Annotated in this window: 52 protein-coding genes and 1 tRNA gene (2 of these 53 only partly in view); 14 read left to right on the top strand and 39 right to left on the bottom strand. The window is 68.1% G+C overall.

Features of this window, described 5'->3' with window-relative positions; all coding sequences use genetic code 11:
• On the bottom strand, positions 1 to 362 hold the 5' end (the start) of the coding sequence (locus M9980_RS02445) for a pirin family protein (protein WP_250752978.1). 367 nt of this gene lie to the left of the window's left edge; only the first 362 of its 729 coding nucleotides appear in the window; its start codon is at positions 360 to 362; its stop codon lies off the left edge, out of view.
• Between the two features lie 106 nt (positions 363 to 468).
• On the opposite strand from M9980_RS02445, the gene M9980_RS02440 reads away from it, so the two are divergent.
• Positions 469 to 1389 carry a LysR family transcriptional regulator gene (locus M9980_RS02440; RefSeq protein ID WP_250752976.1) on the top strand — a complete coding sequence of 307 codons (921 nt, stop codon included), beginning with the start codon at positions 469 to 471 and terminating at the stop codon, positions 1387 to 1389.
• Positions 1390 to 1542: 153 nt separating this feature from the next.
• Here M9980_RS02440 and M9980_RS02435 read toward each other — a convergent pair whose 3' ends face one another.
• Positions 1543 to 4539, bottom strand: coding sequence for a TonB-dependent receptor domain-containing protein (locus M9980_RS02435; RefSeq protein ID WP_250752973.1), 2997 nt, complete (start codon positions 4537 to 4539; stop codon positions 1543 to 1545).
• Positions 4540 to 4854: 315 nt separating this feature from the next.
• Here M9980_RS02435 and ctrA point away from each other — a divergent pair, with 315 nt between their 5' ends.
• On the top strand, positions 4855 to 5568 hold the full coding sequence (gene ctrA, locus M9980_RS02430; RefSeq protein ID WP_250752970.1) for a response regulator transcription factor CtrA: 714 nt from the start codon (positions 4855 to 4857) through the stop codon (positions 5566 to 5568).
• A 13-nt stretch (positions 5569 to 5581) separates the two neighbouring features.
• On the opposite strand, the gene M9980_RS02425 is transcribed toward ctrA, so the two are convergent.
• From M9980_RS02425 to M9980_RS02415, 3 genes are all read right to left on the bottom strand, one after another.
• On the bottom strand, positions 5582 to 6013 hold the full coding sequence (locus M9980_RS02425) for a hypothetical protein (protein ID WP_250752968.1): 432 nt from the start codon (positions 6011 to 6013) through the stop codon (positions 5582 to 5584).
• A gap of 130 nt (positions 6014 to 6143) precedes the next feature.
• Positions 6144 to 6440 carry a hypothetical protein gene (locus M9980_RS02420; protein WP_250752965.1) on the bottom strand — a complete coding sequence of 99 codons (297 nt, stop codon included), beginning with the start codon at positions 6438 to 6440 and terminating at the stop codon, positions 6144 to 6146.
• Positions 6441 to 6572: 132 nt separating this feature from the next.
• Positions 6573 to 8234 (bottom strand): amidohydrolase, encoded by a 1662-nt coding sequence (locus M9980_RS02415; RefSeq protein ID WP_250752964.1) that lies wholly within the window; start codon positions 8232 to 8234, stop codon positions 6573 to 6575.
• A gap of 42 nt (positions 8235 to 8276) precedes the next feature.
• Between M9980_RS02415 and M9980_RS02410 the strand changes: the two genes are divergently transcribed.
• The 3 genes from M9980_RS02410 (at position 8277) to M9980_RS02400 (ending at position 11391) form a co-directional block, all read left to right on the top strand.
• Positions 8277 to 9104 (top strand): PdaC/SigV domain-containing protein, encoded by an 828-nt coding sequence (locus tag M9980_RS02410; RefSeq protein WP_250752962.1) that lies wholly within the window; start codon positions 8277 to 8279, stop codon positions 9102 to 9104.
• Positions 9105 to 9151: 47 nt separating this feature from the next.
• Positions 9152 to 10393, top strand: coding sequence for a threonine ammonia-lyase (locus M9980_RS02405; protein ID WP_250752960.1), 1242 nt, complete (start codon positions 9152 to 9154; stop codon positions 10391 to 10393).
• 215 nt (positions 10394 to 10608) lie between these two features.
• A complete protein-coding gene (locus M9980_RS02400; protein ID WP_250752959.1) occupies positions 10609 to 11391 on the top strand; it encodes an arginyltransferase in 783 nt (260 codons plus the stop codon).
• 16 nt (positions 11392 to 11407) lie between these two features.
• Here the strand turns inward: M9980_RS02400 and M9980_RS02395 are convergent, their stop codons facing one another.
• The 4 genes from M9980_RS02395 to M9980_RS02380 all read right to left on the bottom strand — a co-directional run bounded on the left by M9980_RS02395 (position 11408) and on the right by M9980_RS02380 (position 16714).
• Positions 11408 to 12214 (bottom strand): transglutaminase family protein, encoded by an 807-nt coding sequence (locus M9980_RS02395; protein ID WP_250752958.1) that lies wholly within the window; start codon positions 12212 to 12214, stop codon positions 11408 to 11410.
• Positions 12211 to 13146 carry an alpha-E domain-containing protein gene (locus tag M9980_RS02390; protein ID WP_250755032.1) on the bottom strand — a complete coding sequence of 312 codons (936 nt, stop codon included), beginning with the start codon at positions 13144 to 13146 and terminating at the stop codon, positions 12211 to 12213. The genes M9980_RS02395 and M9980_RS02390 overlap by 4 nt, the downstream gene beginning before the upstream one ends.
• Positions 13146 to 14630 (bottom strand): circularly permuted type 2 ATP-grasp protein, encoded by a 1485-nt coding sequence (locus M9980_RS02385; protein WP_250752957.1) that lies wholly within the window; start codon positions 14628 to 14630, stop codon positions 13146 to 13148. Before M9980_RS02385 ends, M9980_RS02390 begins: the two co-directional genes overlap by 1 nt.
• Before the next feature lie 83 nt (positions 14631 to 14713).
• Positions 14714 to 16714: a protein-disulfide reductase DsbD family protein gene (locus M9980_RS02380; protein WP_250752956.1), complete on the bottom strand. Its 2001-nt coding sequence runs from the start codon at positions 16712 to 16714 to the stop codon at positions 14714 to 14716.
• 72 nt (positions 16715 to 16786) lie between these two features.
• Here M9980_RS02380 and M9980_RS02375 point away from each other — a divergent pair, with 72 nt between their 5' ends.
• The gene (locus M9980_RS02375) at positions 16787 to 18421 is read left to right on the top strand and encodes an alkaline phosphatase family protein (protein ID WP_250752954.1); all 1635 of its coding nucleotides are present in this window, start codon (positions 16787 to 16789) and stop codon (positions 18419 to 18421) included.
• 42 nt (positions 18422 to 18463) lie between these two features.
• On the opposite strand, the gene M9980_RS02370 is transcribed toward M9980_RS02375, so the two are convergent.
• The 15 genes from M9980_RS02370 to M9980_RS02300 form a co-directional block, all read right to left on the bottom strand.
• Positions 18464 to 19402: a right-handed parallel beta-helix repeat-containing protein gene (locus M9980_RS02370; RefSeq protein WP_250752952.1), complete on the bottom strand. Its 939-nt coding sequence runs from the start codon at positions 19400 to 19402 to the stop codon at positions 18464 to 18466.
• A 92-nt stretch (positions 19403 to 19494) separates the two neighbouring features.
• Entirely contained in the window at positions 19495 to 20382 is an 888-nt protein-coding gene (gene mmsB, locus M9980_RS02365; RefSeq protein ID WP_250752949.1) for a 3-hydroxyisobutyrate dehydrogenase, read from the bottom strand.
• 189 nt (positions 20383 to 20571) lie between these two features.
• Entirely contained in the window at positions 20572 to 21348 is a 777-nt protein-coding gene (locus M9980_RS02360) for an enoyl-CoA hydratase (protein WP_250752946.1), read from the bottom strand.
• Positions 21345 to 22391, bottom strand: a complete 1047-nt coding sequence (locus tag M9980_RS02355) for an enoyl-CoA hydratase/isomerase family protein (RefSeq protein WP_250752945.1) — start codon at positions 22389 to 22391, stop codon at positions 21345 to 21347. Before M9980_RS02355 ends, M9980_RS02360 begins: the two co-directional genes overlap by 4 nt.
• Complete coding sequence (locus M9980_RS02350) at positions 22388 to 24064, bottom strand: PHA/PHB synthase family protein (protein WP_250752943.1); 1677 nt, start codon at positions 24062 to 24064, stop codon at positions 22388 to 22390. Before M9980_RS02350 ends, M9980_RS02355 begins: the two co-directional genes overlap by 4 nt.
• A gap of 141 nt (positions 24065 to 24205) precedes the next feature.
• The gene (locus tag M9980_RS02345) at positions 24206 to 25351 is read right to left on the bottom strand and encodes an acyl-CoA dehydrogenase family protein (protein ID WP_250752941.1); all 1146 of its coding nucleotides are present in this window, start codon (positions 25349 to 25351) and stop codon (positions 24206 to 24208) included.
• Positions 25348 to 26187, bottom strand: coding sequence for a DUF5694 domain-containing protein (locus tag M9980_RS02340; RefSeq protein WP_250752939.1), 840 nt, complete (start codon positions 26185 to 26187; stop codon positions 25348 to 25350). The genes M9980_RS02345 and M9980_RS02340 overlap by 4 nt, the downstream gene beginning before the upstream one ends.
• Positions 26184 to 26570, bottom strand: coding sequence for a RidA family protein (locus tag M9980_RS02335; protein WP_250752937.1), 387 nt, complete (start codon positions 26568 to 26570; stop codon positions 26184 to 26186). Before M9980_RS02335 ends, M9980_RS02340 begins: the two co-directional genes overlap by 4 nt.
• A 2-nt stretch (positions 26571 to 26572) precedes the next feature.
• Entirely contained in the window at positions 26573 to 28072 is a 1500-nt protein-coding gene (locus M9980_RS02330; protein WP_250752936.1) for a CoA-acylating methylmalonate-semialdehyde dehydrogenase, read from the bottom strand.
• Positions 28073 to 28084: 12 nt separating this feature from the next.
• Positions 28085 to 30202, bottom strand: a complete 2118-nt coding sequence (locus tag M9980_RS02325) for an acetyl-CoA carboxylase biotin carboxylase subunit (protein WP_250752934.1) — start codon at positions 30200 to 30202, stop codon at positions 28085 to 28087.
• 229 nt (positions 30203 to 30431) lie between these two features.
• On the bottom strand, positions 30432 to 31418 hold the full coding sequence (gene bioB / locus M9980_RS02320) for a biotin synthase BioB (RefSeq protein WP_250755031.1): 987 nt from the start codon (positions 31416 to 31418) through the stop codon (positions 30432 to 30434).
• A gap of 95 nt (positions 31419 to 31513) precedes the next feature.
• Entirely contained in the window at positions 31514 to 31888 is a 375-nt protein-coding gene (locus M9980_RS02315) for a lysozyme inhibitor LprI family protein (protein ID WP_250752931.1), read from the bottom strand.
• Positions 31885 to 34023 carry a methylmalonyl-CoA mutase gene (scpA, locus tag M9980_RS02310; RefSeq protein WP_250752928.1) on the bottom strand — a complete coding sequence of 713 codons (2139 nt, stop codon included), beginning with the start codon at positions 34021 to 34023 and terminating at the stop codon, positions 31885 to 31887. The genes M9980_RS02315 and scpA overlap by 4 nt, the downstream gene beginning before the upstream one ends.
• Before the next feature lie 92 nt (positions 34024 to 34115).
• The gene (gene mce / locus M9980_RS02305) at positions 34116 to 34541 is read right to left on the bottom strand and encodes a methylmalonyl-CoA epimerase (protein ID WP_250752925.1); all 426 of its coding nucleotides are present in this window, start codon (positions 34539 to 34541) and stop codon (positions 34116 to 34118) included.
• Positions 34542 to 34791: 250 nt separating this feature from the next.
• Positions 34792 to 36318 carry an acyl-CoA carboxylase subunit beta gene (locus M9980_RS02300; RefSeq protein ID WP_250752923.1) on the bottom strand — a complete coding sequence of 509 codons (1527 nt, stop codon included), beginning with the start codon at positions 36316 to 36318 and terminating at the stop codon, positions 34792 to 34794.
• Positions 36319 to 36508: 190 nt separating this feature from the next.
• Here M9980_RS02300 and M9980_RS02295 point away from each other — a divergent pair, with 190 nt between their 5' ends.
• The gene (locus M9980_RS02295) at positions 36509 to 37888 is read left to right on the top strand and encodes a helix-turn-helix domain-containing protein (protein ID WP_250752921.1); all 1380 of its coding nucleotides are present in this window, start codon (positions 36509 to 36511) and stop codon (positions 37886 to 37888) included.
• On the opposite strand, the gene M9980_RS02290 is transcribed toward M9980_RS02295, so the two are convergent.
• The 3 genes from M9980_RS02290 to cpdR all read right to left on the bottom strand — a co-directional run bounded on the left by M9980_RS02290 (position 37873) and on the right by cpdR (position 39537).
• Positions 37873 to 38949, bottom strand: coding sequence for a CaiB/BaiF CoA transferase family protein (locus M9980_RS02290; RefSeq protein ID WP_250752919.1), 1077 nt, complete (start codon positions 38947 to 38949; stop codon positions 37873 to 37875). The two genes, M9980_RS02295 and M9980_RS02290, sit on opposite strands and share 16 nt — an antisense overlap.
• Positions 38950 to 39029: 80 nt before the next feature.
• A tRNA-Val gene (locus tag M9980_RS02285) sits at positions 39030 to 39104 on the bottom strand.
• 55 nt (positions 39105 to 39159) lie between these two features.
• Positions 39160 to 39537 carry a cell cycle two-component system response regulator CpdR gene (cpdR, locus tag M9980_RS02280; RefSeq protein ID WP_250752918.1) on the bottom strand — a complete coding sequence of 126 codons (378 nt, stop codon included), beginning with the start codon at positions 39535 to 39537 and terminating at the stop codon, positions 39160 to 39162.
• A gap of 109 nt (positions 39538 to 39646) precedes the next feature.
• On the opposite strand from cpdR, the gene M9980_RS02275 reads away from it, so the two are divergent.
• Positions 39647 to 40501, top strand: a complete 855-nt coding sequence (locus M9980_RS02275; RefSeq protein ID WP_250752916.1) for an N-formylglutamate amidohydrolase — start codon at positions 39647 to 39649, stop codon at positions 40499 to 40501.
• A gap of 188 nt (positions 40502 to 40689) precedes the next feature.
• On the opposite strand, the gene M9980_RS02270 is transcribed toward M9980_RS02275, so the two are convergent.
• Together M9980_RS02270 and M9980_RS02265 are read right to left on the bottom strand one after the other, a co-directional pair.
• Positions 40690 to 41247: a cytochrome b gene (locus tag M9980_RS02270; protein WP_250752914.1), complete on the bottom strand. Its 558-nt coding sequence runs from the start codon at positions 41245 to 41247 to the stop codon at positions 40690 to 40692.
• 55 nt (positions 41248 to 41302) lie between these two features.
• A complete protein-coding gene (locus tag M9980_RS02265) occupies positions 41303 to 42751 on the bottom strand; it encodes an FAD-binding oxidoreductase (protein ID WP_250752912.1) in 1449 nt (482 codons plus the stop codon).
• Positions 42752 to 42835: 84 nt separating this feature from the next.
• On the opposite strand from M9980_RS02265, the gene M9980_RS02260 reads away from it, so the two are divergent.
• From M9980_RS02260 to M9980_RS02245, 4 genes are all read left to right on the top strand, one after another.
• Positions 42836 to 43318, top strand: coding sequence for a hypothetical protein (locus M9980_RS02260; protein WP_250752910.1), 483 nt, complete (start codon positions 42836 to 42838; stop codon positions 43316 to 43318).
• A gap of 101 nt (positions 43319 to 43419) precedes the next feature.
• A complete protein-coding gene (locus M9980_RS02255) occupies positions 43420 to 44898 on the top strand; it encodes a DEAD/DEAH box helicase (protein WP_250752908.1) in 1479 nt (492 codons plus the stop codon).
• 20 nt (positions 44899 to 44918) lie between these two features.
• Positions 44919 to 45128 carry a DUF1289 domain-containing protein gene (locus M9980_RS02250; RefSeq protein ID WP_250752905.1) on the top strand — a complete coding sequence of 70 codons (210 nt, stop codon included), beginning with the start codon at positions 44919 to 44921 and terminating at the stop codon, positions 45126 to 45128.
• 90 nt (positions 45129 to 45218) lie between these two features.
• Entirely contained in the window at positions 45219 to 45947 is a 729-nt protein-coding gene (locus M9980_RS02245) for a Crp/Fnr family transcriptional regulator (protein ID WP_250752903.1), read from the top strand.
• Here the strand turns inward: M9980_RS02245 and M9980_RS02240 are convergent.
• From M9980_RS02240 to M9980_RS02195, 10 genes are all read right to left on the bottom strand, one after another.
• Positions 45944 to 46564, bottom strand: a complete 621-nt coding sequence (locus tag M9980_RS02240) for a glutathione S-transferase family protein (RefSeq protein WP_250752901.1) — start codon at positions 46562 to 46564, stop codon at positions 45944 to 45946. The two genes, M9980_RS02245 and M9980_RS02240, sit on opposite strands and share 4 nt — an antisense overlap.
• 159 nt (positions 46565 to 46723) lie before the next feature.
• Positions 46724 to 47596: a dienelactone hydrolase family protein gene (locus tag M9980_RS02235; RefSeq protein ID WP_250752899.1), complete on the bottom strand. Its 873-nt coding sequence runs from the start codon at positions 47594 to 47596 to the stop codon at positions 46724 to 46726.
• 107 nt (positions 47597 to 47703) lie between these two features.
• Positions 47704 to 48381 carry a DUF1013 domain-containing protein gene (locus M9980_RS02230; RefSeq protein WP_250752897.1) on the bottom strand — a complete coding sequence of 226 codons (678 nt, stop codon included), beginning with the start codon at positions 48379 to 48381 and terminating at the stop codon, positions 47704 to 47706.
• 92 nt (positions 48382 to 48473) lie between these two features.
• Positions 48474 to 49493 (bottom strand): glycosyltransferase family 4 protein, encoded by a 1020-nt coding sequence (locus M9980_RS02225; protein WP_250752895.1) that lies wholly within the window; start codon positions 49491 to 49493, stop codon positions 48474 to 48476.
• 113 nt (positions 49494 to 49606) lie between these two features.
• Positions 49607 to 50485: a UDP-2,3-diacylglucosamine diphosphatase gene (locus tag M9980_RS02220; RefSeq protein WP_250752894.1), complete on the bottom strand. Its 879-nt coding sequence runs from the start codon at positions 50483 to 50485 to the stop codon at positions 49607 to 49609.
• Between the two features lie 90 nt (positions 50486 to 50575).
• Entirely contained in the window at positions 50576 to 51193 is a 618-nt protein-coding gene (locus M9980_RS02215) for a glutathione S-transferase family protein (RefSeq protein ID WP_250752892.1), read from the bottom strand.
• Entirely contained in the window at positions 51190 to 51708 is a 519-nt protein-coding gene (locus M9980_RS02210) for a hypothetical protein (RefSeq protein WP_250752889.1), read from the bottom strand. The genes M9980_RS02215 and M9980_RS02210 overlap by 4 nt, the downstream gene beginning before the upstream one ends.
• Before the next feature lie 19 nt (positions 51709 to 51727).
• Complete coding sequence (locus M9980_RS02205; RefSeq protein ID WP_250752886.1) at positions 51728 to 53422, bottom strand: flotillin family protein; 1695 nt, start codon at positions 53420 to 53422, stop codon at positions 51728 to 51730.
• Between the two features lie 6 nt (positions 53423 to 53428).
• Positions 53429 to 54037, bottom strand: coding sequence for a YqiJ family protein (locus M9980_RS02200; RefSeq protein ID WP_250752883.1), 609 nt, complete (start codon positions 54035 to 54037; stop codon positions 53429 to 53431).
• Positions 54038 to 54117: 80 nt separating this feature from the next.
• Complete coding sequence (locus M9980_RS02195) at positions 54118 to 55095, bottom strand: NAD(P)H-quinone oxidoreductase (protein WP_250755030.1); 978 nt, start codon at positions 55093 to 55095, stop codon at positions 54118 to 54120.
• Positions 55096 to 55187: 92 nt separating this feature from the next.
• On the opposite strand from M9980_RS02195, the gene M9980_RS02190 reads away from it, so the two are divergent.
• Complete coding sequence (locus M9980_RS02190) at positions 55188 to 55385, top strand: DUF1192 domain-containing protein (RefSeq protein WP_250752880.1); 198 nt, start codon at positions 55188 to 55190, stop codon at positions 55383 to 55385.
• A gap of 135 nt (positions 55386 to 55520) precedes the next feature.
• A protein-coding gene (clpA, locus tag M9980_RS02185) for an ATP-dependent Clp protease ATP-binding subunit ClpA (protein ID WP_250752878.1) crosses the window boundary here: on the top strand, positions 55521 to 57671 show its 5' portion. Its footprint extends 174 nt past the window's final position; the window shows 2151 of its 2325 coding nt (coding positions 1–2151); the start codon lies at positions 55521 to 55523; the stop codon falls past the right edge of the window.

The raw sequence follows: 57671 nt of genomic DNA, 5'->3' as shown, positions 1-57671 counted from the left end.
AGCGTCGTCGTCTCCGCCTCCAGGTTGAACTCGGCGTGCTGGACGCCGGTGCCCGCACTCATCACCTGAACGTCGCCAGCGCCCGTGCGCCCGCGATTGCCCATCGAATCCTGATGCGTGATCGCGCCCGATCGGACGTAGGTGATGATTTCCATGTCGCGGTGCGGATGCGCGGGAAAGCCGGAATTGCCGGCGATCTCGTCGTCGTTCCACACCCGGATCGCGCCCCAGCCCATGCGGTCGGGGTCGTAGTAGTTTGCGAAGCTGAAGTGATGCCGCGCGTTCAGCCATCCGTGATCGGCATGGCCGAGGCTGTCGAAGCTGCGGCGGTCGATGGTGTTTTCTGCGATGGTGGTAGCCATGATCGGTCTCCCAATGTTGCCGCCAAGATAGGGATGCGGATCAGCACGTAAATGGAAACGTCGGAAACGGATTGTTTCCTTGCGCGCTCAGCAGTAGCATGCGGCCATGCGCCTTCCCGATTTCGAAGCCTGGGCGATGTTCGCCTGCGTGGTCGAGCACCGCTCCTTCAGCGCCGCCGCCGACGCCATCGGGGTGAGCAAGGCGACCGTGTCGAAGGCGATCAGCCGGCTGGAGGCGTCGCTCGGCACCACATTGTTCCACCGCACGTCGCGCCGGCTGTCGCTGACCGACAGCGGCGCGGCGCTCGCCGATCGTGCCGCGCGCATCCTGACCGAGGCGCGCGCGGCGGAGGACAGCGCGCGCGACGCCGCCGCTGCGCCCGCGGGCCTCGTCCGCATCGCCGCGCCGATCACTTTCGGCATCCGCTTCGTCGCGCCTGCTATCGCCGATTTCCTTAGCGCGCATCCGGGGATCGAGATCGATCTGCGCCTGTCCGACGCCCGCACCGACATCGTCGCCGACGGCTTCGACATCGCACTTCGCATCGCCGACCTGCCCGACAGTTCGCTGCGCGCGCGGCGGCTGGCGCCGGTGACGGTGCGCGTGGTCGCCGCCCCCGCCTACCTCGCCGCGCACGGCACCCCGCGACATCCTGCCGAGCTCGGCGAGCATGCCTGCTTCGGCTATGCCAACGCCATCGGCACCTGGCATTTCCGCAGCGCGAGCGGAGAGGAAGCGTCAGTACGTCCCGCCGGACCGCTCGTCACCGACAATGGCGATGCGATGCTGCCGGCTTTGCGCGCCGGCCTAGGCATCGCGCGGCTGCCCGATTTCATCGTCGATACCGAGATCGCGAGCGGGCGGCTGGTCGAGATCCTGCCCGACTGGCGCAGCGCCGGCATCGCGCTCCACCTGATGACCCCGCCCAGCCCGCTGCGCCCGGCGCGGGTCGAGGCGGTGATCGCGTTTCTGGCCGAGCGGTTCCGCGATCTGTGCCGCGCCGAGGAGGCCAAGGCGGTGGGGTGACAAGAAAACGGCCGCGGCGGGGTTTCCGTCGCGACCGGTTTTTATCCCGAGGCTCGCCGCGGCGAAGCCGCGTCGTCGGACGGCGCTTACGCGCCGCCGGCCGGTCCGGGCTTGAGCCGGGCAACAGCCTTGCTGTTGCCACGGCCGCCCGGACTAGAACTTCGCTTCGACCCCCATCGTGAACGACCGCAGCCGCGGGTCCGCCACGCGCGGCTCCCACGATCCGCCGGCGCCGGTGTTGCCGTCATAGGTGATCGCGAACGGCGGCTTGGTGTCGAAGAGGTTGCGGACGCCGGCGACGATCTTGAAGTTCGGCGACAGGCCCGTGTACGCCAGCGACGCGTTGTAGATGATGTAGTCGTCGACGTAGCGGTTGTACCCGGGCCGCGTCACCGCGCCCGAGGCGATCCCCGGCAGCGCGCCGTTGCGATAACCCTGGCGGTAGATCTGGGTCAGCGACAGCGCGACGTCCTTCGTCGAATAGTTGATGAAGGCGGTGTGCTTCCACTTGATGCCGAGGTCGCCGGCAAAGCTGAACACGCCGATCAGGCTGGGGCCATAGGCCGCGTTCTGGGTCAGCTTCTCGCGCTTCTTGAGCAGATAGGTGCCGTCGAGGCCCGCCGAGATCTTGCCGCCCAGCACATTTTCGAATCCGCCGCGCAGCGCGACTTCCAGGCCCTCTGTCCGGCGTGCGCCGGCATTGATGACGCGGTCGTCGATTGCGGTAATGACGTTGTTGCCGTCGCGGATGAACCGATCGGGGAACAGCGCGGCATTCTGGATCAGCTGGGTCAACGTCAGCGTCGCGATGACGTTGTCGACAGCGATGTGCCAGAAATCGACCGATGCGCTGAACAGGCGTGCCGGCTGGAAGACGACGCCGGCGCTATACTGTTTGGCGGTCTCCGGCCCCAATTCCAGGTTGCCGCCGGTCAGGATGCTCGGGCGGATGAACGCGCAGCCCGGATCGGTCAGGTTGGCGACGCCCGTCGGGCACCGGATCGGATCGACCAGGTCGCTGCCCGAATAGGGCGATTCGGTGACCCCGTTGAAGATCTGGTTGAACGCCGGCACGCGGAAGCCGGTGTTGTACGATCCGCGGAACATGATCGGCTCGAACGGACGGAATTTGACCGACACCTTCGGATTGAAGGTGCTGCCGAAGCCCGTGTAGTCGTCGACACGGCCGGCCGCGGTGATTTCGAGCTGGTCGGCCAGCGGGATCAGCACCTCGGCATAGGCGGCCTTCACGTTGCGGGTCTTGGGCGTCAGCGCGTTGACCGCATCGAACGCCGCCAAGAAGATGACCGGCCCCGTCGCCGCCGCCGGAGCGCCGTTGAACGAATAGGTCTCGCGCCGGTAATCGACGCCCGCCGCCATCTTGATGTCGCGGCCCCATAGCGAGAACAGCGAGCCCGAGACCGAGCCGTCGAACTGCTTCACCTCATATTTGCCGCCATAGAGCGTCGATCCCTCTGCCGAGATCGCAGCCAACCCTGCCTTGGCGGCGTCCGACTGGACGACGCTGAACGGGTTGATGATGCCGCTGTTGAGCAGCCCGAGCAGGCCCGGCGCGGTGGCGCCCGGCGCGGTCGGGGCGCTGGGATCGACCGCGTTGGTCGCGGTCGTGCCACGGAAATAATAGCCCGTCCCCAGCGTCGACTGCGACTGGCTGCGTGCATAGGATGCACCGGCGCGGTAGTCCCAGTCGCCGAACAGCGGCCCTTCGGCGCCGAACGCCACGCGGAACGTGTTGGTGTCGGTCACATATTCGCGCGGACCGCATTCGATACAGCGCCAGCGATAGGCGATCGGCTTGCCGTAATTGGCGGCGATCGCCGGGAACACCGCGACCAGCTGGTTGTAGATGCTGTTATAGGTCGTGCGCGTGATGTCGTTCAGCGGATACGCCACCTGCAGGTTCGACGTGTTGCCCGACACCTGCGCGTTCGAGAAACGCTTGGCGGACGTCGCATCCGATCCCGTCACTTCGACCGACAGTTCGTGGCTGCCACCGACGCGCACGACGCCGCGCCCGTAATAGGTCAGCGTCTCGATCGGCTGCTGCAACACCGCCGCCCGGCCCGTATCCCAGGCGCAGGCATAGCGCGCACCCGGCGCGTTCCACAGGAGTTCGTCATAAGGCAGGCCGCCGTCCATCGACGTACAGCCCGCACCACCCGGCAGGTCGAGCACGTTGATGCCCGCGTTGGCCGGCGTCGTCGTGCCCGGATAGACGAGGCCGGTCAGCACCGTCGCGCCGCTGGTCCCGCCCAGCAGCGTACCGGTCGGGAAGAATGCCGTGCTGGGATTTAGGGGGAAAGCGGTCGCGATCGGCGTGCCGCGGGTATCGATGGTCAGGCCGCGCTCGGGCTGGTTACCGTTCTGGAAAGCGCGATTGGCGCCAAGCAGCGCCTGGTTCCAGCTCTTGGCCACCGCCCCCATGACGTTGAAGCCCTGCTCGGTCAGGTTGCCGTAACCGGCGATGCCGCTGACGCGGTAGATGTTGGCGTCGCCCCGCTCGGTCGCATCGACGAAGCCCTGGACACCCAGCCCCTCATAATCCTTGCGCGTGATGAAGTTGATGACGCCGCCGACGGCATCGGTGCCGTAGATGGCCGACGCGCCGTCCTTCAGCACCTCGACCCGCTCGATCGCAGCGAACGGGATCTGGTTCACATCGACCGCGGAGCCGGTCAGGCCGTGCGCGGCGACGCGGCGACCGTTCAGCAGGACCAGCGTCGCCGCCGATCCCTGCCCGCGCAGGTTGGCCGCGCTCAGGCCGTTGGTGCCGCGCTGCGCGCCGCTGGTCACGTCGGCGTTGGAGGCGAGGTTGTCCGCGCCCGAGCCGTTGGTCGACAGGAACATCACCAGCTGCTCCGGGCTGCTGATGCCGTTGCGCTCGAGCTCCTGGGTGGTGATGACCTGCAGCGGCAGCGCCGAATTGTTCGGATCCTGCTTGATGCGCGATCCCGTGACGATGATCTCGCCATTGTCCTCGGGCTTGCTGGTCAACGCAGCGCTGGTTTGCGGCAGTTCGGCGCCGGTCGGGGTCGCTGCGGGCTGGGTGGTGCCCTCGGTCGCCACCTGTGCGAACGCAGGCGCGCTCAGGAACGCTGCCGACAGGAATAGCGCGGCCTTCAACTTCATCTGGAAATCCCCCCGTGTCGCCGACGTCGGCGTGGATCGACGACCCCCCGTCGATCCTGATTGAACGGATGAGGCTATCACGGTCGAAACCGTTTACAACCGGCAATCGTCCGGCAACGGACGAAGCCGCGCGGCTGACGCATTCGGGCAACATCGCGCTGCTCGCGACAGCCCCAAAGATCGCGCGACTCGCGGAGTCAGGCCGGTTAGGGAGAAATTAACCTTTTGCCTTCAGATGTGCTTAGGTTAATGTTTCGCCGACGCCGGGCATCCACAGGGGGGTGCCGCAGGCGGATCCGGCAAGGGGAACAGCCAATGCGCGTGCTGCTGATCGAGGACGAGCCGACGACCGCCAAGGCGATCGACCTGATGCTGACGACCGAGGGGTTCAACGTCTACACGACCGACCTCGGCGAGGAGGGCCTCGATCTCGGCAAGCTGTATGACTACGACATCATCCTGCTCGACCTGAACCTGCCCGACATGCACGGCTATGACGTGCTGAAGAAGCTGCGCGTGGCGCGGGTGACGACGCCGGTGCTGATCCTGTCCGGCGTTTCGGAAATGGATTCGAAGGTGCGCAGCTTCGGCTTCGGTGCCGACGACTACGTGACCAAGCCGTTCCACCGCGAGGAACTGGTCGCCCGCATCCACGCCGTCGTGCGTCGCTCGAAGGGGCATTCGCAGTCGGTCATCAAGACCGGCAAGCTGGCGGTGAACCTGGATGCCAAGACCGTCGAGGTCGATGGCGCCCGCGTCCACCTGACCGGCAAGGAATATGCGATGCTGGAGCTGTTGTCTCTCCGCAAGGGCACGACGCTGACCAAGGAAATGTTCCTCAACCACCTCTATGGCGGGATGGACGAGCCCGAACTGAAGATCATCGACGTCTTCATCTGCAAGCTGCGCAAGAAGCTGAGCATGGCGTGCGACGGCGAGAATTACATCGAGACGGTGTGGGGCCGCGGCTATGTGCTGCGCGAGCCCGATGCCGCCGGCGAGCCGGTGCTGGAGGCCGCGGTCGCCTGATCCCGGCGCCTAACTAACAAGCTGCCACGCGGGGGCGTGCACCAGGGGCCGCCGTTCCGATCCGGGACGGCGGCCCTTCTGCATGCTGCGTCGGGGCGAGCGCCAGGCGGATGACGTCGTCCCCCACCCGGTCGTAGAAGGCGCAGATATCGGCGATCGCGCGCGCATCGACGCTCAACACCGTGCCGAGCGGGACTGTCGCGGCACTCCCCCAGCCCAGCGTCATGGCCGCACCGCCGCGCAGGTCGGCACGGCGCACGACTCCGTCGCAATAGAACAGGCACGCCCGCGACCGCCCCAGCGCGCGCAGCCGCGACGTATCGTTGCCGGCCTCGCCCAGCCGCCAGCGCAGCCGCGCCAGTGCATTGGCTGTATTGCGCTCGACCCGCGGCGAGGCAGCACCCCGCCGGTGCCCGGCCTCGACCACCAGATGGTTGAGGAACACGTCTAGTTCGCGGAGCGCATTGCCCAGCAGCTTCGACCGATAGCGTCCCGCGCCGTCGCCGAAACTCCGCAGCAGGAATGCCGACCCGCGGCGCAGCGTCAGGTGGGCGTCGCGCAGACCCGCGTCGCGATCAGGCAGGACGCGCGCGATCGGCGATCAGCGCGGCGACCGTGTCGTATCCCGCGTCGCTCGCGATCGCGACGTCGAGGGGGCGCGCGCCCAGAGTCGCGTCATGGTCGTTCAGGAATGCCATCGCGGCATCGCGCCCGCCGAGCTTCTGCCAGGCGAGCCCGGCGATCCTGCCTTGGCGGCTGGCGATCTCGGGGGCGACGCGCTCGGTGGTGTGGCGGCGGAATTTCTTCGTCACCGGCTTGTCGGCGAGCGACGGCGCGGGCGCGGGAACAGGCATGTCGTCGGTGTCGGGCAAGGGGCAGGCTCCTGCGTGTCTGTAAGCAGGGAGCCGGGCGCGGGCTCGCCGTCACGGGTGCCTACGTGGAGTATCCGCGATGTCCCCTATGTAGGCGTCCGGACGGCTTTCACCAAATGCGGGCAGGCTCAATCACTTGGCCGCCCACATCTTCTCGCCACCGACCCACGTCTCCAGCACCCGCGTGCCACGCAGGTCGGTCTGCGACACCTCGGTCGGGTCGCGGTCGACGATGACGAAATCGGCGCGCAGGCCGGGCGCGAGCGTGCCGAACTTGCTTTCCGCGAAGCCGGCATAAGCGGCGTCGCTGGTGAACGCCTTCCACGCCTGTTCGCGCGTCACCCGGTCCTCCGGGCGCCAGCCGCCAAACGGCTCGCCATTGGCGTCCAGCCGGGTGAAGGCGACCGCCCATCCGACGAAGGGATTGGGATTCTCGACCGGATAATCCGACCCGAACGCCAGGCGCGATCCGACGCGCAGCATCTGCGCCCAGGCATAGGCACCGCCCAGCCGCGCCGGCCCCAGCCGCGCCTCGGCCATGCGCCAGTCGCTAGATTCATGGACCGGCTGCATCGACGCGATCGTGCCGTTGCGCCCGAACCGCGGCAGGTCGACCGGATCGACGATCTGCGCATGTTCGATCCGCCAGCGGCGATCGCCCTTGTAGCTCTCCGACAGCTCGTCGATCGCGTCGAGCACCTGCGCGTTGGCACGGTCGCCGATCGCGTGGACGGCGATCTGGAAATTGTCCATCGCACCCCGGCTCATCAGGTTGAGCAGCTGGTCGTCCTTCAGGAAGCCGAGTCCCGAATTGCCGGGTGAATCGGCATAGGGCGCCTTCAGCCACGCCCCCCGCGAACCCAATGCGCCGTCGGCATAGAGCTTGATCCCGCCCATCCGCAGCCGGTCGGCGTACAGCCACGGGGTCGGCCCCTGCCCGCCGATCTTGATCGCCGGATCGACGCCTGCCGAATAGGCCATGATGCGGACGCGCAGCAGGTTCTGGTCGCCCATCCGGCGATAGGTCAGCCAGTCGTCGACCTCGGTCCCCATGTCGGCGGTCGCGGTGATGCCCGCCGACAGCAACGCCTCCTGCGCCTTCAGAAACGCGGCGTCGCGGTCGCGCGCGGTGGGCGGCGGCAGGTGCTTGGCGATCAGGTCCATCGCGCCGTCGACGAACACGCCGGTCGGCTGGCCGTTCGCGCCCTTTTCGATCCGCCCGCCCGCGGGCGTCGCGGTCCTTGCGGTGATGCCCGCGGCGCGCATCGCGGCGGTGTTGGCGAGGCCGGCGTGGCCATCGGCGCGCTGCAGCCACACCGGGCGGTTACCGGTCACCGCATCGATATCCGCCGCGGTCGGGAAGCGCCCCAGCTTCCACACTTCCTGGTTCCACCCGCCGCCGACGATCCACGGACGTTGCGGATTGGCGGCGGCATAGGCGGCGAGCTTCGCCTTCGCCTGTTCGAGCGAAGTGGTGTCGAACAGGTCGAGACTGAGCGCGCGGAAGCCCAGGTCCATGACATGGCCGTGCGCGTCGATCATGCCGGGGATCGCGACCTTGCCCTTCATGTCGGCGCGCCAGTCGAGCCGCTCGGGCCGCTTGTCGCCGCGCTGCATCAGCTTCACGACCTTGCCGTCGGGCGACATCAGGATGCCGGTGAAACGGATCACCCGCCCGTCCTTGTCGAGCGCGACGCCGGTCACGTTATCGACCAGCGCATCGGCGGCGGCGGGGGTTGCGGCGAACAGGGCGAGCGCGGCGAGGACGCGCGACACGGTGGTGGAAGTCTGCATCCGACCGCCATATGGTGTGGAAAAGGCTTTGGCGAGAGAGCGATGCGTACCCGAACCGCGACGATCCTGATCCTGGCGAGCGCGATGCTGCCGGCCTGTGGCGGCACCGCGCCCGCCACCGGCAACACCGCGACGCCCGCCCCGGTGGCGGAACCGACTCCATCCTACGGCCCCACCCCGACGCCCGCGGCGGCACCGGCGGCGGCGCCCAGCCTGACGAAGGCGGATACGCCCGACTACACCTTCGAATACGGCTATCCCGCCGCCGCCGCGGCGATCCCGGCACTTGCCGCTTGGCTCGACGCCGACCGCGAAAAGGTTCGCGCAGGGGTCGCCAAGGACAGCGCCGCCTATCGCAAGGAAACGGCCGAGGGCGGCTTCAACTTCAACAAGTACGACTCGACGACGACATGGCAGACGGTGACCGAGACGCCGCGCCTGCTCAGCCTGTCGGCGACCACCTACGACTATACCGGCGGCGCGCACGGCTCGCCGGGCTTCCGCGCGACGGCGTGGGACAAGGCGGCGGCGAAACGTATCGATCCGGTCGACATGTTCGTGTCGCCCGCGGCGATCGAAACCGCGCTGCGCAGCGAATTCTGCCGCAAGCTCGACATCGAGCGCGCCAAGCGCCGCGGCGCCCCGGTCGTGCGCGACGACGACGGCTTCAACCAATGCCCGAAGGTTGCGGAAACCACGCTGATCATCGGCTCCACGAACCGCCGCACGATCGACCGGATCGGCCTGCTCGTCGGCCCCTATGTCGCCGGCGCCTATGCGGAGGGCAGCTACGACCTGACGCTCCCGGTCACGCCCGCGGTGCTGCGCGCGGTGAAGCTCGATTACCGCGACGCCTTCGCCACGCGCTAGGTCGCGCCATTTCCCTTCCGCGCCCCGATCGTTTAGGCGGCGCGGTCATGGCTACCCGTCGCGCTCCGTCCGCCCCGCTTCCCGTCACCTATGCCGATGTCGAGGCAGCGGCGATGCGGATTGCAGGCTCCGTCGTGCGCACGCCGACGCTGCACAGCAAGACGCTGTCGGACATGACCGGCGCCGACGTGTGGATCAAGTTCGAGAATCTGCAGTTCACCGCCGCCTACAAGGAGCGTGGCGCGCTCAACACCCTGCTCCAGCTCGACGATGCGGCGCGGGCGAAGGGCGTGATCGCGGCATCGGCGGGCAATCATGCGCAGGGCCTCGCCTATCACGGCAATCGCCTGGGCATCCCGGTCACCATCGTCATGCCGCGGCTGACCCCAACCGTGAAGGTCATGCAGACCGAAGGGCACGGCGCCACCGTGATCCTGCACGGCGAGACCTATGACGCCGCCTATGCCCACGCTCGCACGCTGGAGGCGGAGCGCGACCTGACCTTCGTCCACCCGTTCGATGACCCGCGCATCATCGCGGGGCAGGGCACCGTCGCGCTGGAAATGCTGGCCGACGCGCCCGCGATCGACACGCTGGTCGTGCCGATCGGCGGCGGCGGGCTGATCTCGGGCGTGTCGACCGTGGCGCGCGCCGCCGACCATCCGATCGAGATCGTCGGGGTGCAGGCCGAACTCTATCCGTCGATGTACAACAGCTTCACCGGCAACCACCTGCCATGCGGCGGCGATACGCTGGCGGAGGGCATTGCGGTCAAGCAGCCGGGCACGATCACCGCCGACGTGGTCGCCGCGCTGGTCGACGATATCGTGCTGGTCAGCGAGCGGCGGCTGGAGGAATCGGTCAGCCTGCTGCTCCAGATCGAGAAGACCGTAGCGGAGGGCGCCGGCGCCGCGGGTCTCGCCGCGCTGATGGAATATCCCGATCGATTCCGCGGGCGCACCGTCGGCATCGTCATCTGCGGCGGCAACATCGACACCCGCCTGCTCGCCAACGTGCTGCTGCGCGACCTTGCCCGTTCCGGACGCCTCGCGCGGCTGCGCATCCGATTGCAGGATCGCCCCGGCGCGCTGTTCCAGGTCGCGCGGATCTTCAACGATACCGCGGTCAACATCCTGGAGCTGTCGCACCAGCGCATCTTCACCAACCTGCCGGCCAAGGGCCTCAGTCTCGACGTCGAATGCGAGACGCGGGACAAGGCGCATCTCGACCGGCTGCTGACCGCGCTGCGCGCCGACAATTACGAAGTCAGCCTGGTCGAACTCGCCTGACGCGACTCGAGTCGAAGCGAGTCCTGCGCGCGGCGAACCGAACCGCCGCCGGCTATCGCGCGCGCCGTCCCGATGGCATGATTCGCACCAGCCGCGCGCCGCCCCTTCGGTCGCCGAAGCGTTAACTTTCTTTCTTGGTAAAGCGCCTTTTCATCACGATTTTCCGGTCGCATAAGATATCGGCGCGGTCGTGCGGACCGCCTTGGGATTGAGTGGTGACGGCACCTTTTCGCTATCCGCGGTTCTTCGTCACGAGCCCGACGCCGTGCCCGTATCTGCCCGGCCGCGAGGAGCGGAAGGTGTTTACCGAGCTGAACGGCCAGCATGCCGGCGAGCTGAATGACGCGCTTGGCCGCATCGGTTTCCGCCGCAGCCAGTCGGTCGCCTATCGTCCGTCCTGCGCGGGCTGCACCGCCTGCGTTTCGGTCCGTGTCGTCACCGAAGGGTTCAGGCCGAACGGCACGCAGCGCCGGGTGCTGAAGCGCAACGCCGACCTGGAAGTCCACGCCTGCCGGCCCTGGGCCACCGACGAGCAGTACGAACTCCTGCGCCGCTATCTCTCCAGCCGCCACCCCGGCGGCGGCATGGCGACGATGGACGAGGGCGATTATTCCGACATGGTCGAGCAGAGCCCGGTCAACAGCTTCGTCGTCGAATATCGCGAGCCGACCGTCGACGGGCGCCGCGGCAAGCTGGTCGGCGCGTGCATCACCGACCAGCAGGCCGACGGCCTGTCGATGATCTACAGCTTCTTCGACGCCGACGGCGCCGACCGCCCGGGCCTCGGCAATTTCATCATCATGGACCACATCCTGCGCGCCCACAGCGCCGGGCTGCCATACGTGTACCTCGGCTATTGGGTGAAGGGGTCGCGCCGGATGGACTACAAGACCCGCTATCGCCCGATCGAGGTATTGGGGCCGGGCGGCTGGTCGGATTTCGATCCCGATGCCGATCCGGTGCCGGTCCACGCGCCGCGGATGCGCGAACTCGCCTGAACCGGCGCGCGGGCGCTCAGGCGTCCCCGCCCATGTCCTCTACCTGCACGTCGACGTCGAGCATCTCGCGACCCGACCCGATCCGCAAGCCCGCGACCGGCGCCGCGCCCGCCGCGTCCAGCGCCACCGCGACGCGGACGTAGTTGCGATCCGCACAGATTCCGCGCGCCGCGTCGAACGCGACCCAGCCCAGCCCGGCGACATGCGCCTCCATCCACGCATGTGGCGCGTGCGCGGCGCCATCGGGATTGCGCAGATAGCCAGAGACGTAGCGCCCCGGGATTCCCGCGGCATGGCCCAGCGCGATCATCATGTGCGCAAAGTCGCGCGGTGCCGCCTCGGTCGTCGCGAAGACCTGGCCCGCGTCCAGCCCGTCGTCGTGATGCTTCTCGATCACCCCGACCCGCTCGTGCAGGCCGCGGCAGAAGCGGTGCAGCGTATCCAGCGGATCGCGCCCGGCGTGATCGCCGGCGAACTCCAGCAGATCGGCGGACGGATCGGTACGCCCCCCGCGGCGCAGGTACAGCTCCGCCGGCAGCGGCTCGACCGCGCCGTGGACGATGCCGGCATCGCCCGCGGTCAGCACCTCGCCCTGCACGGTGATCTCGATCCCATCGAGCGGCCCGTCGGCGTACAGCATCGTCACGCGGTTGCCGAACCCGTCGCGCGCCTCACGCAACCGCGCGTCGCAATCGACGCCGATGTGCCACGTCACCACCGTCTGATCGACCGAATCCTGCGGGGTCAGGCGCAGCATCTGGACCAGCCGGTCCTGCGGCTTCGAAAAACGATAGCGCGTATGGTGGTCGACCGAGATTCTCATGTGAACCGGAACTGCCGGGCGATCGCGGCGTGCAGCAACTCGTTCTCGCGGATGAAGGCGTTCAGATATTGGTGCAGCCCCTTCACGATCACGTCGTGCGAGCGCGTGCGCTGCATCGTGGTCAGCCGCGCGCGCGCCATGCGGTCGGCCTCGCCGTGCAGGCCGGTACGCTTGCCGAGCAGGGTCATCACCTCCACCACTTCCTCGACGCTTCCCGCCAGACTGCGCGGCAGTTCGAACCGCGTGGTCAGCAGGTCGATGACCAGCGACGGCTTCAACCCCTCGCTGTACATCCACCGATAGGCCGTCACCGCCGACACCACCTGCAGGATCGTCGTCCACTGATCGCGATCGACCGTGCCGCCGACCTGCTCGCCCTTCGGCAACAGCAGGTGATATTTGACGTCGAGCAGCCGCGCGGTGTTGTCGGCGCGCTCGATCGCGGCGCCCAGGCGAATGAACCACGTCGCCTGGTTGCGCATCATCCAGTGGGTCGCACCCTCGAACCCGCGGGTTTCGGCCTTCACCGCCTCGACCAGAGTCAGCGGCGCCATCGTTGAAGCCGGGCGCCCGCGCGCGTTGAAGATCAGCCACGCGCGGTTGATCGCGGTCCAGGCGTCGCGGGTCAGCGCGGTGCGCACAGCCTTCGCATTGTTGCGCGCCTGGTCGAGGCAGGCGGCGATCGAGCCGTGGTTGCCGGTGTCGGTGGTCAGGAACCGCGTGACGCTCGCCGCGGTCACCTCGCGCTCGGTGGCGGCGAACGCCTTGTCCGAATAGGTCACCGACAGCGCCGATCGCCACGCCGCCACCCCCGCCGGGCTGGGTGACAGCGCGTCCAGGCGGATCGTCGCCTCGACCAGCCGCGCCGCGAAATCGGCACGCTCGATATAGCGCCCCAGCCAGTAGAGCGACGACGCAGTGCGAGAGAGCATCATCGCTCCTGCCCCTGCGTTTGGGCCTGCGACTGGCCCGGCCCGCCGGGGGCATCGGGCATCAGCACGAAACTGTCCTTGGTCCCGCCGCCCTGGCTGGAATTGACGACCAGCGACCCCTCCTTCAGCGCGACGCGGGTCAGGCCGCCCGGCACGACGCGGGTGAAGTTGCGCCCGGTCAGCACGAAGGGCCGGAAATCGACGTGGCGCGGGGCAAGGCCCGCCTCGGTCACCGTCGGCACCGTCGACAGCGCGAGCGTCGGCTGCGCGATATAGCGTTCGGGCGCCGCGATCAGCGCGGCGCGGAACTCCTCGATCTCCGCCCGGCTCGCGGTCGGGCCGACCAGCATGCCGTACCCGCCCGATCCGTCGACTAGCTTCACCACCAGCTCACCCAAGTGATCGAGCACATATTTCAGCGCCACGGGCTCACGGCACCGGAACGTCTGGACGTTCGGCAGCTTCGCGTCGGCGCCCGAATAGAAGCGCACGATCTCCGGCATATAACTGTAGATCGCCTTGTCGTCGGCGATGCCGTTGCCCGGCGCGTTGATGAGCGCGACGTTGCCGGCACGATAGGCCGAGATGAGCCCCGGCACGCCCAGCAGCGAATCCGGGCGGAACACCAGCGGGTCGAGATAATCGTCGTCGATGCGGCGGTAGATCACATCGACCTTCACCCGCCCGCCGATCGTGCGCATCCACACGATGTCGTCGTCCACGACCAGGTCGGCGGCCTCGACGAGCTCGACCCCCATCGAATCGGCGAGGAAGCTGTGCTCGTAATAGGCCGAGTTGAAGTGTCCGGGCGTCAGCACGACGCACACCGGGCTCTGCCCCGCGCCCGATGGCGCGACCGACCGCATCGTCTCCAGCAGCATGTCGGGATAGCTGTCGACCGCGGCGACCCGGAACTCGCGGAACAGTTCGGGGCACAGCCGGATCATCGCCTCGCGGTTTTCCAGCATGTACGACACGCCCGACGGCGTGCGCGCATTGTCCTCCAGCACGTAGAATTCGTCCGGCCCGGTGCGGACGCAGTCGATGCCGCAGATGTGCGCCCAGATGCCGTGCGGCGGACGCGCGCCGGCGATCTCCGGGCGGAACTGCGGGTTCTGAAAGATCAGGTCGGGCGGCAGCACCCCGGCGCGCAGGATCTCGCGCTCGCCATAGATGTCGTCCAGGAAAGCATTGATGGCGCCGACCCGCTGGACCAGCCCGTCACTCAGCCCCGCCCATTCGTTCGCGGTGAAGACGCGCGGCACGATGTCGAACGGGATGATGCGCTCGGCGGCATCGGCGTCGCCATAGACGGCAAAGGTGATGCCGAGCTGCCGGAACGTCGCCTCCGCCGCCTCCAGCCTGCGACCGAACTCGGCGGGCGGCGTCTCGTCCAGCCAGCGCCCTAGCGCGGCGAATTCCGGGCGGACATGGCCGGGGCCACCCGCTCCCCAGATTTCGTCAAAAGCGCCCCCCGATAGCATCAAAGGGGTGAAAGCCGCAGGATCACCATAAGTTGCATGCTGCCCGCGGATGCTGCGTTGCACAAGCGCAATAAAATCGCGCCCTATCTGCCGGCGCGGGTCGTCAGCATGTCGCGCGACAAGAGCTGCGGCAGGACTTCGGCCTCGCCGCCGCCCTTCGCATACCAGAGGTACAGCGGCACGCCCGCGCGATTATGGCGTTCGATGAACCGCCCGAGCACGCGGTCGCCGTCGGTCCAGTCGCCGACCAGCACCGTCACCCCGCCCCGCTTCAGCGCGTCCTGCACCGCGTCGGTGTCGATGACGGCGCGCTCGTTCACCTTGCACGTGACGCACCAGTCGGCGGTGAAATAGGCGAAGACAGGCTTGCCCTGCGCGCGGAGCGCCGCAAGTCGGGCTTCGCTGAAGGGCTCGACCCCGGCAACCGCCGCCGCTTGTACCGGCGCGCGGGTGACGACGGCGAGCGTGCCCAGCGCCAGCACCGCGGCCAGCGCACCCGGCACCCAGGCCTGCGCGCTTCCCCGCGCCTGACGCGCGCCCGTCCACCACAGCCCAGTCGCGAGCACGATCGCCGCGCCCAGCCCCAGCGTCATGCCGGTCACCCCGGCCTGCCGCCCCAGCACCCACGCCAGCGCCAGCGCAGTCGCGAACATCGGCAGCGCCAGGACATGGCGGAACGTCGCCATCCAAGCCCCCGGCTTCGGCAGCATCCGCCGCAGCGCCGGCACGAACCCGATCGCCAGGAACGGCAGCGCGAGCCCAAGCCCGAGCCCCGCGAACACCGCCATTGCCGCCCACCATGGCAGCACCAAGGTCGCAGCCATCGCTGCGCCCATGAACGGCCCCGTGCACGGCGTCGCCACGAACGCCGCCAGCGCGCCGGTGCCGAACGCTCCGCCTTTTCCGCCCGCCGCCATGCGATTGACCGCGCCCGGCGTCGCCAGTTCGAACAGCCCGGCGAGATTGAAGGCGATTGCGGTCATCAGCAGCAACAGCAGCAGGATCACGCGCGGATCGGTCAGCTGGAACGCCCAGCCCACGCTCGCACCGCCCGCCCGCAGCGCCAGCAGCACCGCGCCCAGCGCGACACACACCAGCATCACGCCCGCTGTATAGGCCAGCGCCTCTCCCTTCGCCCCTTCGCCGCCCGACTTGGCGAGGCTCAATGCCTTCAGGCTCAGGATCGGGAACACGCACGGCATGACGTTCAGCAACAACCCGCCAAGGATCGCCCCGCCGAGCGCCGCGAGCAGCGACCAGCCCACGCCGCCCTCGCTTACCGCGACAGTTCCCGGCGCGGCGCGAACAAGGAAGCCCTGGCCCGGCGCCACCGCCAATACGCCCTCGACCATCGCCGGCGCGCCGCCGCTCGCCTTGGTCGCGATGGTCAGCATGTCTCCTTCGCGGGTCAAGCGCTGCGGCGCGGCGTAATCGACCACGCCTTGCGTCAGCGGGAAAAAGTACGGATCAGTCGCCGGCGAATCCGCCGGATACGGCACCGCCAGCCGCACCTGCCCGTCCGCCACGGCAAACCGCGCGGGCGATCCCAGCGGCTTCGGCATCGCGCGGCGCCACCCGTCGAACTCGGCGCGCCGCTCCAGACTGACGGCGCCGTCGCCGACCGTCAGCCGTGTCGTGAGCGTTTGGCTCTCGGGCACGCACACCTGGTCGGTGCACACCAGATAGTCTAGCTTCACCGACACCGGCAGCGCCGTGCCCTGCGCCAGCCCCCCCGGCAGCGTCAGCGTCACGAATTGCGCGAACGGCCCCTCATACACGTAATTCATCAGGCCGGAGATCAGCAGCCGCTGCGGCACGGGATACTGGATCGGCCCCGCCGTCACCCCCGCCGGCAGAGTCCACGCCGCCGTCGTCTCGACCCCGGCGTCGCCCGGATTCTTCCAATAGCCGTGCCAACCCTGCTGCGGCGTCGCGGCGAACGCCAGCGTCATTTTTTCGCCGGCGCGCGGCGTCTCGCTCTCGGCAACCAGGGTGATCGCGATGTGCCGCTCGCCCGGCGCCTGCGCAGCCGCCTGCGTCGCGAAAAACGCGAGTGTCATCAACAGGACATGCAGAAGCCGCATCGCCGATCCTTGTGGCATCCTCGCCGCTCGAATAGCGAGGGCAGATTGCCCTTGCCCGATCGGAGGCCCGACGTGAAGCTGCTCCCACTCGCCTTGTGCGCCACCGCGCTCAGCGTTCCCGCGCTCGCGCAACAGGCCGCGCCTGCGCCCACCGCGCCGCCGAAGCTGCTCGTCGTCATCTCGGTCGATCAATTCTCCGCCGACCTGTTCGCCGAATATCGCCGCCACTTCACCGGCGGCTTCGCGCGGTTGCAGGACGGCGCGGTCTTTCCCTCGGGTTATCAGAGCCATGCGGCGACAGAGACGTGCCCCGGCCATTCGACCATCACCACCGGCGCCCGCCCCGCCCGCACCGGCATCATCGCCAACGACTGGGTCGACCTGAAGACCGCGCGCGAGGACAAGACCGTCTATTGCGCCGAGGACGAGAACGTGCCGGGCTCGACCTCGAGCAAATACACCGTCTCCGACAAGCATCTGCTGGTCCCGACGCTCGGCGAGCGGATGAAGGCGTGGAACCCGGCCAGCCGCGTCGTCTCGGTCGCGGGCAAGGACCGCGCGGCGGTGATGATGGGTGGGCACAAGGTCGACGAGCTGTGGTGGTGGGACGCCGGCGCCTACCGCACCTACGCCGGACGCCCGACCCCGCCGGTGGTGGCACAGGTCAACGCGCTGGTCGGCGCGCGCTATGCCGCCCCGGCGGCGGCGGTCGCAGTACCTCCGCAATGCGCCGCGCGCGACCGCGCGGTGGCGATCGGCGCGGGCAAGTCGGTCGGCACCGGCCATTTCGAGCGCGACGGCAACAACGCCCGCCTCTACCGCGCCTCCCCGCAGTTCGATGCCGCGACGCTGGCGCTCGCCGCCGGCCTGATCCGCGAGATGAAGCTCGGCCAGGGTGCGGCGCCCGACATCATCAGCATCGGCGCGTCGGCGACCGATTACGTCGGCCACACCTATGGCACCGAGGGTGCCGAGATGTGCGGCCAGCTGCTGTCGCTCGACCGCGACCTCGGCGATTTCTTCGCGGTGCTGGACAGGAGTGGCGTGGATTATGCGGTCGCGCTGACCGCGGACCACGGCGGCACCGACCTGCCCGAGCGTCACCGCGAGGATGCCGTACCGGGCGCGGTGCGCACCACCGCAGACCTGAATGCCAAGACGATCGGCACCGCGATCGCGGCGAAGCTGGGGCTGAAGGGGCAATTGCTGCGGGGCGGCAATTTCGGCGACATCTGGGTCGATCCGACGTTGACTGCAGCGCAGCGCAAGACGGTGATCGCCGAAGGGGTAAAGGCATTCGCCGCCCACCCGCAGGTCCAGGCGGTCTTCACCGCCGAACAGATCGCCGCGACCCCGCTGTCGAAGGCCCCGCCCGAGACGTGGAGTTTGCTGGAGCGCGCCCGCGCCTCGTACAATCCCTTGCGCTCCGGCGCCTTCGTCGTCGCGTTGAAGCCGCGGATCACGCCAATCGTCGACCCGACCAAGGGCTATGTCGCCACCCACGGCAGCTTCTGGGACTACGACCGCCGCGTGCCGATGCTGTTCTGGCGCAAGGGGATGGTCGGCTTCGAACAGCCGCTGTCGGTGGAAACCGTCGATATCGCCCCGACGCTCGCGGGGCTGATCGGCCTGCCGCTGAAGCCCGGCGACGTCGATGGTCGCTGCCTGGACCTGGTCGCGGGGCCGGCGAGCAGTTGCCCGAACTGAGGCCAGTTCAGCACGAACGAGTGGGGTTTGGCGCGCGACTTCCTACCGCGTCTCGAACAACCGCACGCCCCTGCCCAGCCGGTTGGCGCCGACCGCCAGCCGGTCGTGGCTATAGTCCGCCACGAACGCGGGCGACCGCGTCTCGCCCGGCGCCAGGCTCGCGTCGTTGTCCTCTATGCGCAGGCCGGTCGAGCGATAGGTCCGGTTCTCCGCCGCGACGACGATGAAGCCGGTCCAGTTCTCCTTGTTGCGCCCCTGCACGAACATGTTGCGCGCGATCAGCCCGGTGGCGCCTTCGGGCAGGTCGATCATGTAGTTGGTCTTGCGCCCGCGCGTGTCGTCGAAGCTGTTGTCGGTGATGGTGACGCTGGGCGAACGGACCTTCACATAATGACCGCCGGTCCCGCGTTCGAAGCGGCTGCGCGTCACCGTCACACTGCCTTGGTTCGCGAGGTAGATGCCGTGCGAGCAATCGGTCGTCTCGTCGCATTGGCCGAGCCCGGCGAACGTCGACTTGTCGATCACGATCTTCTGCGCCGCGGGCTCGCCGCCCAGGATGCCCTCCTGGCTGTCGAGAAACATAGAATTGGTGACGGTCAGATTGCCCATCTCGGTGCGGATGCCCGCGCCATTGCCGTCGGGCACGCGCACGCCGCGAAAGATGATGCCGTCGACGGTCGACCCCAGCCCCCGTAGCACGAAGATCGCCTTGCCCTCGCACGGGCTCCCCTCGAACACCACGCTGCCGGGCGTCGCCGCGCGGAAGGTGATGTGCCCGCCGGTCTGGACCGTGCATTCGTGGTAGGTGCCGGGCGCGATCAGGATGGTGCCAGTTCCCATGCGGATCGAACCGACCGCATCGTCCAGTCGCTGGAACCCTTCACCGGTTTCCTGAACCGTGAAGGGCGCGTGTCCCTGCTGGGCGGCAATCGGGCTGGCGACGGCAAGCGCCGCGGCGGCGAGCAGGATCGGGCGTAGCATATCGCCCAGATGCGCTCGCCGCCTGCAGCTGAAAACCCCGATAGAAGGTTAACCGGGCCTGCGTGCCGCGCCGGGACGGCATGCGCAGCCGTTTACGTTTTGCTCGTGGCCAGCGTCCGGATAATCCCCGAGAAGTCATGGTTGCCGACGTCCGCCGCGACAAAAGCCTCGTACAGCGCCGTCGCCTTCGCGCCCATCGGCGTCTCGGCATCGACGCTGCCCGCGGCCTCCATCGCCAGGCGCAGGTCCTTCAGCATCAAAGCCGCCGCGAACCCGCCCTGATAGTCGTTGTCGGCGGGACTCTGCGGGCCCACGCCGGGCATCGGCGCATAGGTGTTGAGCGACCAGCACGACCCCGAAGAGACGCTGGCAATGTCGTAGAATTTCTGTGGGTCGAGCCCCAGCTTCTGCGCCAGCACCATCGCCTCGCACGTCGCGATCATCGTCGCGCCGAGCAGCATGTTGTTGCAGATCTTGACCGACTGTCCGCTGCCGTTCGCCCCTGCGTGGATCACCGCCTTGCCCATGTCGGACAGGAAAGCCTCCGCCCGTTCGAACGCCGCCGCCGAGCCGCCGACCATGAAGGTCAGCGTGCCCGCGTTCGCCGCGCCGATCCCGCCGGAGACGGGCGCGTCGACCATCGTCAGGCCCTTGGCCGCAGCGGCCTCGGCCACGCGCTTCGCGGTCGCGACGTCGATCGTCGAGCAGTCGATCAGGATCGCGGTCTTCGGCACCGCGTCGAAGATGCTGTCGGCATAGACCCCCTCGACATGCTTGCCCGCGGGCAGCATCGTCACGACGGCTTCGACGCCCTCGCAGGCCGCCGCCGCGCTGTCTGCGGGCAGGCACCCCGCCGCCTTCGCCTTGTCGAGCGCGTCCGCCGACAGGTCGAACGCGCGGACGTCATGCCCCGCCTTCGCCAGATTCGCGGCCATCCCGCCGCCCATGTTGCCGAGACCGATGAAGGCTATCCGTGCCATTGTTCTCTCCAATCCAAACCTTCTCCGGAGGGAGAAGGATACCGCAGCTTGCGAGCGTGCTCGCTAGCGAAGGTTGGATGAGGGGAGCCGCTCTCGATAGGGCGATCCCCTCACCCAGCTACGACTAGGGCCGCGTGAAGAACGCGACCCAAGTCTGCGCAACCCTCTCCCGATGGGAGAGGGAAAGCCTTATTTGCCCGACCACTTGCCCGGACGTTTCTCCACAAACGCCGCCATGCCTTCGCTCTGGTCCTGCGTCCCGAAAAGGCCGTTGAACAGACGGCGTTCGAACAGCACGCCCTGCGCAAGCCCCGTTTCGAACGCGGCGTTGACCATTTCCTTGTTCGCCTTGACCGCCAGCGGGGCCATGCCCGCGATCGTTGCGGCGGTCTTCAGCGCGTCGTCGATCAGGTCGGCGGCGGGAACGATGCGGGCGACGAGGCCGGCGCGCTCGGCTTCCTCGGCGCCCATCATCCGCCCGGTCAGGCACATCTCCATCGCCTTGGCCTTGCCGACCGCCCGCGTCAGCCGCTGCGAGCCCCCCATGCCGGGGCTGACCCCGAGCTTGATCTCAGGCTGTCCGAATTTCGCGGTGTCGGCGGCCAGGATGAAATCGCACATCATGGCCAGTTCGCACCCGCCGCCCAGCGCATAGCCCGCGACTGCGGCGATCACCGGCTTGCGGGTCGCGGTCACCCGCTCATAGCCCGCGAAATGATTGGTGCCGTACATCGCGGAGAAATCCATGTCGGACATCTCCTTGATGTCCGCCCCCGCCGCGAACGCCTTCTCGCTGCCGGTCAGCACCGCGCAGCCCTGCGTCGCATCGGCATCGAACGCCACCAGCGCCGCGATCAGTTCGGCCAGCACCTGTCCGTTCAGCGCGTTCAGCGCCTGCGGGCGATTGAGCGTGATGAGCGTGACGCCATCGGCGCGCGCGTCGACGATCAGGGTTTCGTAAGTCATAGCGGGCTCCAGGCCTCCTCGGGCGGCAGGGGTTGGAAGAATGCGTCGGTCGGCGCCTCGGGCGCCCAGGCGGGTGCGCCGTCCTTGTCGATCAGCAGCGCGCGCACGCCCTCGCGAAAATCGGGGAAGGCGATCATGCGCACCATCAGGCCGTATTCCATCCGCATCTCGTCGACGAAATGGGGTTGCTTCGGGCTTTCGACCAGCATCCTGAGCGATACCGCGCACGCGGTCGGAGACTTCGCGCGGATCGTCGCCGCGGTGGCGCTCGCCCAGTCATCGCCCTCGGCATCCAGGCACGCGAGGATGTCCGCCAGCGTATCGCTCGCGAAACACCGGTCGATCAGCGGCAGGCGCGCCTTCAGCGGCGCCCCGGACGGGTCGACCGACAGTTCGTCCAGGATCGCCTCGACGCGGTAGGGATCGGCGGCGATGCGCGCCTTCGCCTCGTCCAGCACGTCGGACGGCAGGTAATGCGTCGCGAGGCGTAGCGCCTTGCATTCCGCCCCGTTCAGCCGCGCGCCGGTCAGCGCCAGATATTGCGCCAGCCGTCCGCGCAGCCGCGACAGGTAGCGCCCGCCGCCGACGTCGGGGAAGATGCCGATCGTCGTCTCAGGCATCGCGAACACGGTGCGCTCGGTCGCCACGCGGTAGCGGCACGGGCATGCGATGCCGACACCGCCGCCCATCGTCACCCCGTCCATGAAGGCGACGCCCGGCTTCGGGAACGTGTACATCAGGTGGTTGAGGCGATATTCCTGGAAGAAGAAGGCGCGCGCGGCATGGTCGTGCCCCTCCACCGCCTTTGCGATCGTCACCACGTCGCCGCCCGCGCAAAAGCCGCGGGACAGTTTCGGATCGCCATCCGGCGACGTCGCATGGTCGATCAGGACGATGCGGACATCGGGATCGTCGCGCCACGCCAGCAGCGCGTGCGTCATCTGGCGCACCATCGACAGGTCGAGCGCGTGGAGCGCCTTCGGACGATTGAGGCGCAGGCGCGCGGCGGCGCCCTCACGCAAAGCGATAATGCTGTCGGTCATGCGGTCTTCGCGTAGCTGCCGGGGGCGGGTTCGATACCGTCGGTAATGACGCGCGCGGGCACCTGCTTTCCGGTGCCGTGTGCCTCCAGCCAGCCGATCCAGTGCGGCCACCACGACCCCTCGTGCCGGGTCGCGCTCTCCAGCCAGTCCGCCGCCGTCGCCGGACGCTCGCTGCCCGTCCAGTATCCGTGCCTGTTGGCGGCGGGCGGATTGATGACGCCGGCATTGTGCCCGGATCCGCCGAGGATGAAATCCGCCCTCAGCAGCTTCGAACCGTCATACACCGCGCTCCAGGCGGAGACGTGATCGTCCTTCAGCGCGATCGAGAGCACGGGCGTCGCGACCGCGGCGAGGTCGATCGCCACGCCGCCGACCTCGAACCCGGCCGGCCTCGCCAGCGCATTCTCGTACAGCAGCCTGCGGTTATACGACGTCAGGAATTTTGCCGGAATCCGCGCGCCATCCTCGAACCAGTAGAGCAGGTCGCTCGGCGGTGCTGCCTGGTCGAGCAGATAGTGGTTCACCACCGACGACCAGATCAGGTCGTTGGCGCGCATCGCCGCGAACAGCTGTTGCAGCTCGACCGAATCGATGAAGCCCTGCCGCTCGAGATGCCCCTCCAGCGCGGTCAAATGCGCTTCGTGGACGAACGCCGACCAGTCGCGCATATCCGCGAAATCGACCATGCTGCCGATCAGCGTCGCCGAGTTCACCTCGCCGCTGCGCCCCTTGGCCGCCAGATAGGCGAGCGCGATCGCGACCAGCGTGCCGCCAAGGCAGAAGGCGAACAGGTCGGGCGTCGCCCCGGTCCGCTGTCGCACCACGCCGATCGCCGCGACGATGCCGTCCAGCACATAGTCCTCGACGCCTTTGTCGCGGTGCGCCTCGGTCGGGTTGACCCACGACACGACGAACACGGTGCGGCCCTGATCGACCAGCCATTTGACCAGGCTCGATTTCGGCTGAAGGTCGATCATGTAGAAGCGGTTGACCAGCGGCGGCACGTACAGCAGCGGCTCGGCGGCGACGTCCGGCGTCGTCGGCGTGTACTGGATCAGCTGGCACAGGTCGTTCTGCCACACGACCTGACCCGGCGTCGCGGCGATCGTCTCGCCCTTCACGAACGCGTCCGGATCGGTGCGGCGAGTGACGATGCCCTTCCCGCTCGTCACGTCCTCCATCAGATTCGCGAACCCCTGCATCAGGTTCGCGCCGCCGGTCGCGATCGTCTTTTCGATCACCGCCGGGTTGGTCATCGCGAAATTGGTCGGCGCGACCGCGTTCAGCCAGCCGTCGAGCAGGAAATTCGCCATCGCCTGCGTCTTCGCATCGCCATCGCCCTGCGCCACCAGCCGCCGCATCTGCGCCGAGGCGAGCAGATAGCCGTCGCGGATCGCGCGGAACCAGGCATCCTCCTGCCATGCCGGCGCGGCGAATCTACGGTCCTTCGGCTTGTCAGCGACGGGCGTCCACACGTTCGCCCAGAACGCGCTCCACTCGCGCGCGGCATCGACCTGCAGCGCGAACACCTGCGCCGGATCGAAACTGGCGCCGAAGCGCGCCATCGATTCGAACAGCGCCAGCGGGTCGTAGGGCCGCGTCGCCGCGCCCGTCACCGGACGCCGCATCGCCGCGGTCATCGTCTGCATCGCCTGGGTCCAGGGGTCAGTCACACACACATCCTTAGTCACCCCGGCCCCGTTCCGGGGTCCACCGCGCCGCAAGCGCAAGCGATGGAGTCTCGATCCAAACCGGATGCCGCCCGGTGGACCCCGGAACACGTCCGGGGTGACGGCACCATGTAGAAACGGCAATCACTGGCGCGTCAGCTCCCGCCCGACGATCATGCGCATGACCTGGTTGGTCCCCTCCAAAATCGAATGCACGCGCAGATCGCGCCAGAAGCGTTCGATCGGATAGTCCATCAGATAGCCGTAACCGCCATGCAGTTGCAGCGCGCGGTCGACGATCGACGATCCGTTGTCGGTCGCCAGCCGCTTCGCCATCGCCGCGAACTTGGTCTTGTCGGGCGCGTTCGCGGTGACTTTCGCCGCGGCCATGTAGAGCAGCGCGCGCGCCGCCTCCAGGTCGGTCGCCATGTCGGCCAGCGTGAACTGCGTGTTCTGGAAATCGGCGACCGCGCGCCCGAACTGCTTGCGGTCCTTGGTATAGGCGACCGCTTCGTCGAGGCAGCGTTGCGCGCCCCCAAGCGAACAGGCGCCGATGTTCAGCCGCCCGCCGTCCAGCCCCATCATCGCGATGCGGAACCCCTCGCCCTCGCCGCCGACCAGATTCTCGCCCGGCACGCGGACGCTGTCGAACATTACCTGCGCGGTTGGCTGCGAATGCCAGCCAAGCTTGCGTTCGTTCGCACCAAAGCTGACGCCGGCCATGTCCTTTTCGATCACCAAACAGCTGATACCCTTCGGCCCATCCTCCCCGGTGCGGACCATGCAGACATAGACTTCGTTCTCGCCGCCGCCCGAAATGAACTGCTTGCTGCCGGTGACGATCCAGTCGTCGCCATCCCGGACCGCGCGGGTCTTGAGCGCGGCGGCGTCGGAGCCCGACGACGGCTCGGTCAGGCAATAGCTGGCCAGCCGGTCCATCGTGACCAGGCTCGGCAGATACTTGTCCTTGACCGCAGCGGAGCCGAACCGGTCGATCATCCACGACGCCATGTTGTGGATCGAAATGAACGCCGACGTCGACGGACAGCCGTAAGCCATCGCCTCCATGATGAGCGCCGCTTCCAGCCGCCCCAGGTTGATGCCCCCGCTCTCCTCGCTGACGTAGATCGCAGCGAAGCCGAGGTCCGCCGCCTCCTTGATGACGTCGCGCGGGAAGATGTGCTTCTCGTCCCACTCCGCGGCGTTGGGCGTAATGCGGTCGGCAGTGAAGCGCCGCGCGAGTTCCTGGATCTCGCGCTGGTCGTCGGTGAGGTCGAACTGGTCCGTCATCGTAGCGTCTTTTCCTGGCCGGTCGGCAGATAGTCGCGGGCATCGATCAGCTCGACGCCCGGTGTTTCGGAGAGGCATTGGCGCAGCAGGTGGAGGTGCCCGCCCCCGAAGAAGACGATCATGCGGTCGCCCGGTTGCGCTGCCTGCAACATATTCGCGCAGATGGCGAGGTTGCGGCGATACCAGACTGCGACCGCATCGACACCGGGCTGCACGCTACCCCCGCCGATCCTGAGCGTCTCGTTGTAGAGCGCGTGATCGCGCCGCGCCTTCACCGGGTCGCTCAAAGCCCTGATCGTGCCGGCGATTCCCGCGGTCTTCAGCAGCCGGTCCTGCTCGGCGACATTGGCATCGCTGACCGCGCCGATATGGTCGATGATCGGCTGCTGGCCGTGCGCCTTCGCATAGTCGAACACCGCGCCGAACGGCAGCGAGGCGGGGGCATCCATGCCGAGGACGCGCGTCACCCCGGCCTGCTTGCCGAGCCGGAACGCGAGCTGCACCGTCTCGTCGCGGCTCGGCGGCAGCGCGCCGTCGAGGTATTTGCGGTAGCTGGTCGTCGCCGCCTCGGCGCGCCACTCGGTGCCGATCACGGTCGGTTTGAACCGCGCGAGCGCGTTCACGATCGCCGCGATCTCGCGCTGGCGCGGGGCGGCGAGCACGTCGTCGACCTGGAGATTGCGGAAATCGAGGCCGGGGTTGGCGAAGTGGAACATGCCGACCACCATCACCTTGACCGGCGCAGCCGGGGGCGGCGTCGCAACCGTCTTCGCCGCGGCTGGAACAGGCAGCAGCAGACCGGCCACCGCGCAGCACAGTACACCCATCACGCTCATTCGCCCACCACCGCTTCCGCCTCGATTTCCACCCGCCATTCCGGGCGCAGCAGTCCGGCGACGACGATCATCGTCGATGCCGGGCGCACGTCGCCGAACCAACGGCCATGCGCCCGCCCAACCGCTTCGGCGTCGGCGGCATCGACCAAATACTGACGCGTCCGCACGACGTCCTCCGCCGATCCGCCCAGCTGCTCGATCGCGCGGACGATCACCGCCAGGCACCGCTCGGCCTGCGCCTCGGCATCGCCCGGCGTCGACGATCCGTCATCCTCTACCGGCGCGGTGCCGGACACCAGGATACGGTAGCCGACGCGCACCGCGCGGCTGAACCCGATGCTCGCTTCGAAAGGCGAACCGGACGAGACGCGGGCGCGATCCACGCTCACCCCATCGTCGGGATGACGAAGGCGTTGGCGCCGTCACCGACACCGCCGTCGGGCCAACGCTGGGTGATCGTCTTGACCTTCGTCCAGAACTTCACGCCTTCCATGCCGTGCTGGTTGGTGTCGCCGAACGCGCTGCGCTTCCACCCGCCGAAGCTGTGATAGGCGACGGGCACCGGGATCGGGACGTTGATGCCGACCATGCCGACGTTGACGCGCGCGGCGAATTCGCGCGCGGCGTGACCGTTGCGGGTGAAGATCGCGACACCGTTGCCGTACTGATGCTCGCTCGGCAGGCGCACCGCGGTCTCGAAATCGGGCGCGCGGACGATCTGCAGGACGGGGCCGAAGATTTCCTCCTTGTACGCGCTCATGTCGGTCGTGACGCGGTCGAACAGCGTCGGGCCGATGAAGAACCCTTCCTCATGCCCCTGAAGCTGGAAGCCACGGCCATCGACGACCAGCTCGGCGCCCTCGTCCACCCCGGTCTGGATCCAGTTCTCCACGCGCTGCTTGTGCGCGGCGTTGACGACCGGGCCGTAGTGCGCGTCATCGTCGGTGGAGACGCCGACCCGCAGAGCCTCGATCGCGGGGATCAGCTTCGCGCGGAGGTTGTCCGCAGTCTTCTCGCCGACCGGTACCACCACCGGCAGCGCCATGCACCGCTCGCCCGCCGATCCGAATGCCGCGCCCGACAGGTCGGCGACGACTTGGTCAAGGTCGGCGTCGGGCATGACGATGCCGTGGTTCTTGGCGCCGCCCATCGCCTGCACGCGCTTCCCCGCCGCGACGCCGCGCTGGTACACGTAATGCGCGATGTCGCTCGACCCGACGAAGCTGATTGCGCCGATCGACGGGTGATCGAGAATGGCGTCGACCATTTCCTTGTCGCCGTGGACGACCTGCAAGATGCCCTCGGGCGCACCCGCTTCCAGCATCAGTTCGGCGAGGCGCACCGGCACGCTCGGGTCGCGCTCGGACGGCTTCAGGATGAAGGCGTTGCCGGTCGCGATGGCGACGCCGAACATCCACATCGGAATCATGCCGGGAAAGTTGAACGGGGTGATGCCCGCACCGATGCCGATCGGCTGACGCATCGAATACACGTCGATGCCCGGCCCGGCGCCCTGGGTATATTCGCCCTTCAGCACGTGCGGGATGCCGCAGCAGAATTCGATGACTTCCAGGCCGCGCTGGATATCGCCCTTCGCGTCCGCGATTACCTTGCCGTGCTCCGACGACAGCAGGTGCGCGAGCGCGTCCATGTTCTTCTCGACCAGCGCCTTGAAGTTGAACATGACGCGCGCGCGCCGCTGCGGATTGGTCGCCGCCCAGCCCGGCTGCGCAGCCTCCGCCGCCGCCACCGCCCGGTCGAGGTCGGCCTGCGTGCCCAGCCCCACGCGCGCCTGCACCTTGCCGGTGTTGGGATCGAAAACGTCGCCAAAGCGCGTAGCCGAACCGCCGGCCCCGCCGACGATCACATGGTCGATATCACGCATAACTCTCTCCAATCACTCGAATTCGATGATCGCGGCATCGACGACCAGGCTGTCGCCTGCCGCGAAGTTCACCGCCTTGACGGTCGCCGACTTCTCGGCGCGCAGGATATTTTCCATCTTCATCGCCTCGACCACGGCGAGCGGCTGCCCGGCCTCGACGCTGTCGCCGACAGTAACGTCCAGCCGCGTCAGAAGACCCGGCATCGGCGCCAGCAGGAACTTCGACGTGTCGGGCGGCACCTTCTCGATCATGTGCTGGGCGAGTTCCCCCACCCACCAGGGATAAGCCGTCACGGTGTGTGAAGCGCCATGACTGGTAAGTTTCCAGCCGCTGCCTTTCCGCTCGACGCCGACTGTCAGCGGCTCTCCGTCGATAGTGCAAGCGAACACGGGCTGCCCCGGACGCCAGTCACCGTCGAGTACTACGCTGGCGCTATCGTCATCGTCGAATATCAAACTGCCGCCGTTGGCGAGATGGTTCGCGCTCAGCCGGAATGTCCTTCCAGCTATGGTAACGGTGCGATTAGACGACGGAATCGGCTTGGTGCCAAGCTGACCATCAATGTCCAGTGCACGACCGGCGCGATCCACGTCTAGAAAAGTCGCCACTGCCGCGAGCTTCCACAACAACTCCTCCGACGCCGGCGCACCGTGGAAGCCGTCGGGATATTCCTCGGCAATGAACCCCGTCGTCAGCGCACCTTCGAGGAAGCGCGGATGCTGCATGATCGCGGAGAGGAAATCGATGTTGTGCCCGATCCCCTCGATCCGGAACGCATCGAGCGCCGCGACCTGGCGGTCGGCGGCTTCTTCGCGCGTCGGTGCCCACGTCACCAGCTTGGCGATCATCGGGTCGTAAAACATGCTGACCTCGCCGCCCTCGACCACGCCGTCGTCGACGCGGGTATAGGCGGCGCTCGCTGTGCGCTCTCCCCCTCCGTTCGCTTCGAGCGAAGTCGAGAAGCCTGTCCCCGGAGCATGTTTCTCGACTTCGCTCGAAACGAACGGGGTTGAATAGGGCGTCTCCACTGCCTTCGGCGGACGATACGTCACCAGCCGCCCGGTGCTCGGCAAGAAGCCGCGATACGGATCCTCGGCATACACCCGGTTCTCGATCGCCCAGCCGTTCAGCTTCACGTCGTCCTGACCGAAGCTCAGCTGCTCGCCCGCCGCCACGCGGATCATCTGCTCGACCAGGTCCAGGCCGGTGATCGCCTCGGTTACCGGATGCTCGACCTGCAGCCGGGTGTTCATCTCGAGGAAGTAGAACCCCTTCCCGGTCGTATCCGCACCCGAGACGATCAGCTCGACCGTGCCCGCGGAATAATACCCGACCGCCGCCGCCAGCGCGACCGCCTGCTCACCCATCGCGCGACGCATTTCGGGGGTGACGAACGGCGAGGGCGCTTCCTCGACCACCTTCTGGTGCCGCCGCTGGATCGAGCATTCGCGCTCGCCCAGATAGACGATGTTCCCGTGCTGATCGCCGAGCACCTGAATCTCGATGTGCCGCGGGCTTTCGATGAACTTTTCGATGAACACGCGGTCGTCGCCGAAGCTTGCCAGCCCCTCGCGCTTGGTCGCCTCGAAACCTTCGCGCACGTCGGCCTCGCTCCACGCCAGCCGCATCCCCTTGCCGCCGCCGCCTGCGCTCGCCTTCATCATCACCGGATAGCCGATGTCGCCCGCGATCCGCACCGCCTCGTCGGTTTCGGCGATCTCGCCGAGATAGCCGGGGACGACGTTGACGCCCGCTTCCTTGGCCAGCTTCTTCGACTCGATCTTGTCGCCCATCGCCGCGATGGCGTTCGGCGGCGGCCCGACGAAGGCGATCCCGGCGTCGGCGCACGCCCGCGCGAAGCTCTCGCGTTCGGACAGGAAGCCATAGCCGGGGTGGATGCAGTCCGCGCCGGTGATCTTCGCCGCGTCGAGGATCAGCTCGGCCTTCAAATAGCTCTCCGCCGCCGGCGCCGGCCCCAGCCGCACCGCCTCGTCGGCCATCAGCACGTGCGGGCTGCGAGCATCGGCATCCGAATAGACCGCGACGGTGGCGATCCCCATCCGCTTGGCGGTGCGCATGACGCGACACGCGATCTCGCCGCGGTTGGCGATGAGGATTTTGTTGAACATTTTCAGTCGACCCTTGTGATAGGCTGCTTAGCTTTCCTTCGCAGCGCAGCACCGATCTGAAAGCAGAGGATGGTGAATGGGCCGGTCATCACGAGGATGACAATCATTCCAATCGGATCGACCGGAAAACCAAATCCCCATACGCCCAAATACCACTGTGCAAACCAGGCGAACGCAATTGGGATTGCTAGCCCAATTGCATACAGCGCAAGGCCAGCAAGCCGCCCGCTCACTCCGTCGCCACCCGCATCGGCTCGTCCGCCGTCATCGGCCGCACCCCCAGCTTGGCGAACAGCGCAGCGTCCGCGTCGTCACCGCGGTTGCCGGTGGTGAGCAGCTTGTCGCCGGTGAAGATCGAGTTCGCGCCGGCCAGGAAGCACAACGCCTGCGTCGCCTCCGACATGCTCTCGCGCCCCGCCGACAACCGCACCATGCTCATCGGCATCGTGATCCGCGCGACCGCGACGGTGCGGACGAACTCGATCTCGTCGATCTTGGCGAGCGGCGTGTCGGCGAGCATGTCGCCCAGCACCGTGCCCTTGACCGGCACCAGCGCATTGACCGGCACGCTCTCGGGATGGCGCGGCAGCGTGGCGAGTGCGTGGACGAAGCCGACACGATCCTCGCGCGTCTCGCCCATCCCGACGATCCCGCCGCAGCATACGTTGATCCCCGCCTTCCGCACATTTTCCAGCGTATTGAGCCGGTCGGCGAAGGTCCGCGTAGTGATGACCTGGTCGTACCGCTCCGGCGACGTGTCGATATTGTGGTTGTAGTAATCGAGCCCCGCATCGGCGAGCATCGCCGCCTGTGCGGGCGTCAGCATGCCGAGCGTCATGCAGGTCTCCAGCCCCATCTGGCGCACCCCGCGCACCATCTCGACGATGGCGGGCATGTCGCGGTCCTTGGGATTGCGCCACGCCGCGCCCATGCAAAACCGCTGCGACCCCGCATCCTTCGCCTGCGCCGCCATCTGCAGCACCGCGCGCGGGTCCATCAGCTTGGTCGCCTTCACCCCGCTGTCGGCGCTCTTGGACTGCGAGCAATAGCCGCAATCCTCAGGACACCCGCCGGTCTTGATCGACAGCAACGTGCACAGCTGAACCTCGCCCGCGGCATGGTGCGCGCGGTGGACGGTCTGCGCGGCGTAGAGCAGGTCGTCGAACGGCAGATCGAACAGCGCCGCGATTTCAGCGCGGGTCCAGTCCGTCCGCACACCGTTCGTTTCGAGCGTCGTCGAGAAACCGTTGTTGTCGTCCAGACCAGGTTTCTCGACTTCGCTCGAAACGAACGGGGGTTGGGTGACCTCGCTCATCGCCCCCACCGCAGCTTGCGCAACTGCCCCCAGCGCTCGTTGGTCAACCGCGTGCGGCACCGCGTCATCACCATGCCCTGCATCGATCCGCCGGCGAATTCGCTGCCCTCGATGATGCACTGGGTGTCGCGGAACTTCAGCCAGGCACGCTGGCTCTCCAGCGTCGCCGCGGCATAGCCGACGCCCCCGCCCCGCGACGTGTCGCGCGCGTCCAGCGCCTTCATATACGCGTAGGTCGCGCGCCATTCGCGCGCCATCGCGGCGTCGGCGCGGGTATAGGCGGTCGCGGCCTGCGCGTTCATCTGCACCTGCGTCTGGGCGAGCGCGGGCCCCGCCGCCAGCAACGCGGCCAGCATCACGATCGGTTTCATTCCGCACTCTCCGTTTCGGGCGCCCAGTTGTGGCCAAGCAGTCGCAGCACTTCCTCCGCCGCCGCGATTAAATTGGTGCCGGGGCCGAAGATAGCCTGGACGCCGGCATCGCGCAGCGCCTGATAATCCTGCTGCGGTATCACGCCCCCAGCGATCACGCGGATGTCGCTGCGCCCGGCATCGCGCAGATGACCGATGAGCTCGGGAATCAGCGTCAGATGCCCCGCCGCCAGGCTGGAGGCGCCGACCACGTCGACTCCCTCGGCGATCGCCTGTTTGGCAACCTCGTCGGGAGTGCGGAACAGCGCGCCCGGCACGATCTCGAACCCCAGGTCGCCGAACATGCTGCTGACCAGATTGGCGCCGCGGTCATGCCCGTCCTGCCCCATCTTGGCGACGAGCATCCGCGGCTTGCGCCCCAGCCGCCGCTCGGTCGCGGCGACTCCGTCTGTCAGGCGGCTCCAGCGGGGATCGGCAGCGAACGCGCCCGCGTAGATGCCGGCGACGGGCGTCGGCTGCGTCTCATAGCGCCCGAACCCCGCCTCCATCGCTGCGGAAATCTCGCCGAGCGTCGCGCGGGCGCGCGCAGCCTCGACGGCCAGCGCCAAGAGGTTGCCGGTGTTGGTCGCCCCTTCCCGCAGCCGCCCCAACTCCGCCTCGCACGCCGCGGTGTCACGCGTTTCGCGAATGCGCTTCAGCCGCGCGACCTGCCCCTCGCGGACGGCATGGTTGTCGACCGCCAGGATCTCGATCTCGTCCGCATTCGCGGGCTGGTATTTGTTGACCCCGACGATCACGTCCTCGCCGCGGTCGACCCGCGCCTGCTTCGCCGCGGCGGCTTCCTCGATCATCGCCTTGGGCCAGCCCGCCGCGACGGCCTTCGCCATGCCGCCCTCGGCCTCGACGCGCTCGATGATCTCCCACGCCTTTTCAACGAGTTCAGCGGTCAATGCTTCGACATAATATGAACCGCCCAGCGGATCGACGACCTTCGTCATCCCCGTCTCTTCCTGGATCACCAGCTGGGTATTGCGGGCGATCCGGGCGGAAAAATCGGTCGGCAGCGCGATCGCTTCGTCGAGCGCATTGGTGTGGAGCGACTGCGTGCCCCCCAGCATCGCCGCCATCGCCTCGATCGTGGTCCGGATGACGTTATTGTACGGATCCTGCTCGGTCAGCGACACGCCCGACGTCTGGCAATGCGTGCGCAGCATCTTGCTGCGCTCGTCCTGCGCGCCGAGTTGCGTCATCACCCGGTGCCACAGAACGCGCGCCGCCCGTAACTTCGCGACTTCCATGAAGAAGTTCATGCCGATTGCGAAGAAGAACGACAGGCGCCCGGCAAACTTGTCGATGTCGAGGCCCGACGCGACGCCGTATTTCACATATTCCATACCGTCGGCGATGGTGAAGGCCAGTTCCTGCACCTGCGTCGCCCCGGCCTCCTGCATATGATAGCCGGAAATCGAAATGCTGTTGAATTTCGGCATGTTGGCTGAGGTATATGCGAAAATGTCCGAGATGATCCGCATGCTCGGCTCGGGCGGGTAGATATAAGTGTTGCGGACCATGAACTCCTTCAGGATGTCGTTCTGGATCGTCCCGTCGAGTGCGGCCAGCGGCACCCCCTGCTCCTCGCCCGCGACGATGAAGAAGGCCAGGATCGGGATCACCGCCCCGTTCATCGTCATGCTGACGCTCATCTGGTCGAGCGGGATGCCGTCGAACAGGATCTTCATGTCCTCGACACTATCGATCGCGACGCCCGCCTTGCCGACGTCGCCGACCACGCGCGGATGGTCGCTGTCGTAGCCGCGGTGGGTGGCGAGATCGAAGGCCACCGACAGCCCCTTCTGTCCGGCGGCGAGGTTGCGGCGGTAAAAGGCGTTCGATTCCTCGGCGGTCGAGAAGCCGGCGTATTGCCGGATCGTCCAAGGGCGACCCGCGTACATCGACGCGCGCACCCCACGCGTGAACGGCGCGAAGCCGGGCAGGCCGGGGTCGCCCGGCACATCGTCCTGCGTATAGAGCGGCTTGACCGCGATCCTTTCCGGCGTGTGCCAGGTGAGGTCGCGGCCCTTCACTTCCTTCGCGGCGAGGGCGGCCCAGTCGTTCGGGGTAGGATGGTCAGTCACGTCCACCCCCCGTGCTCCCGCGCAGGCGGGAGCCCAGAGTTACGGAGTGCGTCGCTCGCGGCCCTGGGCTCCCGCCTTCGCGGGAGCACCGGTCAGTGTTGCTCACGCGGCGTCTCCATGATCTCGGTCAGCACCCCGCCCATGTCGCGCGGATGCACGAAGAAGATCGGCGTCCCGTGCGCCCCTGTACGCGGCTCTCCGAGCACCCGCGCGCCCTTCGCCCGGAACCACGCCAGCGCTTCCTCGATATCGGGCACTTCGTAACAAAGGTGATGCTGCCCCCCGGCCGGGTTCTTCGCGATGAACGCCGCGATCGGCGAATCCTCGCCCAAGGGCTCGATCAACTCGATCTGCGTATTTGGCATATCGACGAAACACACCCGCACGCCCTGCACCGGCAGGTCGAACGCCGCATGGATAGTCGTCGCGCCCATCACGTCGCGGTAGAAGGCGATGCTGTCGCCGATCGACGGCGTCGCGACGCCGACATGGTTGAGGCGGCCTAAAGTGTTAACCACGGGAGCTATTCACTATGATTACGATAAACGCGAGTATAAAGAACATTGAAGTAACAAGCGCCGCGACCTTTAACCCAATAGATGCGGCCGGCTTAACATTGTTTTCATAGATATCGCGCGCCACCTCCTGAGGAAGAGGGCGCAATATCCGCACTCGCTCCAGTTTATATTCACTTTCTGAAAGCAACCCATCCTGCCACAGGCGATGAGCTCGTTCCAAATCATCGTATCTATCGCTCATATATGCCCCCTACAGCGGGATATTGTCATGCTTCTTCCACGGATTCTCGAGCTGCTTACCCCGTAGCTTCCTCAATCCCAGCGCGATCCGCCGCCTTGTCGAGTGCGGCATGATCACCTCGTCGATGAAGCCCTTCGACGCCGCGACGAACGGGTTGGCGAAGCGCGCCTCGTACTCGGCAGTCCGCTCGGCGATCTCCTCGGTCGTCTTGCCGCGGAAGATGATCTCCACCGCGCCCTTCGCGCCCATCACCGCGATCTCGGCGGTCGGCCAGGCGTAGTTGAGGTCGCCGCGCAGGTGCTTCGACGCCATGACGTCGTACGCGCCGCCATAGGCTTTCCGCGTGATGACGGTCAGCTTCGGCACGGTCGCCTCTGCATAGGCGTAGAGCAGCTTCGCGCCGTGCTTGATGATCCCCGAATGCTCTTGCGCGACGCCGGGCAGGAAGCCGGGGACGTCGACAAAGGTCACGATCGGAATCTCGAACGCGTCGCAGAAACGCACGAACCGCGCCGCCTTCTTCGACGAATTGATGTCGAGCACGCCCGCCAGCACCATCGGCTGGTTGGCGACGATGCCGACAGTCCGCCCCTCGATGCGGGCAAAGCCGATCAGGATGTTGCCGGCGTGGGTCGGCTGCACTTCGAAGAAGTCGCCCTCGTCCACCACCTTCCGGATCAGCTCGTGCATGTCGTACGGCTGGTTGGCGGACGCCGGCACCAGCGTGTCGAGGCTCGGCACCAGCCGGTCCCACGGGTCGTCGCACGGCCTCTCGGGCACGCTTTCCCGGTTCGATGCGGGAAGGAAGTCCACGAAGTCGCGGGCCGCGAGCAGCGCCTCGATATCGTTATCGAAGGCGACGTCCGCGACCCCCGACTTCGTGGTATGCGTCACCGCTCCACCCAGTTCCTCCTGCGTGACGATCTCGTTTGTAACGGTCTTCACTACATCCGGGCCGGTGACGAACATGTACGACGAATCCTTCACCATGAAGATGAAGTCCGTCATTGCTGGAGAATAGACCGCTCCACCTGCGCACGGCCCCATGATGAGGCTCAACTGGGGCACGACGCCCGATGCGAGCACGTTGCGCTGGAACACCTCGGCATAGCCGCCGAGCGACGCGACGCCCTCCTGAATGCGGGCGCCGCCCGAATCGTTCAGGCCGATGACGGGGGCGCCGACCTTCAGCGCCATGTCCATGATCTTGCAGATCTTTTCGGCATGGCGCTCGGACAGCGAGCCGCCGAAGACGGTGAAGTCCTGGCTGAACACGAACACCAGCCGCCCGTTGATCGTGCCGCTGCCGGTGACCACGCCGTCGCCGGGCACGACCTGCTCGGGCATGCCGAAATCGACGCAATTATGCTCTACGTACATGTCGAGCTCCTCGAAGCTGCCGTGGTCGAGCAGCACGTCGAGCCGCTCGCGCGCGGTCAGCTTGCCCTTGGCATGCTGCGCGGCGATGCGCTTCTCTCCCCCGCCCAGGCGCGCGGCGGCGCGGCGGCGTTCGAGTTCCTCGATGGTCGACGACATGGGCGCTCCCGTTTCGGCTGGCTTCCTCTTTCAAGAGGCGCGGCTCGACGCAAATGCAATGTTGCAAAGTGCGGGCGGTCAGGTTTGCAAAATCGTCACCCTCCCCCTATCCATTCGTCCTGAGCGAAGTCGAAGGACGTGTCCGGTACATGTGCTTTGACTTCGCTCAGGACGAACGGAGTTGGGATGGATGCGTGATCGCCGACGCCTGTTCGCAGGCCACGAAGTCCGCACCCTGCGCGCCCGCATCGCCGCCAGCCAGGCCGAACTCGCCGCGACGCTCGGCATCTCGGTCCCGTACCTCTCGCAGATCGAGAGCAACGACCGCCCGCTCACCGCGCCCGTGCTGCTGGCGCTCGCCCGCGCCTATCCGGACGACTGGGCCGGCGTCACCGGCATCGACGAGCCGCTGCTGCTCGCCGCCGCCGGCGCCGCCAGCGACCCGAGCATCGCCGCGCCGCTGCCCGAGGACACACTGCGTCGCTCGGTCGAACAGCAGCCGCAGCTCGCCCGCCGCATGGTCGCGATCCACGATGCGTGGCGCCGCGCGCAGGAGCAGTTGCGCATCCTCGACGACCGCATGGACGCCGGCACCGGCGACGCCGCGCGGCTACCGTGGGAGGAAGTGCGCGACTGGTTCCACGCTGCGGGCAACTACATCGACCCGCTCGATCGCCAGGCGGAGGCGCTGGCGACCAGCGTCGGGGGCGACCTTTCCACCCGCCTTGCCGAAGCGCATGGGGTCCGCATCGACAGCATCGATACCGGCGGAGGCGAGCTGCGCCGGTTCGATCCGGCGCGCGGCGTGCTCACGATCGACCGGGGGCTGCCACCCGAAAGTGCGGCCTTCCTGATCGCCCACCAGCTCGTGCGGCTGGAAATGCGCGAGGCCATCGCCGAGATCGTCGCCGGCGCCGGGCTGCGATACGACGCCTCGCGCCAATTGCTCGCGGTCGGCCTCGCCAACTATGCCGCGGGCGCGGTCGTCATGCCTTATGCCGCGTTCCGCACCGCGGCGCACGACCTGCGCCACGACATCGACCGGCTGCGCCAGCGCTTCGGGGTGAGTTTCGAGCAAGCCTGCCACCGCCTCTCGACGCTCCAGCGCCCCGGCGCGGCGGGCATTCCGCTGTTCTTCCTGCGAGTCGACATGGCCGGCAACATCACCAAGCGCCACTCCGCCACCCGCCTGCAATTCGCGCGCTTCGGCGGCGCCTGCCCGCTGTGGGTGGTGCACGAGGCGGTCGCGATCCCCGACCGCATCCTCGTTCAGCGCGCCGAAATGCCCGACGGCACGCGCTACGTCTCGATGGCGAAGGGGCTGGTGAAGCCATCGGGCAGCTTCGCGCGGTCCCCCCGCCGCTATGCGGTGGCGCTGGGGTGCGAGGAAGGCGACGCCGCCGACTTCATCTATGCCGACGCGGTCACCGGCCAGCCGCCGACGCCGATCGGCATCTCCTGCCGCATCTGCCCGCGCCCCGACTGCGACCAGCGCGCGTTTCCGCCGGCGGGAACCGAGCTGCGCATCGATCCCGACGCGCGCGCGATCGTCCCCTACCGCTTCGCCTGATCCCAGCGGGCGAGCGCGTCCTCCAGCGCCAGCACCGGCGCGCGCGACTGCCGCTCTGCCGGGGTGACCGAAAAGCGCGGCGCCGGTGCGGGCAGATCGCCGTCGAGGATTCCCCGCGCGGCAACATGGCGGTGCGCGCGCGCCTCGGCAAAGCTCAGCACCGGCGTCACGCACGCATCGGTATCCCCGAACACCGCCGCCCAGTGATCGCGCGGCTGCGTGGCGAAGACCCCTCCGATCGCCTCGGCCAGTGCCGGCCACCCCGCGCGATCATGCTGCGCGAACCGCGCACCGTCGATCCCCAGCCCCGCCAGCAGCAGCGCGAAGAACTGCGGCTCGATCGCCCCGACGGCGACAAACTCACCGTCCGCGCAAGGATAGCAGCGGTAGAAGGGCGCGCCCCCGTCAAGCAGATTGCCGCCCCGCCCGCCGCTCCACAGCCCGACGCCCGACAGCGTGTGGAACAGGCTCGACAGCGTCGCCACCCCGTCGACCATCGCCGCGTCCACCACCTGCCCCCGTCCGGTCGCGCGCGCGCTGAGCAAAGCCGCCAGAATTCCGGAGATGGCGAACATCGCGCCCCCGCCATAATCGCCGATCAGGTTCAGCGGCGGCGGCGGCGCGGTGCCACCCGCCCCGATGGCGCCCAGCACCCCGGTAATCGCGATGTAATTCAGGTCGTGCCCGGCGCGCTCCGCCAGCGGCCCTGCCTGCCCCCACCCCGTCATCCGCACGAAGACGAGCGCAGGGTTGGCCGCCAGGCACGCGTCCGGCCCCAGCCCCAGCCGCTCCATCACGCCCGGGCGAAACCCCTCGATCACCGCATCCGCCCGCGCGATCAGGTCGCGCGCAGCCGCCACTCCGTCCGCGGACTTCAGGTCGATCACGACGCTCGACCGATTGGCGATCAGCGGCGCCTCGGGCCCGCGCGGTTCCCCCCGCGCGATCCGCACCACGTCCGCGCCCATGTCGGCCAGCATCATGCCGGCCAGCGGCACCGGGCCGATCGCGTCCATCTCGACGATGCGAATGCCGGCGAGCGGCCCGGTATGATCGGTCATCCCGCGATCATGCCGCAACCGCGCCGCGCGCGAAAGGGCACAAAAAAGCCCGCCGGATCAGCGACCTGGCGGGCTTTTTATGGTGGGCGTGGCAAGGATTGAACTTGCGACCCCTGCGATGTCAACACAGTGCTCTACCACTGAGCTACACGCCCACGGTCCCTTGCGGGAAGCGGGCCTTTAGCCGCCCGTTCGCCCTTCCGCAACCGCTTAGTTGAGGCCCGATGCGCTGCCGACCTCGAACATGCGGTCGATCTCCAGCACCAGGTCGCGCAGGTGGAACGGCTTCGACAGCACGCGCGCCTGCGGCATCGCCTTGCCGGCCTTCAGCGTGACCGCGGCGAAGCCGGTGATGAACATGACGCGGGTGTCGGGCGCGATCTCGGCACATTTCTGCGCGAGCTGGATGCCGTCCATCTCGGGCATGACGATATCGGTCAGCAGCAAGTCGAACCGCTCGCTTTCCAGCAGCGGCACCGCCGCCGTGCCGCGATCGACCGGCGAGACGGCATAGCCCGACTTCTCCAGCGCGCGCGTCAGATATTCGCGCATCACCGAATCGTCCTCGGCCAGCAAGATCCTTATCATTCCGTCCCCGACCCTCGCGTGATGCGCGAACCCTAGCGCGTCACGCTTAACAATTTCCAGTGCGCGCGCGGCGTTGCGACGGGGCGATGCGACGAGTAGCGTCGCGGGCGTGGATACCAGCATCGACCGGCCCAGCTTCGACCGATACGGCCCCGCGGTTCCGGACAGTCCGGTCGTGCTGTCGGTGCCGCACGCGGGCCGCGACTATCCGCCCGAGCTGCTGGCCGCGCTCGCCGTGCCGGAAGCGGCGCTGCTGCCGCTCGAGGACCGGCTGGCCGACCGACTCGCCATCGCCGCGCGGGGGGACGAGACGCTGTTCGTGGCGCGGCGCCCGCGCGCCTGGATCGACCTCAACCGCGCCGAGCATGAACGCGACCCGCGGATCGACGACGGGGCGAGCAACGCCGCCGCCCCCTATCCCTCGCTGAAAGTGCGCGGCGGCCTTGGCCTCATTCCGCGCCGCGCGTCGGGTGCGACTCCGATCTGGCGCGGGCGGTGGAGTGCCGACGCCGTCGCCGCCCGCATCGCCGCCGATCACCGGCCTTATCATAGCGCACTCGCCGCAGCCTTGCAGGCGGCGCGGGCGCGGTTCGGCATTGCCATCCTGCTGGACGTCCATTCGATGCCGCCGCTTCCCGACCGTCCCGCGCCACAGGTGGTGATCGGCGACCGGTTCGGGCGGAGCGCCGGTGCGCGGCTCGTCGCGCGGCTGGATGCGGCGGCGCGCGCCCACGGCGTCCGCACCGCGCTCAATGCGCCCTATGCCGGCGGACACATCCTCGACCGGCACGGCGCGCCCGCCCGCGATATCCACGCCGTGCAGCTGGAGGTGGACCGTACGCTGTATCTCGATCGCGACGGACGCACGCTCGGGCAAGGGTTTGCCGGTGCCGCGGCGCTGCTGCGCGATATGGCCGCTGCCGTCGCCGACGAAGCGACCGGCCTGGCGCTCGCCGCGGAATAAGCCGCGCGCCGCACATAAAAAACCACCCCGGGCAGGCGCCCGGGGTGGCCAAGGTTCAGGGAGGAGACACGCCCGGAGGCGTGCCGTACGACACCGCGAAAGGGGGGACACAGCGCCGTACAATTCGAATATAGGCGCCCGGTTTCCGGGCTTCAAGACCTGTTTTTCCGGAAATTTCGCCTGTCTTTCTAGACGGTTGGCGCGCGCAGGATCGGCAGCATCCGGACCAGGGTGGAATCGCGCAGGATCAGGTGATGGCGCAGCGCCGCCAGGATGTGGAGCACGACCAGCACCAGTAGCGCCCAGCCGAGGATTTCGTGCGCTTCGTGGCTGACGCCCGACACCGCCTTCGACACCGGCAGATAGGGAATCGGGAACAGCCCGAACCAGTCGAGCGGGCGCGGCGGATTGCCGTTCGACACCATCATCCACCCGGTCAGCGGGATGACGATGGTCAGCGCATAGAGCGTCCAGTGCGCCGCCTTCGCGGTCAGCTTCTCCCAATGCGGCAGCGCGAGCGGCAGCGGCGGCGGGCGATGCCCCAGCCGCCACGCGAGCCGCGCGAGGCTGAGCATCAGCACCGTGATCCCCACCGCCTTGTGCACCGGCATGACCCTCCAATCACGCGGCAGGCTGTCGTGGGCGATGCCCAGCCACAGGTTCAGGAGGATCGCGACGGCAATGATCCAGTGGAAGGCGATCGCGCCCCGCGAATAACGATCGGTGCGAACAACGGCGCTGCGCATCGGTGGTGCTTCTCCCCGGGCGGCACGACGTGCGACGCCCCTCTCGGGCGCGATCCTATGGCCGGGCCGCGCGATCGACAAGCGGGACCAGCTTGCCCGGATTCATAAGGCCCGCCGGGTCCATCGCCGCCTTGATCGCGCGCAGCGCGGCCAGGCGCGCGGGCGAGCCCAGGCGGGCGAGTTCGGCGACCTTCATCTGGCCGATGCCATGCTCGGCGGAGATCGATCCGCCCGCGGCCACCACCATGTCGTTGACGAAGGCGGTGACGACGCCCGCGTCCTCCGCATACCAGGTCGCCGCGTCGGCGCCTTCAGGCGCGCGGACGTGGAAATGCACGTTGCCGTCGCCGAGATGCCCGAAGGCGGTCGCATGCGCGCCGGGAAAGCGCGCCTCGACCGCGGCGGCGCCGTCGATCATGAAATCGGGCATCGCCGCGACGGGTACCGAAATGTCGTGCTGCGCCGCCGGGCCTGCCGCCCGCTCCGCCTCCGACAGCGAATCGCGGATCTTCCAGAAAGCATCGCCCTGCCCCTCGCTCGACGCGATCGTCGCATCCTCGATCAGCCCGTCGGCGAGTGCGGGCGCCAGCAGCCGTTCGAGCAGCGCCGCGGGCGCCTCGCCATCCACGCTCGCGGAGACCGCTTCGATCAGTACGTGCCATGCATGGCGGCCCGACAGCGGATCGCGCGTGGCGGGAATGTGCCGCAGCACCAGCGCCAGGCTGTCGCCGGGGACGATCTCGAAACTCTCGACGGCCTGCGTCTGCGCCTCGATCCGGCGCAGCAGCGCAAGCGCGGCGTGCGGCGACGCCAGCCCGACCCACGCCACCCCGCGCTGCGCGATCGCCGGCGCCAGCCGCAGCGTCGCCGCGGTCACGATGCCCAATGTCCCCTCCGCCCCGATCAGCAGCTGGTTCAGGTCGTAGCCGCGATTGTCCTTCTTCAGCGCGGCGGTGCCGTCGTGGATCGACCCGTCGGGCAGCACCGCCTCCAGCCCCGCGACCAACCCGCGCATCGTGCCCCAGCGCAGCACCTGCGTCCCCCCGGCGTTGGTGGAGACGAGCCCGCCGACCGTCGCCGACCCGCGCGCGCCCAATGTAAGCGGGAACCGCCGCCCCACCCCTTCCGCCGCGGCGTGCAGGTCGGCCAAGATCACGCCCGCCTCCGCCACCGCCAGCCCGTCGTCGGGGGACAGGCTGCGAATGCGGTTCATGCGGCGCAGCGACAGGATCATTGCCGATCCGTCCGCGGGCGGCGTCGCCCCGCCGACCATCGAGGTGTTGCCGCCCTGCGGCACCAGCGGCACGCCCGCCGCGGCGGCCATCCCGACGATCGCGGCGACCTCTGCGGTGCTGTTCGGCGCCAGGATCGCCGGCGCCGCACCCGCGTAGCGCCCGCGCCAGTCGGTCGTCCACGGCGCGATATCGGCGGCATCGGTGATCGCCGCCTTCGCCCCGAAGCGGGACGCGACCGCAGCGACGATCGTGTGTTGCGCTGGTGTCATGACGGGCGCGTCGCTAGCATGGCGGCGGCACGCCTGCCAGTTCATCGACCATTCAATCCGGATATCGCAAGCACGCTCGCGTTAATGAAGATCGCCCGGTTCCTGCCCCCCGCCGCGCTGGCGCTGACGCTTCCTGCCGCCGCGGGAGGGCAGCGCACGCCCCCGCCTGTGGCGCCGACCGTGGGATCGTCGACGGTCATCATCCAGCAGCGTATGATCATCCGAGTCCCCCGCCTGCCGGGCGGGCGCACGCCGGTCGCCGCCGCTGCGGCGCGCTCCCCCTTCGCGGCGCAGTGGACCGAGAAGAAGGCCGATCGCTGCGTCCCCGTCACGCGCCTGGCTGCCGCCGCGATCAACGGCCCCGACAGCGTCGACCTGATGCTGAACGGCGGCCAGCGGCTGCGCGCGAAGCTGGGCGACGAATGCCCCGCGCTCGATTTCTATTCGGGTTTCTACGTGCAGATGGCGAAGGACGGGAAGGTGTGCGCGCGCCGCGATTCGATCCGCTCGCGCTCTGGCCGCGAATGCCGAATCGAATGGTTCCGCACGCTCGTCCCCGCCCGCTAAGGGCGAAGGCGCGCCCAAAACTTGACAAATCGCGGTAAATCCGCGAGCGGCCCCTGGAGGCACGCGCCTGTGCGCGCGCCCGTTTTTTTCCGGAAACCTGCATGAATTTTGCCGATCTCGGCCTTTCCGACGAATTGCTGCGCGCGGTGGAGACATCGGGCTACACCCAGCCGACCGCGATCCAGGCGGCGGCGATCCCGTCCGTGCTGATGATGCGCGACCTGATCGGCATCGCCCAGACCGGCACCGGCAAGACGGCCAGCTTCGTGCTGCCGATGATCGACATCCTCGCCCACGGTCGCAGCCGCGCGCGGATGCCGCGCAGCCTGATCCTGGAACCGACGCGCGAACTCGCGGCGCAGGTCGCCGAAAATTTCGAGAAATACGGTAAGAACCACAAGCTCAGCATGGCGCTGCTGATCGGCGGTGTGCAGATGGGCGACCAGGTGAAGGCGCTGGAAAAGGGCGTCGACGTCCTCATCGCCACGCCCGGGCGGCTGATGGACCTGTTCGGGCGCGGCAAGATCCTGCTGACCGGGTGCGAATTGCTGGTGATCGACGAGGCCGATCGCATGCTCGACATGGGGTTCATCCCCGATATCGAGGAAATCTGCACGAAGCTGCCGAAGAACCGCCAGACATTGCTGTTCTCGGCGACCATGCCGCCGCCGATCAAGAAGCTGGCCGACCGGTTCCTGTCCAACCCCAAGACGATCGAGGTCGCGCGCCCCGCATCGACCAACGCCAACATCACCCAGGCGCTGGTGCCGACGACGACCCGCGGCAAGCGCGACGTGCTGACGACGCTGCTGGGTCAGGACGAGGTCGCCAACGCGATCATCTTCTGCAACCGCAAGACGACCGTGCGCGACCTGAACAAGGCGCTGCGCCAGTCGGGCTTCCGCTCGGGCGAGATCCACGGCGACATGGAACAGCCGCAGCGGATCGCCGAACTCGACCTGTTCAAATCGGGCGCGATCAACATCCTGGTCGCCAGCGACGTCGCTGCGCGCGGTCTGGATATCAAGGGCGTCAGCCACGTCTTCAACTATGACGCGCCGTGGCATCCGGACGATTACGTCCACCGCATCGGTCGCACCGGGCGTGCCGGCGCGACCGGCACCGCCTACACGCTCATCACCGCCGAAGACGCCGAGAACATCGAGAATATCGAGAAGCTGACCGGCCAGTCGATCCCCCGGCTGGAGGTTGCGCCCGCCGGTCGCGCTCCCCGGCGGGAGACTGGCCGCGAGGACACGCGCGAGGATCGCCCGGCGCGCCCGCGTCGCGGTTCGGCAGCGCGCAGCGAAGCGCCCGCCGCGCCGACAGAGGCTGCTGCCGCCCCGGTCGAGACATCGACCGATGCGCCGCGCGCCGACCGCGCCCGGCGCGATGATCGCGCGCCCCGCCCCGACCGCGACGCACGCGCGCCGCGGGACGAGCGGTCGCAACGTCCGGATCGCGCGGCCCGGCCCGCACGCGACGACCGCCCCCGCCGCGCGCCCGACATCGACGCGCCCGACGACGGCGGCTGGAACGGCCCCGTGCCGTCGTTCCTGAACCAGAAGCTGGGCGCCTGACAGGCGACGTCGGCGCGCCGATGACCGACGATGTGTTCGACTATTGCGAACCGGCGCGGGTGATGAGCCCGTGCGTCAACGTCTGCGCGCTCGATCCCGCCACCGGCTGGTGCACCGGCTGCGGCCGCACCGGCGCGGAGATCGCGGCATGGAGCAGCGTGACGGATGCCGAGCGGCAGCGGATCCTCGACCGGCTGCCACCGCGCATTGCGCGACTGCGGGCCGAATGATCCGGTCGGGCCGGGGGCTTGATCCACATTATTGCCGCGCTCATGATCACCGTTCATCGCGCTTTATCCGCACGGCGTTCCAGGACTTCGGTGACATTCCCGCTGCACAGATTCGAGGAATTCGGTGAGCTTGGCGCAGCCGAGCAGGCAGCGGTGGCCGCACTTGCCGCTCCGCCCCGCCGCTATGCCCGCAACCAGGTGATCCGGCGCGAAGGCGGCGTCGCGTCCGAATTCTACCTGCTGATCGACGGCTGGGTATCGTCGAGCGTCACCCTGCCGAGCGGCGGGCGCCAGATCATGAAGTTCCACCTGCCCGGCGACGCGCTGGGCACGCCGAGCATGAGCGTGGCGCGCGCCGCCGAGACGCTGACCGCGCTGACCCCCGCCACCGTCAGTGCGGTGTCGTTCGACCGGTTCGGCACGCTGCTGCGCGATCATCCGCGCGTGACCGCGATGTTCCTGCTGAGCTGCCAGCGGGAGCGGGTCGCGCTGATGGACTGGCTGACCTCGGTCGGCCGCACGCTGTCGGAGGCGCGGCTGGCGGCGCTGCTGATCGACCTTTGCGAGCGTCTCCAGCCGCTCGGGCTGGTGAAGGACGACGTTTTCGACATGTTGGTCACCCAGGAACAGATCGGCGACGCGCTCGGCCTCACCGCGGTCCACGTCAACCGCACGATGCGTCAGCTTGAGGAGATGGGCCTGATCGCACGCGATCGCCACAGCCTGCGCCTGCGCGACCGTGCCGGTCTGCACCGGATCGCCGCAGCGCCCAAGCGGGCGCTGCGGACCGACCTTTCCTGGCTGCCGCCCGCGGCCTAGGCGCCGCGCTTCATCTCCGCGATCAGCGCGTCGTCGATCTCCGCCGCGCGCCGTGCGGCAGGCCGCGCGTTCACCCGCTCGACGAAGGCCATGAAGGCGGGCCTCTTCGGCAGCGTGCCGAAGCCCGTGCCCCATGACAGGTGCGCCCCGACATACAGGTCCGCCGCGGTGAAACGGTCGCCGGTCAGCCAGCCGTCGCCCAGGTCCGCGACCGCCTGCTCCAGCGTGTCGACCACCCGGTCGTAACTGCCGAAGCCGACCATGCCCTGCTGCTCCGCGGTCGGCGTCCAGCCGAGCGAATTACTGGTCAGCGCCTGTTCCACCGGCCCGGCGGCGAAGAAAAGCCAGCGGTAATAATCCGCGCGGTCGTCGGTCGCGGGCGCCAGTCCGGCGGCGGGAAACGCATCCGCCAGATACGCGCAGATCGCCGCGCATTCGGTGATCGTCCGCTCGCCGTGGACGACGGTCGGCACCTTCGCCATCGGGTTGACCCCGCGGATGGTCTCGTCGCCGAACTGGACGATCACCGTCTCATAGGGCTGGCCGACTTCCTCGAGCATCCACCGCGCGATCCGCCCGCGCGACATGGGGTTGGTGTAGAGTGTCAGGTCGGGCATGCTCGCTACTCCCTAATCCATCCCCACCCGTTCGCCTCGAGTAGGGATCGAGCTTGTCGAGAGCCCGTATCGAGAGGGCTCTCTTGTGGCACCCACCTCTCGATACGTCGTCTCGACAGGCTCGACGACTACTCGAGGCGAACGGTCAGTCGTGACCGATCACAACCCCGCCTTGAACAGCGCCAGCTGCCGCGCCCACGCCTTTTCCGCCATCGCGGCGTTGTACACCCGGCTGTCGGGCGGGCACCAACCGTGCATGGTGCCGGCATAGACCTCGATCTCGGCGGGCAGCTTCGCCGCGGCGAAGGCGGTGCGCAGCGTTTCCTTTTCCTGCGGGCCGCGCTTGTCGTCGTTCTCGGCGACCGCGATCAGGAAGCGCGCCTTCATCTTCGGGATCAGTAGATGCGGGCTGTCGGGCTTGTCGGTCGCCATGCCCCCGCCGTGGAAGGTCGCGCCCGCGCGCACCCGGTCGGGCCGCTCGGCGGCGGTGATGAGGACCATCGGCCCGCCCATGCAATAGCCGGTCGTCGCCAGCCCCCGCTTGGTATCCACCGCCTTCTGCCTGTCGAGCCACGCGATAAAGGCGCGCGCGTCGCGGGCGGTCGCTGCGGGCGTCAGCGGCGCGCGCCACGGCATGATCTTCGCGCGAACCTCGGGCTGGTCGAAGCTTTCGCCCGGCTTCAGGAACGGCGCCTTCGTCGAGCGATAGAACTGGTTGACGCACAGCACCGCATAGCCGGACTGGGCCAGCCGGTCGGCCATCTGCCGGAACGCGGGGCGCAGGCCCATGATGTCGGGCCACACCAACACCGCCGGCCCCTTGCCGCTGGCCGGCGCGACGAAATAGGCGTCGGCCTTGCCATCGGGCGTGTCGATCACGACGTCGCGCCCGGCGATCGGCTTCGCATCGGCGGGTCGCGGCAGCAGCGCCATGACGCCCGCCGCCGCGGTGATCGCCCCGAACCGCCGCCGGCTCACCGCGCCGTCGGTCAGGTACAGCTCGTTCTCGTGGGCGGTATCGTCGTCGCACATGGCCAGGCTCCTCGCGCTTCGCCGCGACTCGCCCGGCGGGCGGTGCGGCGATTGTGCGACGACCCTAGCGCAAGGCGGGGCGACCGCAACCGATCGCCCCTACCGGCTCAGCTCTTGAACAGCGTATCCGCGGTGTGCTCGACCGGGCCGCTCTCGATCGCGTCGCCGCCCTCGGCGTCGCGCGCGGCCTGTTCGCGCTGGGCGCGCAACTCGCTCAGCAGCGCCTCGCGGTCGCCGTCCAGGCGGGTGTCGACCGGCGCCTCGATGCCCGCCGCCTTCGCCGCCTTGGCCACCAGCGCGTCGAGCTCGCGCTGCGAGGTGAGGCCCAGCGTCACCGGATCCTTCGGCGTGATGTTGGCGATGTTCCAGTGGCTGCGATCGCGGATCGCGGCGATCGTCGTGCGGGTCGTGCCGATCAGCTTGCCGATCGCACCGTCCGAGATTTCCGGGTGATTGCGGATGATCCAGGCGATGCCGTCGGGCTTGTCCTGGCGCTTCGACACCGGCGTGTAGCGCGGCCCCTTGGTGCGGCGGACCTGCTCGGGGCCCTTCAGCATCACCAGGCGATAGTCGGAATCGGCCTGGCCCTTCTCGATCTCCTCCAGCGTCAGCTCGTGCGCGCGCACCGGATCGCGGCCGGTCAGCTTCGACGACGCGGTGTCGTCGGCGATCGCCTGCACCTCAAGGATGTGCAGCCCGCAGAAGTCCGCGATCTGGTCGAAGGAAAGCGCGGTGTTGTCGACCAGCCAGGAAGCGGTCGCATGCGGCATGAGCGGCTGGGCCACGGATATTCTCCAAAAACAAGAATGGCCGCCCCATCGAAGGAGCGGCCGCGTCTCGCAGCGATTTAATGGAGCTTGGCCTGAAGGGCAAGGCGCTATGCGGCGCGGGCGGTCGCGACCGGCGCCAGCGCGTCGAGGAACTGCCGCGCGCTCGCCTCCCAGGTGAAGGTGGCGCCGTGGTCCGCGCATGCCGCGCGGTCGCGCGTCAGGGCATCGGCGATGGCATCGTCCAGCCGCTCGGCCATCGCGCCGGTTTCGGGCGTCAGCACGTCGATCGGCCCGGTCACGGGATACGCCGCGACGGGGGTGCCACACGCCAGCGCCTCGATCATCACCAACCCGAACGTGTCGGTGCGGCTGGGAAAGACGAGCACGTCGGCGGCGGCATAGGCTCCGGCGAGGTCGCCGCCGAAGAGCGGGCCAGTGAAGATCGCCTGCGGATAGCGCGCACTGAGCGCCGCGCGGGCCGGTCCGTCGCCGACGATAACCTTGGTCCCCGGATGCCCGCTTTCCAGGAACGCCGCGATGTTCTTCTCGACCGCGATGCGCCCGACGTACAGCTGGATCGGGCGCGGCAGGTGCTGGAGCACCGAGAGCGGCGCGGTGTCGCGGCGGAACGCGCCCAGATCCACCCCGCGGCTCCAGTGCCGGACATGCGCCAGACCGTGGTCGCGCAGCGTAGCGCGGATCGAGGGCGTGGAGGCCAGGATCGCCTGCGCCGGCGCATGGAACCAGCGGATATAGCGCCAGATCCACGCCGCCGGCACGCCGGTGCGAGCCGAGACGTAATCGGGGAACTGGGTGTGATAGGCGGTCGTGAACGGCAACCGCCGCGCCAGGCACCAGCGCCGCGCGGCGATGCACAGCGGCCCCTCGGTCGCCAGATGGATCGCATCCGCCCCGAACGCCGCCAGCCGCGCGCCGACCGTGCCCGTCCGCGCGAACGCCAGCCGGATTTCAGGATAGGTCGGGCACGGCACCGATGCGAACCCGTCGGGCGACACGATCAGGATGTCGTGCCCCATCGCACTCAGCCGGTCGCGCATCGCGCTCAGCGTGCGGACGACACCGTTGACCTGCGGCGCCCAGGCGTCGGTGACGATGGCTATGCGCATCGCGGCGCCTCTCGTTCCGTTCGTTTCGAGCGAAGTCGAGAAACGCTCGCCGCGCGCTCCACAGGTGTTTCTCGACTACGCTCGAAACGAACGGCGGTAGGCTGGCCTTCCCCTCACGCCGCCACCAACTCGGCCACCACGTCCGCCCCGCGCGCCGCCATCTCGTCGGCCCAGTGCAGCACCTCCATCCGGCCGTCGTGATGCTCGACCAGCGCGGTGCAGCCTTCGACCCAGTCGCCGTCGTTGTAATAGGCGACGCCGGCAATCTCGCGGATCTCGGCGGTGTGGATATGGCCGGCGACGACGCCATCGACCCCGCGCGACCCCGCCTCGTGGGCGACGATCTCCTCGAACCGGCTGATGAACTCGACCGATTTCTTGACGCGGCTCTTGGCGTGCTTGCTCAGCGACCAGTACGGCAGCCCGGCCCAGCGGCGATAGGCGTTGACCCAGCGGTTCGCCCACATCGCCGCGTGGTAGGCGGCGTCGCCCAGATACGCGAGCCAGCGGTGCGACAGCATGATCGCGTCGAATTCGTCGCCGTGCAGCACCAGGAGGCGACGTCCGTCGGCGGTCGTGTGGACCGCCTGCCGCCGGATCAGCACTCCGCCGAAATCGAGCCCCGCGAACTGGCGGAACATCTCGTCATGGTTGCCGGGGATATAGACGACGCGCGTGCCCCGCCGCGCACGCTTCAGCAGGCGCCACAGGACGTCGTTGTGCGCGGGCGGCCAGTAGAATTTTTTCTTCAGCCGCCAGCCGTCGATGATGTCGCCGACCAGGTACAGCGTGTCGCTGTCGACATGGTCCAGGAAGTCGATCAGCGCGTCGGCATTGCAGCCCCGCGTGCCCAGATGGACGTCGGAAATCCAGATCGCCCGATATCGCCGCCGCGCCGCCGCCACCCGTTCGGGGACGCTCGGTCGCCGGCTGGCGAATTCGGCAAGGTCGGTGACGTCGCTGCCGGGCAGCAACCGCGCGATATCGTCCATTCCCGAGCCTCACCCCGTTCGAGCCTGGACCCGGGCAGTGGCGCGGAAATGTTACGGCTCGAACGCGGCGGCGTCACTGCGGCGTAACAGTCAGGCGAAGGGTACGAACCCCGCCACGCCCTCGACGCGCGCCAGCCACGCCCGCACCGCCGGATAGCGCGCCAGCTCGAACCCACCCTCGCCCGCCTTCGCGGTGTACGGATAGAGCGCAATGTCGGCGAGCGTCACGCTGTCGCCGACGAACCAGTCGTGCCGCGCCAGATGCTCGTCCATCAGCGCCAGCGCGGCGTCACCCGCCGCGCGCTTTGCATCGACCTGCCCGGCCTGAACCGGGGTCAGACTGTCGAGGCCGATCCATCCCGTCCAGAACCGCAGGGTCGCGACGTTCGGCTCGTGGTTATACTGTTCCCAGAACATCCATCGCAGCATATCCGCGCGGTCGAAGTTGTCGTGCGGGATCAGGTCCGTGCCCTCGCCCAGATAGACGCACGCGGCGTTGCTTTCCGGCAGGAAACGGTCCCCAACCTGCAACACCGGAATGCGCCCGTTCGCATTGACCGTCGCCAGAAATTCGGGCGTCCGCGTCTCGCCGCGGACGATGTCATACTCACGCCGCTCGATCGCCACTCCGGCCAGCGCCGCGGTCGCGCGGATCTTCCAGCAATTCCCCGACGCCGCATATTCGTGGAGGATGATCGCCGCGCTCATATGATCCCCGCCGCCATCCGCTTGTCGTCCTGCTCGCGCAGCCACGACACCAGCGACGCCGCCAGCGCGGCGATGACCAGCCAGCCCCAAAGATGCCACCAGACCGGGAACACATATCCGCGCGCCAGCGGCATCCCCGCCTCCTTCTCCAGCAGCTTCAGATAGCCCTCGTCGAGCGGTACCAGCCGCTGCCGCGCGCCGTCGCTGTCGTACAGGACGAACCCCAGGTCGCGGTAGGCGAACAGCGGCAGCTTGAAGAACGCGACCTCCCGGTAGCCATAGCCCAGCCGCGGCGCGCCCGGCTGCGGATCGGCACGCCGCGGAAATGGCTCGGGCAGCAGGATCGCCTGTGCGTCCAAAAACCGCGTCATCTTGGCATGGACCGCCGGCGGCAATGCCGCGACGTCGCTCACCGCCGGCCGGTTCGCTACCGGCCGGATCGATCCCGGCCACAACACCTGCACCCCCGCCATCACCACCACCGCGATCGGCACCAGATACCGATGAGCCCGCATGTCCGCCCCCTGCTCGCCGCTACTTCTTCGCGACCGGCGGCTTCGGCACGGGCGCGGCACCCTGCCCCGTCGCGCTGGCGACCAGCGCGTCCAGCGAACCGCCCTCGAAGCCCAGGTCGCGCATCAGCCCGTCGATCACCGGCGCCTGCGCGCGGTAGCGCAGCGCCGCCGCGACCGCCGAATTGGCGAGGTTGCGGTCGCCCCCATCGCCACCGTCTCCCGCGCCGCCGCCATTGCCGCCGCCGTTGCCGGTCAGCCCATCGACCTGGACGATGCGGATGCTGTCGATCGCCTCCATCGGTTTCGCCGCCTCGCGGATCACTTCGGGCAGCACTTTCAGCAGCGCCAGCTTCGTCGCCATCGACACCTGGTCCGACGACAGCAGGTTCGCCGCCTCGTTGACCGCGCGCTGGCCAGCCGCCTCCACCTCGAAGCGGACGCGGTCGGCATCGGCCTTCAGCTTGGCCGCCTCCGCTTCGCCGCGCGCACCTTCCAGCACGGCCTGTGCCCGGTCGGCGGCGGCCTGCTTTTCGGCCTCGGCCTGCACCCTGATGCCGATCGCGGCACGCTCGGCCTCGCGCGCGGCGTCGATCAGCTCGATTCGCTTCTGGCGCTCGGCGATCTCGGCCTCCCGCGCGGTGCCGACCTGCTCCTCGGCGACGACCGCGGCGGCGCGCGCCTTGTCGGCCTCGGCCCGCGCCTGGCTTTCCTCGCGGCTCTTGTTCTGCACCGCGATCTGCTGCTCCTGCCGAGCCAGCTCCAGCGCCTGGCTTTGGGCGATCTGGGCCTGTTTCACCGCGCGATCGGCCTCGATTTGCTGGCTGTCGACCAGCTTCTTCGCCTCGATCCGCGCCTGGTCGGCTTCCTGCTGACGTAGCGACTGTTCGCGCGCCACCTCCGCCGATTGCGCCGCGCGCCGCATCTCGACCTCGCGCTCCTGCTCCAGCCTGGCGAATTCGGTGTCACGCCCGATAAGGAAGGACTGGCGTTGCGCTTCGAGGTTCTTGGTCTCGATCTGGACGCGCGTGTCCTGCTCGATGTCGTTGCGCGCCTTCTTGCGCAGCTCGATCTGCTCGGTCAGCTTGGTCAGGCCCTCCGCGTCGAAGGCATTGTTCGCGTTGAAATGCTCGATCGAGGTCTGGTCGAGCCCGGTCAGCGACACGCTCTCCAACTCCAGCCCGTTCATCGCCAGGTCGACCGAGGATGCCTGCTGCACCTTCTGGACGAATTCGCTGCGCTGTTCGTGCAGCTGCGCCATCGTCATCCCCGCCGCGACCGAGCGGAGCGCATCGACGAACTTGCCTTCGACCAGCTCCTTCAGCGCGTCCGGGTTCATCGTCCGCATGCCGAGCGTCTGCGCCGCGGTCGCGATCGAGCCGGCGTCGGGCTTCACCCGCACGTAGAATTCCGCCTTCACGTCGATCCGCAACCGGTCGAGCGTAATCAGCGCATCCATGTTCTTGCGCTCTACCGCCAGCCGCACCGTGTTCATGTTGACCGGCATCGTCTCGTGAAAAACGGGCAGCACCAGAGCGCCGCCGTTAATGACCACCTTCTCCCCGCCCAGCCCGGTGCGGACGAAACCGATCTCCTTCGACGCGCGACGATACAGCCTCGCCAGGATCAGCCCCAGCACCAGCAACGTCGCGAGTCCCACGCCCGCGTAGATCAGATAGGGCAGCATCGAGCTGCCCTGGGTCGCAACCTCATTCATCGTTTCTCATCCATCGATATACGGCAGGCGGTGATCGCCCCGGGTGATCGCGCGAAAGCCCGCGCCCTGCTGGCGGACGAGCAGCACCGCCTCGCCCTCCTCGAAAACCTGGTCGGGCGTATCGGGCTCGACCATCACGTAATGCGCCTGCCCGAACTGATCGGTGACGCGGGCACGGGCGGGCGAGCCCTGTTCGGCGCGTCCGACGACGATCGTGGCGCCGCGCCCGACCATGTCCTCGATCGGGACCGCGGTGGTGAAATCGCTGGGCAGGATGCGCGCCAGCAGCCGCGCGGCAAGTCCTGTGACCGGCAGCGCCGCAATCGCCGCGACCGGGGCGGCGATCCACAGCGGCTGCAACACGCCCAGCCAGTCGTGCGACGCCTGCTGCCCGATCAGGCCGATGATCCCGAAACTCGCGAGAAACACCACCAGCAGCATCAGCAGCGGCAGCCGACCGACGCCCAGCCACGCCAGCAGATCGCCGTCCAGATCGGCGTCGGCATCCACATCGAAATGCCCGAATCCGACCAGCTGCACCGCGCCGATCAGCAGCATCAATACGATTGCCGCGGAAAAGAGCACGTTCTGCGACGCGCCCAGAAAATCCAGCACCCCTGCCTCCCCGATTCGGTACGAAGACTAGGAGGCAAGCGTCGGCGGCTCCAGTGGATTCGGACGCGCACCCTTAGGCGTCAGGGGAACAGCACGATCTTTCCCACATGATCCCCCGCTTCCATCCGGCGATGCGCGTCGGCGGCTTCGGCCAGGGGGAAGCTGCGGTCCATCACCGGTTTCAGCCGCCCCGCCTCGACATGCGGCCAGACGGTGTGCGCGAGTTCGTCGGCGACCAGGGTCTTGAACGCGGTGTCGCGGTTGCGGAGCGTCGATCCGGTCAGCGTCAGGCGGCGGCGCATGATGTCGAAGATCGGTATCGTCGCCATCATCCCGCCCTGCACCGCGATCGAGACATGGCGCCCGTCCTCGGCCAGGCACGCCAGGTTGCGCGGCACGTAATCGCCGCCGACCATGTCGAGCACGACATCGACGCCCTTGCCCGCCGTAATCTCCTTCACGCGCGCCACGAAATCCTCGGCGTTATAGTCGATCGCGTGGGTCGCGCCCAAGGCATTGGCCGCAGCAACCTTTTCCGCCGATCCCGCCGTCACGATGATGTCGATCCCGAAGATGGTGCACAAACTGATCGCCATCGTGCCGATGCCGCTCGTACCCCCGTGGACCAGCACGGTGTCGCCCTCGCTCGCAAAGCCGCGTTCGAACAGGTTCGTCCATACGGTGAACAATGTCTCGGGCAGCGCCGCCGCCTCCGCCATCGTCAGCGCGTCCGGTACCGGCAGGCACTGGCCGAACGGCGCGACGCAATATTCGGCATAACCGCCGCCAGCGACCAGCGCGCACATCGGCTGGCCAATCAGCTCGCTCGGCACGTCCGCGCCGACCGCGACGACCTCGCCGGCAATTTCCAGGCCGGGGATGCTGCTGGCGCCCGGCGGCGGGGCATAGCCACCCTTGCGCTGGAGCACGTCGGGGCGGTTGACCCCCGCCGCGGCCACGCGGATCAGCACCTCGTCGGCGGCGGGCTGCGGCACCGGGCGCGTGACCGGCACCAGCACTTCCGGCCCGCCGGGGGCGTCTGGATCGATCGCGGTCATCGTCGCCGGTACAGTCACGCCTAGCCCCCGTTCGTCGCACGCCGACCCTAGCGCTTATTGACACCCGCCTGCCGCGCGTCAACGATTGCGCGATGGAAGCCGACGACAGCCTTCCCCGCCGCTCGCGCGATCTGGTCGCGGAGCTTGCGCGCCAGGATCTCGACCCATTCTCGGTCGCGGAGCTGACCGAACGCATCGCCGCGCTGGAGGCGGAGATTGCGCGGGCCCGCCAAAAAATTGAACGCGCCGTTAACCATCGCGCAAGCGCCGACGCGCTATTCAAGTCGTGAGCGCTGGCCCACCGGTCCGGGCGCGCAAGCGAACCGACCGGTGGTGGGCACCCGCGCTTGATGCGCGGCCCCGGACTTCCGACATAGGCGGAAAGGGGCCGGGCATCTGCGCCGGCCCGCTGGAGTAGAATTGCAATGCCATCCTTTGCTTCCGCGCTCGAAAACACCCTGCATGAGGCGCTGAAGGCCGCGTCGAACCGCCGGCACGAATATGCGACCCTCGAACATCTCCTGCTCGCGCTGATCGACGACGAGCATGCCTCGAAGGTGATGAGTTCGTGCGGCGTAGACCTGGGCGACCTGAAGACCACGGTCGCGCACTATCTCGACACCGAACTCGAGGCGCTGAAGGTCGCGCAGTCGACCGATCCGTCGCCGACCAGCGGGTTCCAGCGCGTCGTCCAGCGCGCGATCCTGCACGTCCAGTCGTCGGGCCGCGACGAAGTGACCGGCGCCAATGTGCTCGTCGCGCTGTTTTCCGAGCGCGAGAGCTATGCCGTCTATTTCCTGCAACAGCAGGACATGAGCCGCCTCGACGCGGTCAGCTTCATCAGCCACGGCGTCGGCAAGGGCAGCGCGCCGTCCGAAGGCACGCCGCCCAAGGGTGCGGACGACGAGAAGCCGGCGAAGGGCGAAAGCAAGGGTGGCAAGTCCGAAAGCGCGCTCAAGCAGTTCACGGTCGACCTGAACGAGAAGGCTAAGGGCGGCAAGATCGACCCGCTGATCGGTCGTGGGCCGGAGGTGGACCGGACGGTCCAGATCCTCTGCCGCCGGTCCAAGAACAACCCGCTCTACGTAGGCGATCCCGGCGTCGGCAAGACTGCGATCGCGGAAGGCCTCGCGCGCAAGATCGTCGAGGGCGACGTGCCCGACGTGCTGAAGGAAGCCGTCATCTACTCGCTCGACATGGGCGCGCTGCTCGCCGGCACCCGCTATCGCGGCGATTTCGAGGAGCGGCTGAAGCAGGTCGTGAACGAGCTTGAGAAGCTGCCGCATGCAGTGCTGTTCATCGACGAGATCCACACCGTCATCGGCGCCGGCGCGACCAGCGGCGGGGCGATGGACGCGTCGAACCTGCTGAAGCCTGCGCTCAGCGGCGGCACGATCCGCTGCATCGGATCGACCACCTACAAGGAATTCCGCAACCATTTCGAAAAGGATCGCGCGCTGCTGCGCCGGTTCCAGAAGATCGACGTCAACGAGCCGACCGTCGAGGACACGATCAAGATCCTCGCCGGCCTGCGCACCGCGTTCGAGAGCCATCACGGCGTCAAATACACGCCCGACGCGATCAAGTCGGCGGTCGAGCTGTCGGCGCGCTACATCAACGACCGCAAGCTGCCCGACAAGGCGATCGACGTGATCGACGAAGTCGGCGCGATGCAGATGCTGGTCGCCCCGTCGAAGCGCAAGAAGACGATCACGCCGAAGGAGATCGAGGCGGTGATTGCGACGATGGCGCGCATCCCGCCGAAGACCGTCTCGACCGACGATACCAAGGCGCTGGCGAACCTCGACACCGACCTGAAGCGCGTGGTGTTCGGGCAGGACAAGGCGATCGAGGTGCTGTCCTCGGCGATCAAGCTGTCGCGCGCGGGCCTGCGCGATCCCGACAAGCCGATCGGCAACTATCTGTTCAGCGGCCCGACCGGCGTTGGCAAGACCGAGGTCGCGCGGCGGCTGGCCGAGATCATGGGCATCCCGCTCCAACGGTTCGACATGTCCGAATATATGGAGCGGCACTCGGTTTCGCGCCTGATCGGCGCGCCTCCGGGCTATGTCGGCTACGACCAGGGTGGCCTGCTGACCGATGCGGTCGACCAGCAGCCGCACAGCGTCCTGCTGCTCGACGAGATCGAGAAGGCGCATCCGGACCTGTTCAACATACTGTTGCAGGTGATGGACAACGGCAAGCTGACCGACCACCACGGCAAGACCGTCGATTTCCGCAACACGATCCTCATCATGACCACCAATGCCGGTGCATCCGACATGGCGCGGGAATCGATCGGTTTCGGGCAGTTTACGCGGGAGGACGTGCAGGAGGAGGCCGTGAAGAAGCTCTTCACGCCCGAATTCCGCAACCGCCTCGATGCCATCGTGCCGTTCGATTACCTGCCACCGGAAGTGGTCGGTCGCGTCGTCGAAAAGTTCATCCTCCAGCTTGAACTGCAGCTGGCCGACCGCGGCGTCCACATCCAGCTGGACGACGAATCGAAGGCGTGGCTGACCGAGCGTGGATACGACAAGCTCTACGGCGCACGCCCGATGGGCCGTCTGATCCAG

Origin of the sequence: Sphingomonas donggukensis (assembly GCF_023674425.1) — a bacterium.
In the GTDB taxonomy this organism is placed as follows: Bacteria; Pseudomonadota; Alphaproteobacteria; order Sphingomonadales; family Sphingomonadaceae; genus Sphingomonas; species Sphingomonas donggukensis.
The sequence above is the reverse complement of the archived record's forward strand: the minus strand, read 5'-3'. Positions and strand labels throughout refer to the sequence as shown.

Excerpts from the sequence above, each read along its gene's own strand:
- M9980_RS02435 (WP_250752973.1), bottom strand. The coding sequence starts at position 4,539 with ATGAAGTTGAAGGCCGCGCTATTCCTGTCGGCAGCGTTCCTGAGCGCG.
- M9980_RS02260 (WP_250752910.1), top strand. The coding sequence starts at position 42,836 with ATGAAGATCGCCCGGTTCCTGCCCCCCGCCGCGCTGGCGCTGACGCTT.
- M9980_RS02220 (WP_250752894.1), bottom strand. The coding sequence starts at position 50,485 with ATGGACGATATCGCGCGGTTGCTGCCCGGCAGCGACGTCACCGACCTT.
- M9980_RS02210 (WP_250752889.1), bottom strand. The coding sequence starts at position 51,708 with ATGCGGGCTCATCGGTATCTGGTGCCGATCGCGGTGGTGGTGATGGCG.
- M9980_RS02415 (WP_250752964.1), bottom strand. The coding sequence starts at position 8,234 with ATGCAGACTTCCACCACCGTGTCGCGCGTCCTCGCCGCGCTCGCCCTG.
- M9980_RS02380 (WP_250752956.1), bottom strand. The coding sequence starts at position 16,714 with ATGCGGCTTCTGCATGTCCTGTTGATGACACTCGCGTTTTTCGCGACG.
- M9980_RS02315 (WP_250752931.1), bottom strand. The coding sequence starts at position 31,888 with ATGAAACCGATCGTGATGCTGGCCGCGTTGCTGGCGGCGGGGCCCGCG.
- M9980_RS02240 (WP_250752901.1), bottom strand. The coding sequence starts at position 46,564 with ATGCCCGACCTGACACTCTACACCAACCCCATGTCGCGCGGGCGGATC.
- M9980_RS02340 (WP_250752939.1), bottom strand. The coding sequence starts at position 26,187 with ATGAGCGTGATGGGTGTACTGTGCTGCGCGGTGGCCGGTCTGCTGCTG.
- M9980_RS02355 (WP_250752945.1), bottom strand. The coding sequence starts at position 22,391 with ATGACCGACAGCATTATCGCTTTGCGTGAGGGCGCCGCCGCGCGCCTG.
- M9980_RS02360 (WP_250752946.1), bottom strand. The coding sequence starts at position 21,348 with ATGACTTACGAAACCCTGATCGTCGACGCGCGCGCCGATGGCGTCACG.
- M9980_RS02295 (WP_250752921.1), top strand. The coding sequence starts at position 36,509 with ATGCGTGATCGCCGACGCCTGTTCGCAGGCCACGAAGTCCGCACCCTG.
- M9980_RS02265 (WP_250752912.1), bottom strand. The coding sequence starts at position 42,751 with ATGACACCAGCGCAACACACGATCGTCGCTGCGGTCGCGTCCCGCTTC.
- M9980_RS02235 (WP_250752899.1), bottom strand. The coding sequence starts at position 47,596 with ATGTGCGACGACGATACCGCCCACGAGAACGAGCTGTACCTGACCGAC.
- M9980_RS02395 (WP_250752958.1), bottom strand. The coding sequence starts at position 12,214 with ATGAGAATCTCGGTCGACCACCATACGCGCTATCGTTTTTCGAAGCCG.
- ctrA (WP_250752970.1), top strand. The coding sequence starts at position 4,855 with ATGCGCGTGCTGCTGATCGAGGACGAGCCGACGACCGCCAAGGCGATC.
- M9980_RS02385 (WP_250752957.1), bottom strand. The coding sequence starts at position 14,630 with ATGCTATCGGGGGGCGCTTTTGACGAAATCTGGGGAGCGGGTGGCCCC.
- M9980_RS02215 (WP_250752892.1), bottom strand. The coding sequence starts at position 51,193 with ATGAGCGCGGCGATCATCCTCCACGAATATGCGGCGTCGGGGAATTGC.
- M9980_RS02190 (WP_250752880.1), top strand. The coding sequence starts at position 55,188 with ATGGAAGCCGACGACAGCCTTCCCCGCCGCTCGCGCGATCTGGTCGCG.
- M9980_RS02255 (WP_250752908.1), top strand. The coding sequence starts at position 43,420 with ATGAATTTTGCCGATCTCGGCCTTTCCGACGAATTGCTGCGCGCGGTG.
- M9980_RS02345 (WP_250752941.1), bottom strand. The coding sequence starts at position 25,351 with ATGACGGACCAGTTCGACCTCACCGACGACCAGCGCGAGATCCAGGAA.
- M9980_RS02195 (WP_250755030.1), bottom strand. The coding sequence starts at position 55,095 with ATGACCGCGATCGATCCAGACGCCCCCGGCGGGCCGGAAGTGCTGGTG.
- M9980_RS02370 (WP_250752952.1), bottom strand. The coding sequence starts at position 19,402 with ATGCTACGCCCGATCCTGCTCGCCGCCGCGGCGCTTGCCGTCGCCAGC.
- M9980_RS02405 (WP_250752960.1), top strand. The coding sequence starts at position 9,152 with ATGGCTACCCGTCGCGCTCCGTCCGCCCCGCTTCCCGTCACCTATGCC.
- cpdR (WP_250752918.1), bottom strand. The coding sequence starts at position 39,537 with ATGATAAGGATCTTGCTGGCCGAGGACGATTCGGTGATGCGCGAATAT.
- M9980_RS02325 (WP_250752934.1), bottom strand. The coding sequence starts at position 30,202 with ATGTTCAACAAAATCCTCATCGCCAACCGCGGCGAGATCGCGTGTCGC.
- M9980_RS02225 (WP_250752895.1), bottom strand. The coding sequence starts at position 49,493 with ATGCGCATAGCCATCGTCACCGACGCCTGGGCGCCGCAGGTCAACGGT.
- M9980_RS02440 (WP_250752976.1), top strand. The coding sequence starts at position 469 with ATGCGCCTTCCCGATTTCGAAGCCTGGGCGATGTTCGCCTGCGTGGTC.
- M9980_RS02410 (WP_250752962.1), top strand. The coding sequence starts at position 8,277 with ATGCGTACCCGAACCGCGACGATCCTGATCCTGGCGAGCGCGATGCTG.
- M9980_RS02290 (WP_250752919.1), bottom strand. The coding sequence starts at position 38,949 with ATGACCGATCATACCGGGCCGCTCGCCGGCATTCGCATCGTCGAGATG.
- M9980_RS02205 (WP_250752886.1), bottom strand. The coding sequence starts at position 53,422 with ATGAATGAGGTTGCGACCCAGGGCAGCTCGATGCTGCCCTATCTGATC.
- M9980_RS02270 (WP_250752914.1), bottom strand. The coding sequence starts at position 41,247 with ATGCGCAGCGCCGTTGTTCGCACCGATCGTTATTCGCGGGGCGCGATC.
- M9980_RS02330 (WP_250752936.1), bottom strand. The coding sequence starts at position 28,072 with ATGCGTGATATCGACCATGTGATCGTCGGCGGGGCCGGCGGTTCGGCT.
- M9980_RS02300 (WP_250752923.1), bottom strand. The coding sequence starts at position 36,318 with ATGTCGTCGACCATCGAGGAACTCGAACGCCGCCGCGCCGCCGCGCGC.
- M9980_RS02250 (WP_250752905.1), top strand. The coding sequence starts at position 44,919 with ATGACCGACGATGTGTTCGACTATTGCGAACCGGCGCGGGTGATGAGC.
- M9980_RS02390 (WP_250755032.1), bottom strand. The coding sequence starts at position 13,146 with ATGCTCTCTCGCACTGCGTCGTCGCTCTACTGGCTGGGGCGCTATATC.
- mmsB (WP_250752949.1), bottom strand. The coding sequence starts at position 20,382 with ATGGCACGGATAGCCTTCATCGGTCTCGGCAACATGGGCGGCGGGATG.